Below are 55,660 nucleotides of genomic sequence, written 5' to 3' on the forward strand. Positions count from 1 at the left end.
GAAAAAGCCCCGCTCCGGCGGGGCTTTTTTCGTGTCGGGCGACAGGCGTATCAACGGATACGCGAGATCTTCGCGCCTACGCCCGACAGCTTCTGCTCGATGTTCTCGTAGCCGCGGTCGAGGTGGTAGATGCGGTCGATCGTCGTGGAACCATCGGCGACGAGGCCGGCAAGGATCAGCGATGCCGACGCGCGAAGATCCGTCGCCATCACCGGCGCACCGCTCAGGCGCGGCACACCGCGCACCACGGCGGTGTGTCCGTCGACATGGATGTCCGCGCCGAGGCGCACAAGCTCGTTGACGTGCATGAAACGGTTTTCGAAGATCGTTTCGTTGATGACCGCGACGCCGTCCGCCACGCAGTTGAGCGCCATGAACTGCGCCTGCATGTCCGTCGGAAAACCGGGGTGCGGCATCGTGGTGATGTTAACCGGGCGCGGGCGACGGCCCTTCATGTCCAGCGTGATGCGGTCGCCATCGCAGTCGAGTTCCGCGCCCGCTTCCTTCAGCTTGTCGAGCACCGCGTCCATCGTGTCGGGACGCGCGTGGGTGAGCGTGACGCGGCCGCCGGTCATCGCCGCAGCGACGAGGAAGGTGCCTGCTTCGATGCGATCGGCGACCACGGTGTGCTCGCCACCATGCAGGCGCTCGACGCCTTCGACGACGATGCGTCCGGTGCCTGCGCCGGTAATCTTCGCGCCCATCGCGATCAGGCAGTCCGCGAGATCGACGATCTCCGGCTCCATCGCCGCGTTCTCGAGCACCGTGCGGCCTTCGGCCAGCACCGCGGCCATCAGCACGTTCTCGGTCGCGCCGACGCTGACGATGTCGAACACGTGGCGCGCGCCCACCAGCTTTTCCGCACGTGCGTTGATGAAGCCGTTCTCGACGGTGATCTTCGCACCGAGTGTCTGCAGCCCCTTGATGTGCAGGTCGACCGGGCGCGAACCGATCGCGCAACCACCGGGCAGCGACACCTCGGCGTGGCCGTAACGCGCGAGCAGCGGCCCGAGCACCAGCACCGACGCGCGCATCGTCTTGACCAGCTCGTACGGGGCGACCTGGCTGTGCACGGTGGTCGGATCGACCGTCACCACGCCCGTTTCGGACTCGTCGACGCGCGCGCCGAGTTCGGCCAGCAGGCGCGTGGTCGTGTGGACGTCGTGAAGCTGCGGCACGTTGCGCAGCGTCATCGGGCCGTCCGCGAGCAGCGTCGCGCAGAGGATCGGCAGGACGGCGTTCTTGGCACCGGAAATACGGACTTCGCCGTTCAGCGGCGTGCCGCCTTCGACAACGATCTTCTGCATGGATGAGGGTCTGGAAGGAGTGGGAGGCCGCGGGGGCTCAGCCGGCAGCGCCGGCTTCCTCGGGGGTCACGGTCTTGAGCTGGAGCGCGTGGATCTCGCCGCCCATGCGGTCACCGAGCGTGGCGTAGACCATGCGGTGGCGGGCCAGCGGCAGCTTGCCGCGGAACGCATCGCTGACGACGGTGGCTTCGAAATGCACGCCGTCGTCGCCGCGCACGTCGGCGCGCGCGCCAGGCAGGCCCTGCTCGATGAGGTGGCGGATGGTGTCGGAATTCACGGGGAGGCCTTCGGAAACGACGCGGGCGGCGGTCCCACGGGCGCGGGCCGCCTGAACCGCTTAAACTGAGCGACTTAGCCTAGCCGAAAGGACCCCCGTCCGAAATGGCGGATCCCATCGCGCCGGTGCACGGCGACATCGACTTCCCGGCCAGCGGCCGCCGCGTCTTCGCCGTCGAGGCCGAGGCGCTCGCCGCCGTTTCCGCACGCCTCGACGGCGGCTTCGCCGACGCCTGCCGCCTCATGCTGCAGGCCCGCGGGCGCGTGGTCTGCGTCGGCATGGGCAAGTCGGGCCACATCGCCCGCAAGATCGCGGCGACGCTGGCGTCCACGGGCACGCCGTCGTTCTTCGTCCACCCGGGCGAAGCCGCGCACGGCGACCTCGGCATGATCACCGACGCCGACGTCGTACTCGCCCTCTCCTACTCCGGCGAGAGCGACGAGATCCTCACCCTGATGCCGGTGCTCAAGCGCCAGGGCAACGCGGTGATCGCGATGACCGGTCGCCCCGCGTCGAGCATGGCGCGCGAGGCCGACGTTCACCTCGACGTTTCCGTGCCCGCCGAAGCGTGCCCGCTGCATCTCGCGCCCACGTCGAGCACCACCGCATCGCTCGCGATGGGCGACGCGCTCGCCGTCGCCCTGCTGGAAGCGCGTGGTTTCACCGCCGACGACTTCGCACGCTCGCATCCCGCCGGCGCGCTCGGGCGCCGCTTGCTCCTGCACATCGTCGACGTGATGCACGCGGGCGACGATCTCCCGCTCGTACGCCCGGATGCATCGGTCAGCGAAGCACTGGTGGAAATGAGCCGCAAGCGCCTCGGGCTCACCGCCGTGGCTGACGAATCGCGCCGCCTGCTCGGTGTGTTCACCGACGGCGACCTGCGCCGCACGCTCGACGATGCACAGCTCGACCTGCGTTCCACCACCATCGCACAGGTGATGACGCGCAATCCGCGCACCATCGGTGCCGACGTGCTGGCGGTCGAAGCGGCGCACGTGATGGAGCAATACAAGATCAACGGCCTGCTGGTCGTCGATGGTGAGGGTCGCGTCGTCGGCGCCCTCAACATTCACGACCTGTTGCGAGCCCGGGTGGTTTAAGGGCCGATACCGATGACGACCCAGCCCCCCGCCCTCGCCGATCTGCGCGACCGCGCCCGACGCGTGCGCCTCGCGTGCTTCGACGTGGACGGCACGCTGACCGATGGCCGCCTCGTCTACGACGCCGCGGGCGGCGAATCCAAGGCGTTCCATGTGCATGACGGACAGGGTCTGGTGCTGCTGCGTCGCGCAGGCATCGAAGTCGCGCTGGTCACGGCGCGTACGAGCCCCATCGTGGAACGTCGTGCGTCGGAACTCGGCGTGCGCGCGTGTTCGGGCATCGGCGACAAGCTCGCATGCGTCGAAAAGATGGCGACGACGTTGGGTATATCGCTCGACGAGGTCGCCTTCATGGGCGACGACCTGCCGGACCTCAAGGTGATGCGTCGGGTCGGCTTGTCCGCATGCCCGTCCGATGCGCACGACTGGATCAAGCGCGATGCCGCCTGGACATCGCAACGCGACGGTGGCCGCGGCGCGGCGCGCGAATTCTGCGATTTCCTGCTCGACGCGCAGGATCGCGTCGAACCGATCATCGATGCGTTGCTCGCCGACGCGCCTGCACCGCTGGGAGCACAGGCATGAACTGGCGCGTCGTCGTGGGGGTCGTACTCGCGGCTGCGGCGGTCGCGGTCGGCGTGGCGCTGTGGCGCCAGCACGCGGCGGACAATCTTCCGCTCGAAGCCGGCCGGTCGGACTACACGCTGTACGATTTCGAGCTGGTATCGCTCGATGCGCAGGGCCGCGAATCATTCACCCTTCGCGGTCCGAAGCTCACGCGCCAGCCCGACGTCCACACGTTGTCGCTCGAAACCCCGGTGTTCGTCATTCCGCCGCGACCCGGCAACGCGGGCGCGCCGTGGACGGTCGATTCAAAGACCGCGTGGGTGTCGGCCAAGGGCGACGAGATCCGCCTTCGCGGCGACGTGCATGCGGTCAGCACGCGCAGCGGTGGCGATCCGGTGCGCATGGATACGCAGGAACTCAACGTGTTTCCGGATGCCAAGCGCGCGACCTCCGCGGTCGCGGTCAGCGTCAAGCAGCCGGGACTTATACTGAATGGCCACGGCATGGACGCGAGACTCGACGACCGCGTGGTGAAGCTCCAGAACATCAAGGCCCGCTATGAAAAGTCGCAGTAGCCTCGCGCCCGTCGTCGCGCTTGTCCTCATTGCCGTGAGCGGCGCCGCGTTCGCGCGCTCGGCCGATCGCCGCCAGGCGATCGACATCGAAAGCGGGTCGGCCGTCTATTCGACCGACGACAGCAAGCCCACGGTGCTCGGCGGTGGCGTCACCATCACCCAGGGCACGTTGCGCATCACCTCCAGCGGCGCGCAGATCACCATGCGGAACGGCGAGGCCGTGCGCGCGGTGTTGAACGGCGGCCCGGTGAAGATGAGCCAGCAGCTCGACGACGGTACGCCGATGAGCTCGACGTCCGCCGCGGCCGACTACGACATGAAGGCCGACGTCGTGGTGCTCAGCGGCAACGTCACCGTGCAGCAGACGCGCGGCACGCTGACCGGCGACCGCGTGAACTACAACATGCGCACCGGCCAGGTCGCGAGCGGTCAGGCGGCCGGCGGCGGTCGCGTGCACATGCGCATCCTGCCGAAGAACGCGGGCACGCCCTGATGCTGCGTGCCGAGGGTTTGCGCAAGAAGTACAAGTCGCGCGAGGTCGTGCGCGATTTCGGCCTGTCACTCGACGCCGGCGAAGTCGTCGGCCTGCTCGGCCCCAACGGCGCCGGCAAGACCACCTGCTTCTACATGATCGTCGGCCTGGTGCCGGCCGATGCCGGGCAGATCCTGCTCGACGGGCAGGACATCACCACGCAGCCGATGTACGCCCGCGCCAAGCACGGCGTCGGCTACCTGCCGCAGGAACCGTCGGTGTTCCGCAAGCTCAGCGTGGCCGACAATATCCGGCTGGTGCTCGAGCTGCGCACCGACCTCGATCGCAAGGGCCGCGAGCGCGAGCTCGCGTCGCTGCTCGACGAACTTCAGGTCGCGCACGTGGCCGACCAGATCGGCGCCAGCCTGTCGGGCGGCGAGCGTCGTCGCGTCGAGATCGCGCGTGCCCTCGCCGCGCGTCCGCGCATGATGCTGCTCGACGAACCGTTCGCGGGCGTCGACCCGATTTCCGTCGGCGAGATCCAGCGCATCGTGCGCCATCTCACCGAGCGCGGCATCGGCGTGCTGATCACCGACCACAACGTGCGCGAAACGCTGGGCATCTGCGACCGCGCGTACATCCTGAACGAGGGTGTCGTGCTCGCGCAGGGGTCGCCGGAGTCAATCCTCGCCAATCCGGACGTGCGTCGCGTGTACCTGGGTGAAACTTTCCGGCTGTAGTGTTTCAGCGCCCGACCGGCGGCAGCACTTGCGGCTGACGTCATACCGGAACGCCGTGTACCTTGCATGTCGATGAAACCGCGCCTCCAGGCCTCGCTGGGCCAGCATCTGGTGATGACGCCGCAACTGCGTCAGGCGATTCGCCTGCTGCAGTTGTCGTCGATCGAACTCGATGCGGAACTGACCGAGGCGGTGGAGAGCAACCCGCTGCTGGAGTGGGACGACGTCGGCGAGGTCATCACCACGCCCGACGCGGTGCGCGCCGACGGCGATGCCGAGCGCGATGGCGACGGTGACGGTGACGGCACGCGCGAAGTCGTGATCGACACATCGCCGCTCGAGACGTGGACCGACTCGGACCTCGATGGCTGGAGCGATGGCTCCAGCGGCGGCTACAGCGGCGATGGCGACGGCGGCTCGCTCGCCGAGCAGGTCGCCGACCGCGAAACCCTGCACGACCACCTACTGTGGCAGCTGCACCTGAGCAGCCAGTCGCCGCGCGACCGGCAGATCGGCGCGGCGATCATCGACGCGATCTCGGACGACGGTTACCTGCGCGAACCGCTTGAGGCCATCGCGTCGTCGCTCGAGCCGCCGGTGCCGCTGGAGGACGTGCTCACCGTGCTGCATGTCGTGCAGCATTTCGATCCGATCGGGGTCGGCGCGCGTTCCGTTTCCGAAGCGCTGTGCGTGCAGCTGGGCGCGCTCGAGCCGGACACCCCCGGCCGCGCCATCGCGATGCGCATCGCCGAATCCCATCTCGAACGGCTTCCGCGCCTCGGCGCGCATGGCCTTGCCGACGAGCTCGACGAACCGGTCGACGATGTCGAAGGTGCGATCGCGCTGCTGCTGTCGATGGATCCGCGCCCGGGCGCGCAGCTCGGCGAAGTGGCGCCGGAAAGCTATGTCACGCCGGATATCGTGATCTGGCGGCAGCACGGCGCATGGCGCGTCGGTCTGGCCGACTTCAGTCGCCCGCGCCTTCGCATCAACCGCAGCTATGAAGCACTGATCGGCCGCACGTCATCGGCCGACACGACGTACCTGCGTGGCCAGTTGCAGGAAGCGCGCTGGCTGCTGCGCAACGTCGAAGCGCGCGGCGAAACGCTGCTGCGCGTGGCGAAGTGCCTGGTGGAACGGCAGACGGCGTTCCTCGAATGCGGCGAGGGCGCGCTTCGCCCGTTGACGCTGCGCGAGGTCGCCGGCGAGCTCGGCCTTCACGAATCGACGGTGTCGCGCGCGATCGCGCGCAAGTACGCGCGCACGCCGCGCGGCACGCTGCCCATGCGCTCGTTCTTCGCGTCGAGCGTGGGCAACGGCACCGCGGAGGAGACGTCCAGCGCCGCGGTGCAGTCCATGATTCGCCAGCTGATTTCCAGTGAAAATCCGCGCAAGCCGCTGTCGGACGCACGCTTGGCCGAGTCGCTGCAGAGCGCCGGCGTGCCGGTGGCCCGGCGCACCGTGGCCAAGTACCGGGAAGCGATGAGTATCCCCTCGTCGCAGGACCGCGTGAGGATGGGCTGAGCGACGCAGTATTTGACGAACGTCATATCACCGGGCCGCGAAAGTGACATGCTGGGACCGCGGCCATGGGGCCGCCTCTGCCGACACTCTGGAGATGCCCATGCGTATCGAAGTCCACGGTCAGCACATCGATGTCACCCCCGCCCTGCGGGAGTACGTCGCCACCCGGTTCCACCGCCTCGGCCGCCACTTCGACCAGCCGTTCGACGTCCGGACCGTGCTGTTGGTGGAGAAGAACCGGCAGTGCGCCGAAGCGACCGTGATCCTGGCCGGCAGGACACTGCACGCCGACGCAGAGGGCCTCGATGTCTACGCGGCGATCGACGTGCTCGCCGACAAGCTCGATCGCGCCCTGCTGAGGCACAAGGAGCGACGCAGCGACCACCACCGCGGCGAGCGCCTCGCGCGCAGCGCCGAATACGCCTGACTCCATGCCCTTTGCCGACCTGCTCAGCCGCGAACGCATCCAACGAATCGACGCCCCGCTCGACCGCGACAGCGTGATCGAGCACGTGGCGACGCTGCTGGCCAGGCCGGTCAAAGGGCACGGACTTCCCGCCCTGCAACTGGCCGAGCGGCTGCGCGAGCGTGAAAGGCTCGCCAGCACCGCGCTCGGCCATGGGGTCGCGATTCCGCACGCGCGGATGGGCAGCCTCGACGTCGCCCGCGGCGCCTTCCTTCGTTTAGCCGAGCCGGTGCCGTTCGCGGCGCCGGACGCCCGCCCGGTCGACCTGGTGTTCGCGATGGTGGTGCCTGACGACGACGTCGCCGGCCACCTCGCCCGGCTCGGCGAGATCGCCCAGCGCTTTTCCGACGCCGACTTCCGCGGCGCGCTGCGCGGAGCCGATGACGAGCACGACCTCGCGCGTCGCCTGATGGGGACCGACGCATGAACGCCCGCATCAGCGCGCAGGAGCTGTACGACCAGCAACTCGAGCGGCTCGGGCTGCGCTGGCTGGCCGGTCGGCGCGGCGCGGCTCGCGTGCTCGAATCCGTCGACACCGTGGCACGGCGTCCATCGCTCGCCGGCTACCTCAACATCATCTATCCGAACCGCGTGCAGATCCTCGGCACCGAGGAGCTCGCGTGGCTTGACGAGCTGGACTCGCGCGCGCGCTGGGAAACGATCGAAAAGATCATCCAGGTGCGTCCGCTCGCACTGGTCATCAGCAAGAACCAGACGTGCCCGGAAGACCTGCGCGTGGCTGCCGAGGAAAGCGAGACACCGTTGTGGGTGTCGCCGCGACGCGGCCATGAGCTGCTCAACCACCTGCAGTACCACCTCGCGCGCAAGCTCGCGCCGCGGGTCACGCTGCATGGCGTCTTCATGGAGATCTATTCGATCGGCGTGCTGATTACCGGCGAGAGCGGCGCGGGCAAGAGCGAGCTCGCGCTGGAGCTGGTGACGCGTGGGCATCGGCTGGTCGCCGACGACGCGCCGGAGTTCACCCAGATCGCGCCCGACGTGCTCGACGGCACCTGCCCCGAGCTGCTGCAGGACATGCTGGAAGTGCGCGGCCTCGGCGTGCTCAACATCCGGCAGATGTTCGGCGACACCGCGGTCAAGCGGAACAAGTATCTTCGGCTGATCGTGCACCTGACGCAGCCGTCGTTGCATCCCGAGCCCGGCGGGCTCGAACGCATCACCGGCGATCTCAGCGCGCGCCGCGTTCTCGACCTGGACGTCCCCTTGATCACCCTGCCCGTCATGCCCGGCCGCAACCTCGCGGTGCTCACCGAAGCCGCCACGCGCACGCACATCCTGCGGGCAAAGGGCGTCGACCCGGCTGCCGCCTTCATGGCGCGGCACAGCCACTTCCTCGAGCGCGGCGAGTCGTGAACGCGCCGTCGCTCGCAACGCTCGTGCTGGTCAGCGGCATGTCCGGTTCCGGCAAGACCGTCGCGCTCAACACGTTCGAAGACCTCGGCTTCTACTGCGTCGACAACCTGCCGGCGATGCTGCTGCCGCAACTCGTCGCCGACATCACCGGCGGAGAAGACGGCGGCCCGGCCAAAGTCGCGGTGGGTATCGACGTGCGCAACCGGCACGACGAACTCGACAAGGTGCCCGAAGCGCTCGCTGCGGTCGGCGGCCTCGGCTTCGATCCGCGGCTCGTGTTCTTCGATGCGGCAGATCCGGTGCTGCTCAAGCGCTATGCCGACACGCGACGCCGCCATCCGCTCAGCCGGCTCGGGCTGTCGCTTCCGGATGCGATCGCGCTGGAGCGCCAGGTGCTGCGATCGCTGCGGCAACTCGCCGACGCGATCGTCGACACCAGCGACATGAACGTGCATCAGTTGCGCCGGCACGTCACCACCGAATTCGGGCTCGGCGCGGAGCCCGGCATGTCGCTGCTGTTCGAATCGTTCGCGTATCGCCGCGGCGTTCCCGCCGATGCTGACTTCGTGTTCGACGCGCGCGCCCTGCCCAACCCGCACTGGATCCCGTCGCTGCGCCCGCTGTCCGGTCGCGACACCGATGTGCGCGATTACCTTATCGCGCAGCCCGATGTCGACGCGTTCTACACGCAGGTCAGCGGTTTCCTCGACACGTGGTTGCCGCGCCTGCAGGCCGACAGCACTCGCAGCTACGCGACCGTCGCCTTCGGGTGCTCGGGCGGCCGGCATCGCTCCGTGTATCTCGCCGAACGCATGGCCGAACACGCGCGTGCCCAGGGTTGGCAGGACGTCGCCGTGCACCATCGCGAACTGGACTGAGCGGCGTCCCAGCAGCCGCTTCCGGACGGTCACGCGGCTCTGCTAACGTCGACGCATGACCGTCGGCATCCTGCTCGTCACCCACGAAGGCATCGGCACCGCGCTTCGCGGCGTCGCCGAGCGGCTGATCACGCCGACACCGCTTCGCATCGAAGTGTTCGAGGTCGGGTTCGACGTCGATCCCGATGCCGTGCTGCCGATGGCCAGCGCCGCGCTGCGACGCGCCGACAGCGGCGATGGCGTGCTGGTGCTGACCGACCTGTTCGGCGCAAGCCCCGCGAACATCGCGTCGCGGCTGGCGCGCCTGGGCACCCCGATCCGCCGCGTGTCCGCACTCAACCTGCCGATGCTGCTGCGTGTCCTCAACTACGCCGACCTCGAACTCGACGCACTGCCCGCCGTGGCAGTCGCCGGCGGTCGCAACGGCGTGCAGCTCGACGATGCCTGACCAACCATGATCGAACGCGAACTCACCGTCTCGAACCGCCTCGGCCTGCACGCGCGCGCCACCGCGAAACTCGTGCAGACGCTGTCGCATTTCCGCAGCGCATGCACGCTCACCGCGAAGGGCCGCGAAGTCAACGCGAAAAGCATCATGGGCGTGATGTTGCTCGCCGCAGGCCAGGGCACCTTGGTGAAGCTGCGCATCGAAGGCGAGGACGAGCAGGCCGCGGCCGACGCGATCCAGGCGCTGTTCGAGCGTCGCTTCGACGAGGACAGCTGATCGCATGAGACAGGCGCTGGCCGGCAAGGGCGCATCGCGCGGCACTGTTCTGGGCCGGGCGCGCGTTCGCCTGCCACATGCGTTGCAGATCGCCGAACAGCACGTCGACGCCGAGGCGGCCGACGACGAACTCGCGCGCCTGCACAGCGCGATCAACGCAGTGCGCGCCGAAATGCACGAGCTGCGCGCACGGCTGCACGGCGCGCTCGCGCACGAGGTCGGCGAGTTCCTCGACCTGCATGCGTTGATGCTCGACGACCCCGAACTGCTGCACGGCCTCGACCAGCTCGTCCGCACCCGCCATTACACCGCCGACTACGCGCTGCGCGTGCAGCGCGACCGCCTCGCCGCGGTGTTCGAGGCGATGGACGACCCCTACTTCAAGAGCCGCGTCGAAGATATCGACCAGGTGATCGGACGCATCCACGCCGCGTTGCACCGGCGCGACTTCGAGCTGCGTGGTTTCGCCGGCGAGATCCTCGTCGCCGAAAGCGTGGCGCCGGCGGAAATGGCGCAACTGCAGGCCCAGGGCGTGGTCGGACTGGTCACCACCAGCGGCAGCGCGCTCGGCCACACCGCGATCCTCGCGCGCAGCCTGCACATGCCGCTGATCGTCGATTGCGCCGACGCGCTCGATCGCATCAACGATGGCGATGCGCTGATCCTCGATGGCGGCAGCGGGCTCGTCGTCGCCGAGCCGAACGCCGACGACCTGCGCGCGCACAACGAACGCGAGCAGGGCCACGTGCGCGAAAAGCGCGCCCTCGCCCGTCTGCGTCGCGAACCGACGTGCACGCGCGACGGCTTCGACATCCGACTGTTCGCGAACGCCGAATCGCAGGAGGACGTGGCCGAGGCGCATTCGCTCGGCGCGGCCGGCATCGGCCTGTACCGCACCGAATTCCTGTTTCTGCAGCGCAATGCGTTGCCGGACGAAGACGAACAGTTCCGTGCGTATCGCGACGTCGTGATGGGCATGAGCGGTCGTCCGGTCACCATCCGCACGCTCGACGTCGGCGCCGACAAGACCGATCGCACCGGCCTTGCGTTGCGCGACGAGCCGAACCCTGCGCTCGGGCTGCGCGGCGTTCGCCTGTCGCTCGCGCGGCGCGGCCTGTTCGAAACCCAGTTGCGCGCGCTGCTGCGGTCGTCCGCCTACGGGCGCATCCGCCTGCTCATTCCGATGGTCACGTCGGCCGAAGAAGTGCGCGCAGTGCGCCGTGAGGTCGATCGCATCAGCGCGACGCTGCGCGAGGAAGGCCACGAGCTCGGCGAAGACGTGCCGCTGGGCGTGATGATCGAAGTGCCGGCCGCGGCACTCGCGCTACCCGCGTTCATCGACGAGGTCGACTTCCTGTCGGTGGGCACGAACGACCTCGTGCAGTACCTGCTCGCGGTCGACCGCAACCACGAAGGTCTCGGCAAGCTCTACACCCCGCTGCATCCCGCGGTGATCCGCGTGTTGCGCGACACCATCCGCGTCGCGCAGCGCCACGCGCGCCCCATCTCCGTCTGCGGCGAAATGGCGGCGGCGCCCGACTACGCGCCGCTGCTGCTCGCGCTCGGCCTGACCGATTTCAGCCTGCATCCCGGCACCATGCTCGAAGTGCGGCAGCGGATCCGCGACTGCGACTACGCACGCCTGCAATCGCGCCTGCCGGCGCTGCTGCGCGCGCGCGACCGCGACGCCATCGAACGCTGGCTCGCCACCGCGGTCTGATCCATCGGACGCGGCGATTGTCCATCGCCCGACGCAACAGCGATAATGTCCGCATGAACCTCTGACCTCGGTCGCATATCGCGGCGTTCAACGCCGGCGGGTGCGACTCGCCCACGGACCGCACAGGTCCCCGCCGGAATCCGCGCATGGCCGAATCCGTCCGCCACGAGAAGACCGCGCGGCAGCTCAGGCTGCTGTCGGACGCGCTCGACAGCGGGCGCCTCGGTCCGGTCCGTCGCCTGGTCAACACGCTGTCGCCGGCCGAGATCGGGAACCTGCTCGAATCGCTGCCGCCCGCGAAGCGCACGGTGGTCTGGGGGCTCGTCGATGCCGAGGACGACGGCGAGGTGCTGGTGCACGTCGGCGACGAGGTGCGCGAAGGCCTGCTGGCCGAGATGGACCCGGACGAGATCATCGCCGCGGTCGAGGACCTCGACATCGACGACCTCGCCGACCTCGTCGAGGACCTGCCGGATGCGGTGATCGAGCAGGTCCTGCTGTCGATGGACCGCGAGAACCGCGAGCGGCTCGAGCAGGTGTTGTCGTATCCGGAGGACACCGCCGGGCGCCTGATGAACCCCGATGTGGTGACGGTCCGTACCGACACCACCATCGAGGTCGTGCTGCGCTACCTACGCCTGCGCGGCGAACTGCCCGAGCACACCGACCATCTGTACGTCGTCAGCCGCCGCCACCAGTACCTCGGCCGCATCGCGCTGACCGACCTGCTCACGCAGGACCCGACCACGCCGATCAACCGCCTGGTCGACGACGAGCAGCCGGCGATCCGCGTCGTCGAAACGGCCAACGAAGTCGCTCGCAAGTTCTCCGACTACGACTGGGTGAGCGCCCCGGTGGTCGACGAGAACAACATCCTGCTCGGCCGCATCACCATCGATGACGTGGTCGACATCATCCGCGAGCAGGCCGAGCATCAGGCGCTGTCCGCGGCCGGCCTCGATGAAGAGGAAGACCTGTTCAGCCCGGTGCCGCGCGCGACGCGTCGCCGCCTGATGTGGTTGACCATCAACCTCGCCACCGCGTTCCTGGCGTCGTACGTGGTCGGGCAGTTCGAGGGCACGATCCAGCAGATCGTCGCACTCGCGGTGCTGATGCCGATCGTCGCCGGCATGGGCGGCAACGCGGGCACGCAGGTTCTGGCGCTGATGGTGCGCGGGCTCGCGCTGGGCCAGGTCGGGTTCTCGAACTACCTCACGCTGCTGTGGAAGGAGTGCAAGGTCGCGCTGCTGACGGGGCTCGGCTTGGGCCTGATCCTGGCGACGGTCGTGCAGCTGCGTTTCGGTAGCTGGGGGCTGACCGCGGTCATCGCGGCCGCGCTGCTGATCAACCAGATCGCCGCGGCCATCGCCGGCGTGCTGATTCCGGTGACGCTGCGCCGCCTCGGCTTCGATCCCGCGCTCGCCAGCAGCATCTTCCTCACCACGGTGACCGACGTGATGGGGTTCTTCTCGTTCCTCGGGCTCGCCACCCTGTTCCTGCTCAAGTGACGGCATTGCGCGCCGTTACCATGTCCGGGAGCCCGGGCTGTGTCGACGGACCGGCCGACCAGGGGGAACCACGATGATCAGCCGACTGCTGCGGCGCCTGCAGGGCCGCCCCGCGTCCGCGCCCATCGCCGCGGCGTCCGTTGAGGACGCCGTCGCGATGGCGGACGACGCGTGGACCGACATGGACGACGATGCACCGGGCGATGCCGTGGTCCTCACGACGTCGGAACTCGCGGCCGCCTTCGTGCGCCACCTGTTCGGTACGCCGGCCGATGCGCCGGTCGTCGACGGCATGGCCGACGACATCCTCGACCGCCTCGACGCACAGATGCAGCGCCTCGACGTCGCCCGCCTGCCCCGCCTTCCCGCGCTGGTGCCGCAGCTGCTCGCCGCGCTGCGTCGCGACGACGTCGATGCCAACGCGATCGCCGCGGTCCTGGCGCGCGACCCGACCCTTGCCGGCGATGTCGTGCGTGTCGCCAACAGCGCGCACTACCGCCGCGGCGGCCCGATCAACGCGCTGCCGCAGGCGGTGAACACCATCGGCAGCGACGGGCTGCGCTACGTCGTGCTGACCACGGTGATGCGTCCGATCCTGCAGGCCGACCCGTCGCACCAGGGCGCGCAGTCCGGCGCGCGCCTGGCCGCCCAATCCGAAACACGCACGTGGCTGTGCGGCACGCTGGCGCGCGGTGCATGCGACGTCGGCGAGGCACAGCTCGCGTCGGTGATCGCGTCGACCGGTGCGTCCGCGCTGATGCGCATGATGTCGCGCCCGTTGCTGACGGACGCCGCTGCCGACCCCAGCTTCGGGCCACGCTTCCTCGCGCTCGCCGCTGCGTTGTCGGCGCGTGCCGCCATGCACTGGCGCCTCGGCGACGCGGTATGCGGCGCGCTGCAGACGATGACCTCCGACGCCGACGACATTGCGCCGCTCGCTCGCGTGCTGGCGCGCGCCGATCGCCTGTCGATGCTGCATGCAATGCATCGCTCGGGCGATGTCGAACCGCGTGCGGCGATCGCGACCACCGACGACGAACGTCGCCGCGATGCGCGCCTGCTCGCGTCGATCGCCGATGTGTCGGCCGCCGCTGCGGCCTGATTTCGCTGGTTCCGGCGCCGGGGTTTCAACCCGCGAGAAGTCGCTCCAGCACCGCCATCCGCACCGCCACGCCGTTCGCGACCTGACGCAGGATCAATGACTGCGGGCCGTCGGCGACTTCATCGGTGATCTCGACGCCGCGGTTGATCGGCCCCGGATGCATCACCACCGCATCGGCGGCGGCCTTACGCAGGCGTTCCGCCGTGATGCCGTAGTGGCGGTGATAGTCCTCGAGCGAATCGACCAGCCCGTCTTCCATGCGTTCGCGCTGCAGGCGCAGCGTCATCACCGCGTCCGCGCCATCGAGTGCTTCGTCGATGTCGTGCGTGACCCGGCAACCGTCGAGCGTCGCATCGTCGGGGAGCAGCGACGCCGGCGCGCAGACGCGAACATCGCCCGCGCCCAACGCGTGCAGTGCGTGCAGGTCCGAACGCGCGACGCGCGAATGCTTGACGTCGCCGACGATCGCGATGCGCAGCTTCGAAAAATCGTCGCCCTTGGCCTGCCGCAGCGTCAGCATGTCGAGCAGGCCCTGCGTGGGATGGTTGCTGCGGCCGTCGCCGGCATTGAGCAATGCGGTACCGGTTTTCGCGGCGTCCGCAAGGCGTGCGACCGCGCCGTCGTCGTGATGGCGAACGATGAAGCCGCGCACGCCCATCGCCTCGAGGTTGCGCATGGTGTCGAGCGCGGTCTCGCCCTTTCGCGCGGACGAGGTCGACACATCGAAGTTCAGCACGTGCGCACCCAGGCGCTGAGCGGCGAGCTGGAAGCTCATGCGCGTGCGCGTCGACGGCTCGAAGAACAGCGTGCACACCGCGACGCCATCGAGCGCATCGGAGTCGCCCGGGCGGTCGGCGAAGTGCTGCGCGCGGTCGAGCAGCCCGACGACGGTGGCACGGGGCAGGCCGTCGAGCGTGAGCAGGTGATGCATGGCTTATCCGGTCAGGGAGGCTTCGAGTTCGACCGCATCGGCGGGCGCGGCCAGCCAGCGCTCGACGATGATCGCGGCGGCCACGGCGTCGAGGATCTGCGCGTCGCGACGGCGCTTGCCGCCCTGCGCGCGCTCGCCGGCGAAGCGTTGCGCGGCTTCGACCGACGACGAACGCTCGTCGACCAGCATGACCGGCTTGCCGAACTTGCGGCCAAGCTCGCGGGCGAACGCATGCGCGCGCTTGCGGATCGGCTGGTCGCCGCCGTCGAGCGTCATCGGATCGCCGACGACGAACGCGTCGGGTCGCCATTCGCGCACCAGTCGATCGATCGCCGGCCAGTCCGGCCCGCTCGCGTGCACGTCGACCACGGCGACCGGGCGTGCGCCCGAACCGAGTGCGCTGCCTACGGCGACACCGATCCGTCGTGCGCCAACATCGAAACCGAGAACCGTCGTCGCCGTCATGTCAGGCGTGTCCCGTGTAATCAGCAAGGCGCGACAGGTCGACGCCGATGCGCCCCGCCGCTGCGCGCCAGCGCTCTTCCAGCGGCGTGTCGAACAGCAGCGACGCATCGACCGGCGCCGTGAGCCAGCTGTTGTCCGCAACGAGTTCCTGCTCGAGCTGCCCGGCGCCCCAGCCGGCGCATCCGAGCGCGATCACTGCATGATCGGGGCCTTCTCCATTGGCCATGGCTTCCAATATCTCGCGCGAGGTAGTGAGGTAGAGATCATCGCCGATCGCGAGCGTGGAATCCCAGCGCGCGCCGCCGTCGTGGATGACGAAGCCGCGCTCGCGATGGACCGGGCCGCCGTTGAGCACGACCTGGGCGCGCAGCTTCTCGCTGCCGCCGTCGAAGCCCATCTGGCTCAGCACTTCGCCGACCGTGTATTCCGAAGGCCGGTTCACGACGATGCCGAGCGCGCCGTCCTCGTCGTGCTGGCAGATCAGCGCAACACTCTTCGAGAAACTCGACTCGGCCAGCGACGGCAAGGCGATCAGCAGCTGGTTCGCGAGTGGCGTCGGGCTGTCGAGCAAGGACATGGAGCCATCATGCCCGCACCCGGCGCGGTAATGGAAGCGGGTGCCCCCGCCGCAAACGACGAAGGCGCCCGCGGGCGCCTTCGTGTCGAGCCGGAACCCCGGTTCAGCGAATGTCGGCCACGCCGACATCGCCGAGCCCCGCGGCCAGCGTGCGGGCGTCGCCGCCCTGCGCCAGCTTGATGCGCAGGCGCACCTCGTTCTGCGAGTCGGCGAAGCGCAGCGCGTCCTCGTAGGAGATCTCGCCAGCCTGGTAGAGCTCGAACAGCGCCTGATCGAACGTCTTCATGCCCAGGTTGGTCGACTCCTTCATCACTTCCTTGATCTTGTGGATCTCGCCTTCGCGGATGTAGTCCTGCACCAGCGGCGTGCCCAGCAGGATCTCCATCGCGACGCGGCGGCTCTTGCCGTCCGGCGTCGGGATCAGCTGCTGCGCGACCACGCCCTTGAGGTTGAGCGACAGGTCCATCAGCAACTGGTTGCGGCGGTCTTCCGGGAAGAAGTTGATGATGCGGTCCATCGCTTGGTTGGCGTTGTTCGCATGCAGCGTGCAGAGCACGAGATGGCCGGTTTCGGCGAACGCGATCGCGTGGTCCATGCCTTCGCGCGTACGCACCTCGCCGATCATGATCACGTCCGGCGCCTGGCGCAGCGTGTTCTTCAGCGCGGATTCCCAGCTGTCGGTGTCGATGCCGACTTCGCGCTGCGTGATGATGCAGCCCTCGTGCTTGTGCACGAACTCGATCGGGTCTTCGATCGTGATGATGTGGCCCGTCGAATTCTTGTTGCGGTAGCCGATCATCGCGGCGAGCGACGTCGACTTGCCGGTGCCGGTCGCGCCCACGAACATGATGATGCCGCGCTTGGTCATCGCCAGCGTCTTGATGATCGGTGGCAGCTGCAGCTCTTCGACCGTCGGAATCTTGCTCTCGATCCGGCGCAGCACCATGCCGACCTGGTTGCGCTGGAAGAAGCAGCTGACGCGGAAGCGGCCGACGTTGGCGACGCCGATGGCGAAGTTGCACTCGTGCGTCTTTTCGAACTCTTCGCGCTGCGCGGGGCTCATCACGCTCAGCACGAGGTCGCGCGACTGCTGCGGCGTGAGCGGCTGCTGCGTGATCGGCGTGATCTTGCCGTTGACCTTGATCGACGGCGCCATGCCGGCCGTGATGAACAGGTCCGAGGCGCGGTGCTGCGCCATCAGCTTCAGGTACGAGGAGAAGTCGATCGAGCCGGCGCCGGGGGCGGCGGTCGGCGAAGGGGTACCGGGGGACATGCTCATCGTTAACTTCTCCGGGTGACTTCTCGGGGCAGCCGCCTCCGCGACCGGCCACCGCATCGATGTCGCCCGGGTGCGCGTGGTGGCCCGCGCCCCGCGGCGCCCGCCCGAAGGCGGGCCGTCGACGTCATTCGAACAGGCGCTTGTCCTTGGCGTACTCGCGTGCCTGCGGCTTCAGGATCAGGCCGCGCTTCACGAGATCCTGCAGGTGCTGGTCGAGGGTCATCATGCCGACCGCCTGGCCCGTCTGGATCGACGAATACATCTGCGCGACCTTGTCCTCGCGGATCAGGTTACGGATGGCGGGCGTGCCGACCATGATTTCCCACGCGGCCGTACGACCGCCACCGACCTTCTTCAGCAGGGCCTGCGAAATCACCGCGCGCAGCGATTCGGACAGCATCGATCGCACCATCGGCTTTTCGCCGGCGGGGAACACGTCGATGATGCGGTCGATGGTCTTCGCGGCCGAGCTGGTGTGCAGCGTGCCGAATACCAGGTGGCCGGTTTCCGCGGCGGTCAGCGCCAGGCGGATCGTCTCGAGGTCGCGAAGCTCGCCGACCAGGATGTAGTCGGGGTCTTCGCGCAGCGCCGAGCGCAGGGCCTCGTTGAAGCCGTGCGTGTCGCGATGGATTTCGCGCTGGTTGATCAGGCACTTCTGCGAGGTGTGCACGAACTCGATCGGGTCTTCGACCGACAGGATGTGCGCGTACTCGTTCTTGTTGATGTGGTCGAGCATCGCCGCGAGCGTGGTCGACTTGCCCGAACCGGTCGGGCCGGTGACGAGGATCAGGCCCTGCGGCTGCTGGATCAGGTCGCGGAAGATCGGCGGTGTCGCCAGGTCTTCGAGCGTCAGCACTTCCGACGGAATCGTACGGAAGACGGCGGCCGCACCGCGGTTCTGGTTGAAGGCGTTGACGCGAAAGCGCGCCAGGCCCGGGATCTCGAACGAGAAGTCGACCTCGAGGAATTCCTCGAAGTCGCGACGCTGCTTGTCCGACATGATGTCGTAGACGAGCGCGTGCACCTGCTTGTGTTCGAGAGCCGGAATGTTGATGCGACGGACGTCGCCGTCGACGCGGATCATCGGCGGCAATCCGGCCGACAGATGAAGGTCCGACGCCTTGTTCTTGACCGAAAAGGCCAGCAGCTCGGCGATATCCATGCTTTAGCTTTCCCCGTGAAGCGATCGAGCCCCGAATCCACGCGGTCTGGCCGCGCGGACCCCCTGGGGGGCAGTATAGGCCCCCGCTCCGCCCCGGCAACGGCCGGTTTCCGAGGTCACCGACGTGCTCGCCGACGCCCTCCGCGAGGTCTCCGAGAGCCTTTATAGCGCGGCCGCCGAAGCCCGGCGCCCCGCGCCCGTGCTGGTCGCCGTGTCAAAGCTGCAACCTGCGACTGCGATCGCGGAACTGGCCCGCCTGGGCCAGCGCGACTTCGGCGAGAACTACGTGCAGGAAGCCCTGCGCAAGCGACAGGAACTCGACGCCGCGGGCCTTGCGCAGCCCGGCGCATGGCACCTGATCGGTCATCTGCAGAGCAACAAGGCGCGCGAAGCCGCCGCGCTGTTCGATTGGGTGCAGACCGTCGACCGACCGTCCATTGCCGACGCCCTCGCCCGCCATCGCCCCGCCGATCGCCCGCCGCTCAACGTGCTGCTGCAGGTCAACATCGACGACGAGACGAGCAAGCATGGCTGCCCGCCGGGCAACGTGCCGGCGCTCGCCGAGGCCGTCGCGCTGCAACCGGCGCTCCTCCTGCGCGGCCTCATGATCATTCCGACGCCGCACCCCGACCCCGAAGCGCGCCGCCCCGCCTTCCGCGCCGCCCGCGCGCTGTTCGACGACCTGCACGAGACCCACCCGTCGGTCGACACGCTCTCGATGGGCATGAGCGACGACTACACGCTCGCGATTGCCGAAGGCGCGACCATGGTGCGCGTCGGCTCGGCGCTGTTCGGTGCCCGCCCCGCAAAGGCCTGACCCATGACGCACAAGCTGCATCGCATCGTCGTTACGTTCTGGATCGCCGTCGGCTTCGGCGCGCTCGGCCTGCTGGTGCTGATCGGCGCGATAGCCGTCGCATCGATCGGCTACGGGCAGTGCGGGCCGAGCGCGCTGGATGCGATGCAGCCCGGCTGCCGCGCCGGCGCGCGCCTGCTGATGATCGCGTTCGCGATGCTGTCGGTCGCGCTGGTGTTCGGTGCGACCAGCCTGACGCTGCTCTGGCGCGAACGCCGCCATCGCCGGCAGATGGGGTGATGCGCGCGCGTTGCGGCGGCTATCCTGCGGTGATCCATGAAAAGGAGTCGCCGGTGACGCATGCGTCCGAAACGGAAACCATCGCCTTCATCGGCGGCGGCAACATGGCGCGCAGCCTGATCGGCGGGCTGTTCGCGCAGGGCCGCGACCCCGCGACCATCCGCGTCGCCGAGCCGGTCGAGGCACTGCGCGACGCCCTGGCCGGCGACTTCGGCGTGCATGTCGTCGCCGACGCGGCGCAGGCGGTCGACGGTGCGTCCACATGGCTGCTCGCGGTGAAGCCGCAGGTGATGCGCGGCGTCTGCGAGTCGCTGACACCGGCGGCGGCCGCCAACCCACTCGTGATTTCGATTGCTGCGGGCATCACCGCGTCGCAGCTCGATCGCTGGCTCGGCGGCGGTCGTGCAGTCGTGCGCGCGATGCCGAATACGCCGTCGCTGATCGGCCAGGGCGTGACCGGCCTGTTCGCGACGGGCGCGGTGACGCCCGACCAGCGCGACACGGCGTCCGCCCTGCTTCGCACCGGCGGGCCGACCACCTGGATCGACGACGAGGCATTGATGGACGCGGTGACCGCCGTCTCCGGCAGCGGCCCGGCCTATGTGTTCCTGCTGGCCGAAGCGATGCAGGCCGCGGCCGAACGACAAGGCCTGCCGCACGACACCGCGGGGCTGCTCGTCCGCCAGACGATCGCCGGCGCCGCCGCGATGCTCGCGCAGGGCGGCGAAGCCCCCGGCGCGCTGCGCGCGCGCGTCACCTCGCCGGGCGGCACTACGCAGGCCGCGGTGGAAACGCTGCAGGCCGGCGGTTTCGAGGCGCTGCTCGACCGCGCCATCGCACGCGCCGCCGAACGCGGCCGCGAACTGTCGGCCGCCAACGACTGAGCAGGACACCATGCGCATCGCACTGCTCGCCTTCACCCTCGCCGCGCTCTGCGGTTGCAGCGGCGACGCACCGCCCGTCGCCGCACCGGCCGCCCAGGCATTGCAGGACGCCGAAGCGCGCGTCGGCGACGTGGTCGTGCACGCGAGCGTCGTGCAGACATCGACGCTCGACGAAGCGGTCGCGCGCGAATACGGCATCGAACGCTCCGAGCGCACCGCGATGCTGCTGGTGAGCGCGCGCGACGCGAAGGGCGACGCGCCGCCGGCGACGGTCGATATCAGCGCCACCATCGCGCCCGTCGGTGGCATGCCGCAGCCGATCGCGCTGCACGAAGTCCGCGTCGGCGATCTGGTCGACCACGTGGGCACCGTCGACATCGCGCCGCCCGAAACGCTCAAGTTCGACGTGACGGTGCACTACGGCAGCGCGACATCGACGCTGTCGTTCACACGCAGCGTCTTCCCGCGCTGACTCAGGCGCGCTTCGCCGCCCACGCCTGCACGATGCGCTGGATCTCGCGCACGCCGTCGGTGAGCGCGGCGGGCCCGGGCTGCAGGATCAGTGGCGACTTGATCTCGTGCAGCTCGCCGTCGCGAACCGCCGGCACCCCCGCCCAGCCCGGCCGCGCGACGACGCGCTCGGGCCGGAACTTCTTGCCGCACCACGAGCCGATGATGATGTCGGGCGCCGCCTCGATGATTTCGCGGTCGTCCGCGATGATGCGGTTCTTCGCGAGCGATTGGACCGATCGCGCGGGCAGCAGGTCGATGCCGCCGGCGATGTCGATCAGCTCCGCGACCCAGCGGATGCCGGTGATGATCGGCTCGTCCCATTCCTCGAAATAGACCTTCGGGCGCATGGGCAATGCCCGCCCGGACGCGCGGATGGCGTCGAGGTCACGCGCCAGCACATCCGCATACGCGTTCGCGCGATCGGCCACGCCGACGAGCGCGCCAAGGCGCCGGATGTAGTCGAGGATGCCGTCGACGCTACGATGGTTGCTGATCCATACCTCGACGCCGCGACGGATCAGCTCCGCTGCGATATCGGCCTGGATGTCGGAAAAACCGACGACGAAATCGGGCTCGAGCCTGAGGATCTCGTCGATCTTCGCGCTCGTGAACGCGCTGACCTTGGGTTTCTCCTTGCGCGCCTTCGCAGGCCGCACCGTGAAACCGCTGATGCCGACGATGCGATCGTCCTCGCCCAGCGCATACAGCGTTTCAGTCGGCTCTTCGGTGAGGCAGACGATGCGGCGCGGGCCGGAGCGTGTCACGGATAGAGCATCCGCTTGCTCCAGTCGCCGGCGACGTCGCGCTCGTAGAACCAGCGCTCGTGCAGGCGGAACTGCGCGCCGTACCAGAACTCGATGCGCCGCGGCTTGACGCGAAATCCCGTCCAGTCCGACGGACGCGGCACGTCGCGGCCCGCGAACTCGCGCTCGGCGTGCTGCAGCCGCGCTTCGAACGCATCGACCGATTCAAGCGTTTCCGATTGCAGCGACGCCCAGGCGCCGAGCTGGCTGCCGCGCGGACGCGATGCGAAATACGCGTCGGCCTCGGCGTCGGCGACGACATGCACATCGCCTTCGATACGCACCTGCACGCCATTGCCGATGCGCGGCCAATGGAACAGCAGCGCCGCCTGCGGATTGGCCTGCAATTCGCGTCCCTTGCGGCCGTCGACATGCGTGTAGAACACGAACCCGCGTGCGTCGTGCGCCTTCAGCAGCACCATGCGAACCGATGGCCGCGCATCGAGCGCGGCGGTCGCGAGCGACATCGCGGTGGGATCGGGCTCGCCGGCGTCGGCGGCCTGCGCGAACAGGCGGTCGAAGGTGGCGAGGGCTTCGGCAAGCAGGGTGGGCGTCTCCATCGCGCTATTGTGCGGCGATGCCCGAAACGCTGCACGCGCTCGGCCCGGACCCCGCGCTCGTCGAACGGCTGCTCGACGTCGCGCTCGCGTCGCCCACGCGTGTCTTCGCGATCGCCGGCCTGCAGGGCTGCGGCAAGTCGACGCTGGCCGCGAACATGGTCGACGCCGCGGCCTCGCGCGGCGTGCACGCGGTGACGCTGTCGCTCGACGACGCCTACCTCGATCGCCCGCAACGCCTCGCGTTCGCCCGCGACGTACACCCGCTGCTGGCGACGCGCGGCCCGCCGGGCACGCACGACGTCGACCTGATCACGGACACGCTCGACGCGCTTCGCGAAGGCCGCGCGGTGCGCCTTCCGCGCTTCGACAAACTCGCCGATCGTCGCCTGCCCGAAAGCCGGTGGCCGCGCGTCGACCGTTGCGATCTCGTCATCGTCGACGGCTGGTGCCTGAAGGTGCCGGCGGACGACGCGTCCGCACTCGCTGTCCCGCTCAACGCGATCGAGCGCGACGATGACGCCGACGGCACGTGGCGTCGGTACTGCAACGACGCGCTCGGCCGGGACTACCCGACGTTGTGGTCGCGGCTGCCGCGGTTGCTCTGGCTCGCGCCACCCGGGTTCGACGTCGTGTACGACTGGCGATGGGAACAGGAATGCACCGCGCGCGCGTCGCGCCCTGGTGCAGGCGGCATGGACCGTGCCGGGATCGATCGCTTCGTACAGCTGTTCGAACGCACGAGCCGCCGCGCGATCGCGACGTTGCCGCACATCGCGGGCTGGACGCTGCGTCTCGACGAAAACCGCCGACCCGATGCGGCCGACCTCGCCGGCCTGCTGCGGCCCCCTACAATCGACCCATGAACCGTTCGCGCAACTGGGTGCTGGTCGGACCGACCGGCGCGGGGAAATCCACCGTCGGCGCGCTGTTCGCCGCGCGCCGCGGCCTGCGCTTCGTCGACCTCGACGCGATGATCGAAGCCGAAGCGGGACGACGCGTCGCCGACATCTTCGCGAACGACGGCGAGGCTGCGTTCCGCGAACTCGAGTCACGCGCGCTCACCGACGCGCTCGCCAGCGACGGCGTGGTGATCGCCACCGGGGGCGGCGTGGTGCTCGACGCCGACAACCGGGCGCGGCTGCGCGAATCGGCGACGGTCGCGCACCTGCACGCCGACATCGCGACGCAGCTCGATCGCCTGCGCGATGCGACCGACCGCCCGCTGCTGGCGCGCGCCGATCGCGACGAGGTGCTGCGCGCAATGGCCGAACGACGCACGCCGCTCTACGCGGAGCTCGCCCACGTGCGTATCGATACGTCCGCGCTGGCCGCAGGCGCGGTGGCGGACCTGCTGGATTCGACGGCGCTGCAGGAACGGCGCGACGCAACGAGCCCGCGTCGCCTCGATGTCGACAGCCCGCGCGGCACATATCCCATCCACATCGGAGCGGGACTACTCACGGAGGGCTCCGCGCTTGCCGCCGCGATCCGAGGTCGGCACGTGCTGATCGTTACCGACGCGAACGTCGCGCGCCTGCACTTACCGGTGCTGGATGCGACGGTGCGGCGCATCCGCCCCGATGCGCGCATCGCAACGCTGGTGCTGCCACCCGGCGAGTCGGAGAAGACCATCGGCCGTTGGCAGGAAGCGATCGATGCACTGGCGAAACTCGGCGCGACGCGTGACGCCACGGTCGTTGCACTCGGTGGCGGCGTCATCGGTGATCTCGCGGGCTTCGCCGCCGCGTGCTGGATGCGCGGGATCGACGTCGTCCAAGTGCCGACCACGTTGCTGGCGATGGTCGATTCGTCGGTCGGCGGCAAGACGGCGGTCGACCTGCCGGCGGGCAAGAACCTCGTCGGCGCATTCCACCCGCCCTCGGCCGTGATCGCCGACACCGCGACGCTCGCGACCCTGCCGCCGCGCGAGCTGCGGGCGGGGCTGGCGGAAGTCGTGAAGTACGGGGCGATCTTCGACGCAGGTTTCCTCGCCTGGCTCGAGGCTCGCGTCGACGCGCTGATCGCCGGCGACGTCGCGGTGACGGCGGAAGCCGTCGAGCGCTCGTGCCGCTACAAGGCCGAGGTGGTCGCGCGCGATCCGTTCGAACGCGGCGACCGCGCGCTGCTGAACTTCGGCCACACCTTCGGCCACGCGATCGAAACCGAGCAGGGCTACGCGGGCGCCGTGGGCGGACTCGTGCACGGCGAGGCGGTGGCGGTCGGGATGGTGCTTGCCGCGCGGCTGTCGGCGGCGCTGGGTCGCGCACCGGTCGCCGACGCGGAGCGACTCGAACGCCTGCTGTCGTCGCTCGGCCTGCCCACCCGGATTCCGGTCGGGCTCACGCCGTCGGCGCTGCTCGACCGCATGCGCCTGGACAAGAAGGCAGACGCCGCGGGGCTGCGTTTCATCCTCTGGGACGGCGCGGGCCAGGGGCGCATCGTGCGGGACGTTCCCGACGCAGCGGTGCTCGACGTCCTCGGCGCGGGGTAAGCGCGACGTCGCCTGCGCATCGCCAGCGCGCCCCGTCCGGCCCTCGCCGGGCGGCGCGGGAACGCGTTGAACGGCGCACCGCGACGCATTCATTCCCGTCGCGGCCGAATTTTCGGGCCGCGCGGCTACAATTCCGCCGATGCGATTGCTCCTGCAACAACGCCCGGACGGCCACGAAGCGCCACGCTTCGTCCAGCTCATGCTCCAGCCCGACCTGCTTGGCGGGTGGACGCTGGTGCGCGAGACCGGCCAGATCGGCGGCAAGAGCACGGTGCGTCGCGAACAGTTCCTCGACCAGCAGTCGGCGGTCAGTGCGCTTGAACTCGCGCGCGATGCGCAGATCAAGCGCGGCTTCCAGTTGATGTTCGCGGAGGGCGCCGCTCCGCGTTGACGGATCGTGCCGGAAGGGCTTTCCGTGCCAGCTCCGCTGGCCATGGGTGCCCCGGCAAGGGAATCCGAAACCCGGGCGTCGCATGCATTGCACCGGATGGCCGGACGACGCGAGGTTGCGGAGGCGGCCCGACGGCATGGGAAAGCCACCGCGTCAGCCCGCTCCGCCCTACCCCTTTTCAAATCGAAGCGACGTTCCCATGACCCACGCCCCGCTCCAGAACGACCGCTTCCTTCGCGCGCTACGCCGCGAATCCGTCGACCGCACGCCGGTGTGGCTGATGCGCCAGGCCGGTCGCTATCTGCCGGAATACCGCGCCACCCGCGCGCGCGCCGGCAGCTTCCTGGCGATGGCGAAGAATCCCGACATCGCCTGCGAAGTGACACTGCAACCGCTGGAGCGTTTCCCGCTCGACGCCGCGATCCTGTTCTCTGACATCCTCACCGTGCCCGACGCGATGGGACTGGGCCTGTACTTCGTGGAAGGCGAAGGCCCGAAGTTCGAGCGCCCCGTGCGCAGCGCCGACGACATCGCCAAGCTCGCGGTGCCGGACGTGGGCAGCGAGCTGCGCTACGTCACCGATGCCGTCTCGCTGATCCGTCGCGAACTCGGCGGCCGCGTCCCGCTGATCGGTTTTTCCGGCAGCCCATGGACGCTGGCCTGCTACATGGTAGAAGGCGGCGGCAGCAAGGATTTCTCGCGCGTGAAGTCGCTCGCGCTGAACGATCCGGCCGCAATGCATCGCCTGCTCGATGTCACCACCGACGCCGTCATCGCCTATCTCGACGCGCAACGCATCGCCGGCGCGCAGGCCCTGCAGGTATTCGACACCTGGGGCGGCGTGCTGTCGCCCGCGATGTACCGCGAGTTCTCGCTGCGCTACCTCGAGCGCATCGCCGGCGAGCTGCCGCGCGGCGAAGGCGACGATGCCGCCCCGCTGATCCTGTTCGGCAAGGGCAACGGCGCGTATCTCGAAGATCTCGCTGCGACGGGTGCGGAAGGCGTGGGCGTCGACTGGACCGTCGACCTCGGCGATGCCGCGCGTCGCACGAACGGCCGCGTCGCACTGCAGGGCAACCTCGACCCGGTAACGCTGTACGCATCGCCCGACGCCATCCGCGGCGAAGTCGGTCGCGCACTCGACGCCTATCGCGACGGCAACGGCGGCTCGCGCGAGGGCCACGTGTTCAACCTCGGCCACGGCATGTCGCCCGACATGAATCCCGAGCACGTCGCCGTGCTCGTCGACGCCGTGCACGAACTCAGCGCGCGCTGATCGATCGGCGCTGATCCGGCGCCGCATTCGATCAGCGACGGCGAACCATCGCCACACCGGCAACGATCGACATCGATGCCGGCAAACGAGCAACGGGGAAACGCGGCGCCGATGGCCGCGTGGCCCTATGCAGGCATCGCCGGCATCACCCGCACCAGCGCAGCGGCCAGCATCGCGCCGGTCACCGGCTTGCGGATGAAGTCATCGAAACCGGCGGCGCGCGCCCGCGGTTCGGATTCGGCATCCGCCCGCGCGGTGACGGCAACGAGCGGCGCAGTGAAGCCGTGCGCGCGCAGCTGGCGCGCCAGCGCGAAACCGTCGAGCCCGGGCAGATCGAGGTCGAGCAGGCCGACGTCGAAGGCCGCCACGCGCGCTTCGGTCAGCGCCGCGAGTCCGTGCGGCACGTGCTGCACGCGATGGCCCTGCGCACGCAGCAGGCCGGCGACGACTTCGGCGACGGTCGGATCGTCTTCGACCAGCAGGATCGACAACGCACGTCGCGGCGCGACGATGCCGGGATCGCCATGCGTCGCGTCGGGCAGCGCGGCATCGTGCAACGGCAGGTCGAGGTGGAACGTCGAGCCGACGCCGGGCGTGCTCTCCAGTCCGATGCGGCCGCCCATCGCTTCCGCCAGCTCGGTGCTGATGGCGAGACCAAGCCCGCTGCCGCCATAACGCGCGGTGGTGCGCGTGCCGTCGGCCTGCTCGAAGCGGCGGAACAGCTTCGCGCTCTGTTCGGCTGAAAGGCCCGGGCCCGTATCGATCACGCTGAAGCGCACGCCGGCGTCGTGACGCTCCACGCGCAATGTCACGCCACCGCGCTCGGTGAACTTTTCCGCGTTGCCGAGCAGGTTCAGCAGGATCTGCCGAAGACGGTTGCAGTCGCCGCGCACGCCGCGTGGCACGTCGTCCGCGATGTCGAGCGTGAACGTGCGATCGCGACGACGTACCAGCGGGCCGACCAGTGACGCGACTTCGTGCAGCACGCGATGCAGGTGGAAAGGTTCATCGTCGAGTTCCAGCCGGCCGGACTCGATGCGCGCGAGGTCGAGCGCATCGTTAAGCAGGCGCAACAGGTGCTCGCCCGCACCGCGAATCGCGGCGACATAGCCGCGCTGCCTGCTGTCCAGCGGCGTGTCGAGCAACAACTCGGTCATGCCGAGAACACCGGTCATCGGCGTGCGCACCTCATGGCCGAACGTGGCGAGGAAGCGCGTCTTCGCGGTCGACGCTTCTTCCGCGAGCACGCGTTCGTGCTCCATGCGTTCGAGCGCATGGCGACGGCGCAGCCGGCCGCGATACGCGATCGCGGCCGTCGCCAGCGCGACGAGCGCCAGTGCCGCGAGCAGCGCGCGCGCCCACCAGGTCTGCCACCACGGCGGCCGCACGACGAACATGATTTCGCGTGGCGCCGACCAGATCTGGTCGGCCGTACGCGCGACGATGCGCAGGCGGTAGTCGCCCGGCGGGAGTTGCGAGAACACGCGCTCGCCGTCCGCACCGACGTCCACCCAGCCACGGTCGAAACCCATCAGGCGGAAGCGGTATTCGTTCGCGCCCGTGTTGTTGAACGCCATCAGCCGCGCCCGCACGCGCAGGTCGCGGTCGTCGTGCGCCACGATCATCCGTGCACGCGGATCGAGCGCGACACGAAGCCCGCCGTGGTTCACGTCCACCGCCTCGAGCTGCAGTCGCGGCGCGCGCGATTCCGGACGCACCACCGCAGGATCGAACACCACCAGCCCTTCCGGCGAGCCGACCAGGATGCGGCCGTCGCTCGCCCGCGCTACCGGTGGACGCGCGAATTCCTGGCTGGGCAGGCCGTCATGCACGCCGTAGACGCGGGTGCTGCGTGCGACGGGATCCACGCGCACGAGGCCGCGCACCGTCGTCACCCAGATCCGGCCAGCGCTGTCGACGAGCAGCCCACTCGCGGCGACACGCGGAAACCCCAGCTCGATACCCAGACGGTCGACGCGAACAAGGCGCGCGCCGTCGACGCGGTAGTGCTCGACGCCACCGAAGCGGGCGAGCCAGACGCTGCCGGCCTCGTCGAACGCGATGCCGTCGACCTCCGCAGCGTCGACGCCCGGCACCGCCGCCGCGCGCCCGGAGACCGCGTCGACCGCATAAAGGCCGGCCGATGTCGCGGCCCACACCGCACCACCGGGTGCCAGCGCGAGCCCGCTGACCGTCGCACCGCGTGGAAGCCCGTGCCCGTCGCCGGGCATCAGCGTCGTGCGGACGCGTCCGTCCTGCAGTCGCGCCTGGATGCCGCTCTCTCCACCGATCCAGACCAGGCCATCGGCGGCCTGCAGCAACGAAGGCGATTCGCCCGACAGTGCGCCGTCGTGCATGTTCGCGGCCCACCGCTGGATGCGGTGCGTGGCGGGATCCAGGCGCGCCACGCCGTCCGAGTAGGTGATCCACAGCTGGCCGTCGCGGTCTTCCAGCACGCCGTCCAGGATCACGCCCTGCGCGACGTCGTCGAACACGTGCGCGACCGCGCCGGTTTCGCTGTCGAACCGATCGAGCACGCCACCGCTGCCGACCAGCCACATCGAGCCGTCGCGCGCGGAGGCGATGCCGCGCACCTGCGCATTGGCGAGCGACGCCGGGTCGTCCAGGCGCCGCGCCAGCACCGAGAACTGCCGCCAGCGCGGTGGCAGGTACCACAGCCCATTCGTGTTGCTGGCGAACCACAGGCCGCCCTCGTGATCCTCGCGCGCGTCCACCCACGACGGACGCACGATGCCCTGCGACGCCGCGCTGTACAGCGGCACCGACGCCACCACTTCTTCGCCCTCGACGCCGAGCCCCTGCGGGATGTCGAACCAGTGCGTGCCCGCGCGATCGCGCAGCAGCATCTGCAGCAGCTGGCCGCCGTTGGACGTCCATTTGGGCGACGCGATGCCACCGCGTGCATCGCGCTCGACGAGTCCGCGCGGCGTGCCGATCCAGAGCGCACCGCCGACGTCGGGCGCGATTCCGTTCACCACCGGCGAGGGAAGCCGTCCGGTGTCGTCGCGGATGAAGTCGTGGCCCGTCCAGCGCGCGATGCCATTCGCAGTGCCGACCCACAGAACGCCATCGGCGACGACCAGCTTGCGGATCTCCACCGCCGGCAGGCTGCGCGCGTTGCCCGGGATCGGCATGAAGCGTTCGACGCGCCCGCCGCGCAGCCGGTGCAGGCCAGCATCCGCCGTGCCGAACCACAGGCTGCCGTCGCGCGTCGATGCGATCGACCACACCTCCACGCCACCGACGTTCGGCGTCGCGCGGTCGTACCAGGTGAAGTGATCGCGCGCCGCGCCGAGCACGGCGAGCCCGGCCGTGCGCGTGCCGATCCAGACGCGGTCGGCGGCGTCGACGTGCACGGTCCAGACGAAGTTGTCGTGCAGCCCCTGTTCGACGCGCCACACACGGAAGCCGACGCCGTCGAACCGCGCCAGGCCGTCGCTGGTGGCGACCCACAGATAACCGGCGCGATCCTGCGCGATGCCGTTGATGCGGTTCGACGGCAGGCCGTCGGCCACCGTGTACTGACGCGGACGCGGGGTTTCCGGCAGACCGGCGCGTGCGACTCCGGGCCAGAACGTCGCCATAACGACGAGCAGGCCTCCGGCCACGAGCGTGGAAAACGTGCGCATCCTGCATCTCCCCGGCATCCCCGCCCGTAAGGCTCCACGATCACGCCGGCGCGGGCAACCGCCATGGAACATCCCGTTGCGCACGTCTCCACGGCCGCTCACGGATACCGCGCCTAGAATCGCCGCACGCACCGAGGACCACCATGCATCGTCGCCCGCTGCTTGCCGTGCTGCTTGTGCCTGCGTTCGCGTCCGCCGAGGAGTTGGCGATCGATCCGGTGCACACGCGGGTGATGGTCGCCGCGTCGCACGCCGGGTTTTCGCAGGCGATGGGCGTGGCCTCCGGCGCGACCGGTCGCGTCGATTTCGACGACGGCTGGGCGAACGCGAAAGTCGACGTCACCGTGCCGCTGAAGAAGCTCGACTACGGCGACGCCGGCTGGAACCGCGCGGTGCAGGGCCTGCTCGACACCGACAAGTTCGCCGACGCGCATTTCATCTCCGACCGCGTGACCCCGCGCGACGCCACGCATGCGGAAATCTGCGGAACGCTGTCGCTGCACGGCGTGTCCAAGCCGCTGTGCATGGACGCGACGCTCAATGCGCTGAAGCGTCATCCGATGCCGCCGTTCCGCCGCACCGCGGGTTTCTCCGCGACGGCCAAGCTCGATCGTTTCGACTACGGCATCGAGAACTGGCCGTCGGTGATCGGTCGCGAGGTCGAACTGCGCATCGAGATCGAAGCCAGCCGCGGCATCGGCGCGCCCGAACCCACGCCCAAACCGGACGAGACGCCTACGCCATGAGTCGAACGCCGTCGCTGTCGCCCGAACGCTGGGGCGCCGTCAGCCAGTTGTTCCATTGGACCTGCGCGGCGTTGATCGTCGCGCTCGGTTCGATCGGCCTGTACATGACCGAGCTGACCAGTCCCGTCGCGAAGATCCGCATCTACGCACTGCACAAGTCGCTCGGCCTCACGCTGCTCGCGCTGGTCCTGCTGCGGCTGTTGTGGCGGTGGACGCACAAGGTGCCGGGCGCAGTGCCCGGAACGTCGCGACACATGAAGCTCGCGGCCGACGGCATGCACGGCGTGCTGTACGCGATGATGATCGCGATGCCGCTCACCGGCTGGCTGATCAACTCCACCGCCGGCTATCCGCTGCAATGGTTCAAGCTGTTCAACCTGCCGTCGATTGCGGCGAAGAACGAGCACCTCAACGGCATCGCCAAGAACCTGCACGAATTCGGGTTCTGGCTGCTCGCCGTGCTTGTCGTCGGCCATGTCGGCGCCGCGATCTACCACCACGTTTTCCTCGACGACGGCACGCTGCATCGCATGCTGCCCTGGCGTCGACGCCTTCCCCCGCCGGAGTCCAACCCGTGAACCGTTTCGTCCCGCTCGTCCTCGCGCTCGCCGCGCTGCCCGCGTTCGCCGCCGACTACGTGCAGGCACCGGGCTCCACGCTCACGTTCGCCACCAAGTACCAGGGCGACGTGTTCACCGGCCGCTTCCCGCAGTTCACCACGCGGCTGTCGTTCGACCCCGCGTCGCTCGCGGCGTCGAAACTGGACGTCACCATTCCGCTCGCCCCGACCGCCACCGGCGACAAGGAGCGTGACGAGAACCTGCGCGGCACCGACTTCTTCAACGTGGCGAAGTTTCCGCAGGCGCGTTACGTCGCGACGAAGTTCCGCGCGCTCGGTGGCAACCGTTATGCGGCCGACGGCCAGCTGACGCTGCACGGCGTCAGCCGACCGGTCACGCTGACTTTTACGTGGACGCCGGGCGCTGCCCCGGTGCTCGCCGGCCAGGCGACCGTGAAGCGCCTCGAGTTCGGCGTCGGCGGTGGTGACTGGACCGACACCAGCATCATCCCCAACGACGTCGCGGTCAGTACGAAAGTCATGTTCGCCCCGGCATCGAAGACCGCGGCTGCGGCAAAATAGCGGCGTTGTCTTCCAGCACGGATGCTGACCATGCACGTTTCGAATCGCAGCCCGGCGCGCCGGCGCTTGCGCTATGCCCGCATCGCCGTTCGCATTCTGCTGCTCGCAGCATTGACGGCCGCCCTGTCGATGGCGGCGTCGCGCGGCTCGCATTGAGCCGGATCGATCAGCTGCTGGCCAGCGCTCGCACGCGTTCCACGTCGAACGGCCAGTCGAGCTCGACGCCGCCGGTGGCATCGCGCAGCACCGGCACGCGAACGCCGTACGTTGCTTCCAGTGCATCGTCGTCGTCGATGAAGACGCTTTCGAAGTCCGGCAGGCGCGCGGCGGCGAGCACCTCCAGGGCGAGGTCGCACAGGTGGCAGTCGTCGCGCTGGAAAAGGATGAACCGGCTCATGGGGATGCGCTGCAGTACGGGAAAGCGGCGGGCGGTACGGACGTAGAATAGCCGCCTCCCCTTCCTGCACTGCGCTGGAGCCACGGTGGCCGTCAGCACCTTCGACCTGTTCAAGATCGGCATCGGACCGAGTTCGTCGCATACCGTCGGGCCGATGCGCGCTGCCGCGCGCTTCGTCGAACGCTGGCTGGTGGAGAACGGCGAGCTGCAGCGAACCGCACGCGTTCGCGCGGAAGTGTTCGGTTCGCTTGCGCTCACCGGCCGCGGTCACGGCACCGACAAGGCCGTTCTCATGGGCCTGGAAGGCCATTGGCCGAACCAGATCGATCCGGACGTGATTCCGCCGGCGCTCGAACGCATCCGCGCGACCAAGCGAATCCGCCTGCACGGTGAGCACGAGATCGGCTTCGACGAGAAGCACGACCTCATCATGAACAAGCGCCAGAAACTGCCGTTCCACACCAACGGCATGCGCTTCACGGCGTACGACGCGCATGGCGAAGTGATCGCCACACGCGACTACTACTCGGTGGGTGGCGGCTTCGTCGTCAACCAGGATGAAGCGGCGGAAGACCGCATCGTCGCCGACGAAACCGACCTGCCCTATCCCTTTTCGACCGGCGATGCCCTGCTCGCGCAATGCGAGGCCACCGGCATGTCGATCGCGCAACTCATGTTCGCGAACGAGCAGGTCTGGCGTTCGCCGAGCGAGATCGAATCCGGCCTCGACGAATTGTGGGCGGCCATGCAGAGCTGCGTGGCGCGCGGCATCCGCGAGAGCGGCACGCTGCCGGGCGGCCTGCATGTCGCGCGGCGTGCGCCTGCGCTGCATGCGGAGTTGTCGGGCAAGCCCGAAGCCGCGATGCGTGATCCGCTCACCACGCTCGACTGGGTGAATCTCTACGCGCTCGCGGTGAACGAGGAGAACGCGGCGGGTGGTCGCGTCGTCACTGCACCCACCAACGGCGCGGCCGGCATCATCCCGTCGGTGCTGCACTACTACGACCGCTTCATCCCCGGCGCGAACATCGCCGGCGTACGCACGTTCCTGCTCACCGCCGCGGCGGTCGGCATCCTCTACAAGGAAAACGCGTCGATCTCCGGCGCGGAAGTCGGCTGCCAGGGCGAGGTCGGTGTCGCATGTTCGATGGCGGCCGCGGGCCTGACCGCCGCGATCGGCGGCACGCCCGGGCAGATCGAGAACGCGGCGGAGATCGGCATGGAGCACAACCTCGGCCTGACCTGCGACCCGATCGGCGGCCTCGTGCAGATCCCGTGCATCGAACGCAACGCGATGGGTGCGGTGAAGGCGATCAACGCCAGCCGCATGGCCATGCGTGGCGACGGCAAGCACAAGGTGTCGCTCGACAAGGTCATCAAGACCATGCGCGACACTGGCCGCGACATGCAGGACAAGTACAAGGAAACCAGCCGTGGCGGCCTGGCGGTGAACGTCATCGAGTGCTGAAAAACGGGACGCGCGTCGCCTCAGGCGGGAGGGCGGCTGCCGATAAGACCTCTAGCGGGCTGTTCGTCCGAGGGGAAACGGCCGTACCGATGCGCGTTCTCGCACTCCTTCTTCTGCTGATCGGCCTGGTGCTACCGCCGGCTGCGCGCGCGCTCGAGCCGGGCAAGGCGTTCCATCACTACGTCCGCGACGACTGGTCGATCCAGCAGGGCCTGCCGCAGATCAGCGTGCTGGCGCTTACTCAGGACCGCATCGGCTACTTGTGGGTCGGCACGCAGTCCGGGCTCGCCCGCTTCGACGGCATCGAATTCCACAGCTATACGCCCGACAACACGCCCGGCCTGCCCGGCCCGTGGATCCGCGCGTTGCTGACCGGCCGCGACGGCCGCGTCTGGATCGGCACGTACAAGGGCCTGTCGGTGTACGACGGGCACGGCTTCACCGCGATCCCGGGGCCGAAGGGCGAAACCGCGCTCGACATCACCGGCCTGGCCAGCGACCCGCAGGGCGGCATCTGGGCGACGTCGATGACCGGCGTGTTCCGCGTCGCCAACGACCGGCTCGAACCCGTCGCAGGCGGGCCGCAACCCGCGCAGGCGCCGCTGCCGCGCGACGACGGCCTGTGGGTCGGCGGCCGTGGCGCGGTCTGGCATCGCCTGCCGACCGGCCGCTGGGAACGCCTCGCCCTGCCGGACAGCGCGGCCGACGCGCAGGTCAATCGCCTGATCGCATCGCAGGGCGCGCTGTGGGCGGCGACGTCGCGCGGGCTGCTTCGTCGCGTCGCCGATGGCTGGCTGGCCTACGACGAAGACGCCACGCTGGCCCGCGTCCCGGTCGACATGCTGTTCGAGGATCGCGACGCGAACCTGTGGGTCGGCGGCGATTTCGGCCTCGCCCGCCTGCGCGACGGCCACGTCGCCGAGATGATTCCGGTCGGCGCGCCCGGCGGGTTCCCCGGCCTGCGTTCGGCGTTCGAGGATCGCGAAGGCAATCTCTGGCTCGGTAGCCAGTGGGAAGGCCTGGTGCGCGTCTGGAGTTCGTGGACGCGCCGCTACAGCACAGCCGAAGGGCTGACCGATCGCATCGTCTGGTCGGTCGCCAAGGATCCCGACGGGCGTGGCCTGTGGGTGGGCGGCAACGACGGCGTCAGCCTGCTGACCGACGGCCATTTCCGGCACGTCGTCGCGCCGGCGGACCTGCCCCATCCGCACGCCTACAACCTGCTCGCCGAACACGGACGGCTGTGGATAGGAACGCGCGGCGGGCTGCGCGTGCTCGATGCCGGCGAGGCGAAACCCAAGGCGCTGCCCGCGCTCGCTGCGATCGGCGGCGCGCAGGTCAACGCGCTCGTTCGCTCGCACGACGACGCGTTGTGGATCGGCACGCCGGAAGGCCTGTTCCGCTGGAAGGACGACCAACTGCGCCGCTTCGACGAGCGCGACGGCCTCGCCGATGCGCGCGTCCGCTTCGTGCTCGACGAGGCGAGCGGATTGCTCGTCGGCACGCAGAACGGGCTCTTCATGCAGCGCGGCGACACCTTCGTGCGCGACCGCGACCCCGGCCTGCCAGCGGCGCTCGACGTCACCGCGATCCATCGCCTCGCCGATGGCCGCCTGGTCATCGGCACGCTCAACGAAACCAGCTACGTGAAGGATGGGCGTCGCTGGCACGAACTCGGCGCGCAGCAGGGCGAGCCGGCGAACGCGCCGTTCTACTTCGCCGAAGACGACGGTTACCTGTGGAGCGCCGGCCTGCGCGGCATCACCCGAGTACTCGTCACCGACCTCGCCGACTACGCGACCGGTCGCACTTCGCGCGTCCGCGGCGAAATGCTGCTCAACGAGCGCGGGGATCGGCAGGCCGGCCAGCAGGGCTACTGCTGCAACGGCGCCGGCACCGCGAAGGGCGTTCTCGACGGCAACACGTTGTGGCTGCCGACGCGCGACGGCGTGGTGTCGATGGACACGCATGCGATCCGCAAGAACCCGGTGCCGCCGGGCGTGGCGATCGAACGCGTGCAGCTCGATGGCGCGTGGCGGGACGCGTGGCGCCTGCAGGGCCAGGCATTCCCCGACCACGCGCGCGACGCCACGTTCGAATTCACCGCGACGTCGTTCGTCGATCCCAAGAGCGTGCAGCTGCGCTATCGCCTGCGCGGTTACGACCCCGACTGGGTGGACGCCGATGTCGGCGTGCGCCGGGCGCGTTACACCAACCTGCCGCCGGGCCGGTACGTGTTCGAGGTGATCGGCAGCAACAATGCCGGCGTCTGGGCGAAATCGCCTGCGACGCTGTCGTTCTCGGTGCCGCCGCGCTTCGTCGAGACCGGCTGGTTCGTCGCGCTGTGCGCGCTCGGCCTCGCACTGCTGGTGTTCGTCGGCTATCGCATCCAGCGTTATCGCTACCAGCGCCGCCAGCAGGCGCTGGAAGCCATCGTGCTGCAGCGCACCGAGGCGCTCGCGCAGGCGAACCGGCAGCTCGAGGAAGCGAGCCACACCGACCCGCTCACCGGCCTGCGCAATCGTCGCTACATCGGCGCGCAGCTGCCGGCCGACCTGTCGTTCTACGACCGCCAGATCGACAACGGGCCCGTGAACGACAAGGCCATGCTGTTCGCGCTGGTCGACATCGACCACTTCAAGCTGGTCAACGACCGCTACGGCCATCGCGCCGGCGACCTCGTCCTGCAGCAGCTCGCGGGAGTCCTGTCGGGCCTGGTGCGCACCGGCGATTACGTTGCGCGCTGGGGCGGCGAGGAATTCCTCCTGGTGTTCCGCCCGATGCCCGAGCGCAACGTCTCCACCATCGGTGAGCGCATCCAGCACGCCGTGGCGACGCATCCGTTCGATCTCGGCAACGGCATGGTGCTGCCGGTGACGTGCTCGGTCGGCCTGTCGCAGTACCCGATCGTGCGCAACGAAGACGGCGCGCGCTTCGGCTGGGAAGCGATGATCGAACTCGCCGACCAGGCGCTGTACTACGTCAAGACCAATGGCCGAAACGGCTGGGCGTCGTTCCGGCCGACGCCGCTCACCGACCTGCGCGAACTCGTCGACAGCGTGCATCGCGACCTGTCCGCGATGCTCGCCCGCGACGCACTGCGCATCATCGGACGCATCGCCGGGCATCCGGTCGGCGCGCCCGCCGAATGATCACGCCGCGCGCACGATCCGCAGTACGTCGTCGAGCAGCGCCGCGGCGGTAACACCGGCGCCGGCGCCGGGCCCCTGGATCACCAGCGGCTGCGCGTCGTAGCGATCGCAGCGGATCGCGACGCGGTTGTCGGTGCCCTGCCCGGTGGCGAGCGGATCGTTCGCCGCCAGCGATTCGACGCCGACCCGCGCGCGAAGCCGGCCGTCGACGACGTCCAGCCGCGCGACATGCCGCAGCTTTTCACCATGCTTGTAGGCCTGCGCGAATCGTTCGCGCAACGGCGTGTCGAGCACATCGAGGCTGTCGTCGACCTCATGGGCCGCGCATCGCGCCAGCACGTCCGGCACCAGTGATTCGACCTGCACATCCTCGGCCTCGAGCGCGAACCCCGCGGCGCGCGCGAGGATCAGCAGCTTGCGGCGCACGTCCTCGCCGGACAGATCCTCGCGCGGGTCAGGCTCCGTGTAGCCGGCTTCGCGCGCCTGCCGCACGAAGCCGGAGAACGGACGCAGGCCGTCGTACGCGCCGAACAGCCAGGCCATCGAGCCCGACAGCACGCCGGCGATGCCGGTGATCGCATCGCCGCCCTCGCGCAGTGCGCGCAGGCTGCGCAAAAGCGGCAGCCCGGCGCCGACGGTCGCGGCGTCGCCGTAGGTCGTGCGCCCCGCGCGGCAGGCCGACTGGATCGCCTGCCAGCGCGCGAGCGACACGCCCTGACCAAGCTTGCTCGCCGTCACGACATGCACGCCCTGTGCGAGCCAGTCGGCGTGGCGCGACGCGACAGCTTCGCTGCCCGTGGCGTCGATGACGATGGCCGTCGACTCGCCGTCGAACACGTCGAGCGACACCTCGCGGTTCGCATGCGCGATCGACGCGAGGCGATCGCGCGCGGACACAGGCGCGAGGCCGTCACTGCAGGCAACCGCCTGCCGCGAATTGGCAACGTGCACGAGCCGCAGCGACGGCAAGCTATCGTGCAGTCGATCGAGCCGCTGCAGCAGTGCGCCGCCGACCGTGCCGACGCCGAGCAATGCGATTTCCGCAGCGAACACCTCGCGTTTTCGCGACGCGGCCGCGATCGGTCGTGCCAGCGCTTCCATCAGGCGACCACCGGTTCGCGTCGACACGCGTGGCGAACGCGCGCGAGGCCGGCGTCGATGTCCTCGAGCAGGTCATCGACGTGTTCGATGCCGACCGACAACCGCAGCAGGCCGTCGCCGATGCCGGCGGCGCGCCGCGCCTCGGGCGACATCGCCGCGTGCGTCATCGTGGCCGGGTGCGCGACCAGGCTTTCTACGCCACCGAGCGACTCGGCGAGCGTGAAGCACTGCAGGCCATCGAGGAATGCACGCACCCCTGTCTCGCCACCTTCGAGTTCGACGCTGAGCATCGCGCCGTAACCGCATTGCTGGCGCGCCGCGAGTGCATGACCGGGATGCGATGCGAGGCCCGGGTAATGCACCGCGCGGACGCCGTCGTCGCGGACAAGCCGCGCGACCAGTGCCTCGGTGTTTTCCTGATGGATGCGCAGGCGCGCGTCGAGCGTGCGCAGGCCGCGCAGCGTCAGGAAGCTGTCGAACGGCGCGCCGGTCAGGCCGAGTGCATTCGCCCACCACGTCAGGCGCTCATGCGCGCCGGCATCGCGCGCGATCACCGCGCCGCCGACCACGTCGCTGTGGCCGTTGATGTACTTGGTCGTCGAGTGCACGACGACATCGGCGCCCAACGCGATCGGCTGCTGCAGCGCGGGCGAAAGGAAGGTGTTGTCGACCACCGCGAGCGCGCCGATCGCATGCGCGGCGTCGATGGTCGCGCGCAGGTCGGTGATGCGCAGCAACGGGTTCGAGGGCGTTTCGATCCACACCACCGACGCGCCGTCGGCCAACGCCGCGTCACGCGATTCCGCACGCGTCAGGTCCGCCGTGACCAGTTCGAACGCACCCTTCGCGGCCAGCGCATTGAAGAGCCGCCAGCTGCCGCCGTACGCGTCGTGCGGGACCACGAGTCGACCGCCCGCCGGCAGCAGCGCATGCAGCACCAGCGTGATCGCCGACATGCCGGTCGACGTGATCGTGCCGCCGACGCCGCCTTCGAGTTCGGCCAGCGCTTCGCCCAACAGGTCGCGCGTCGGGTTGCCGCTGCGCGTGTAGTCGTAGGTGCGCTTGGCATTGAACCCCGCGAACGAAAAATTGGACGACAGCACCAACGGCGGCGTCACCGCGCCGAACGCGGTGTCGCGGTCGATGCCCGCACGCACGGCGACGGTGGCGCGACGGCCGGGACGCGACGCGCTCATGCCAGTGCCTCCGCGGCGAGCGCTTCGTCGAGGATGGCGGCAATCGCCTCGGGTTCCTTCAGGAACGCATCGTGGCCGTAGCGCGAGCGCAGCACGCGCAGTCGCGTTTCTCCGCGCAGCCGCTGCGCCAGCGCATACGCGTCGGCGAGCGGGACGAGGCGATCCTGTTCGATCGCGACGAGCGTGACGGGCGCGGCGATCGATTCGGGCGCCACATCCTGCAGGTCGATCGATTCGGACAACCTCAGGAACGCATCCACCGGCGTGCGCGCCGCGTATGCCTGGCCAGCGTGGTCCAGGTAGTCCTCGGCCGGAACGTGCACGCGGCCATCGACGACACGCGCAGCGCCGAAGCGTTCGTCGAACTCCTCCGGCGTGCGATAGCTCAGCAGCGCGAGCTGACGTGCGAGTACGAGGCCATCGACGCCGTCGCACTGCAACGCACCGAGCTGCACGGCGCGACGCTGCAAGGCGCGCCACGCACTGGAAAACGGATGCGCGCGATGCACGCCGCTGATGGCGACCAACCGCTGCACGCGCGCCGGTTGCCGCGACGCCAGCTGCAGCCCGACCATCGCGCCGTACGAGCTGCCGACGAACGCGTGGAGCCGGCGGATGCGCAGGTGGTCGAGCAGCGCGGCGATCGCGTCGGCCTGGTCGGCGGGATCGATCGGCGCGTCGAGCGCGCCGTCGGCGCCGAGCCAGTCGAACGACACGATGCAGTGCGTGCTCGGGTCGATCGGCCGGTCGACACCGACCTGCGCCTCCCACCAGCCGCGCGACGGGTCGACGGCATTCGCGGCGACATGCCGATGCGCCGAAATCCCGCCGGCCGCGAATACGGCCGGATGCGCGGTGTCGCCGGCGATCTCGTAACGCAGGTGCACGCGACGCGGGCCGGCATGGCGCAGGACGAGATCCACATCGACCTCGCCGCGGCGGGCGGCGGGCAAGGTGGCGAAGAGTTCGGCATCGACGGCCTGCAGCGGCGCGTCGGCGATACAGAAACTGGAAACGAGGCTCATGACGGGGCTCCGGCGGAAACGGGGCCATCGAGCCTGCGACGCTCCCGCCTTTCGGCTGGAGGTGCACGACCATCTTCCGGCTGACGCCGCAGGAATTGGCACCTGGCACTTGCGTGCTGGTTGCCCCGGCATCAAAGGGCCTGTCCCTCCGCCGGTCTCGATGGATGGCCGCAGTCTGCCCACCGATTTCCCGACTGTCAATCGCTTCATTGCGATGAAGCGATGAATGGTCCGCTCAGGCGGCGGCAGGCTGGGCGCCCGTACACTCCCGCCCATGCGATCCCTCGTCCTCGCCGCGCTGCTCGCGGCTCTGGCCGGCTGCGCGACGACGCGCCCCGCCCCGCCCACTCCCACGCCCGCCGCCGTCGACCGCGGAGCGGCCGCAACCGTCGTACCCGAGCATTTCGTCTCAGCGGAAAGCCCGGCGGATGAGCTTGATTCGCCCGCCGCGTGGACCACGGAAGACGGCCGGACCTGGGCAATCGTCACCGCGAAATCGACGCATCGGCTGGTGGTGTTCGACGGCGACAGCGGCGAACGCCTGCGCGAGGTCGGCAGCCGCGGCAGCGCACCGGGCCAGTTCAATCGCCCGAACGGCATCGCCGTGTACGGCGACCTCGCCTTCGTCGTCGAACGCGACAACCATCGCGTGCAGGTGCTGTCGCTGCCCGACTTCCGCTCCGTCGCGACCTTTGGCGACACCGACCTGCGCAGCCCCTACGGCGTGTGGATCGACGAATCCGAACCCGGCGATCTCGATGTCTACGTTACCGACAACTTCATGGACGGCCCGAAGTTCGACCGCGTGCCGCCGCTGCCGCAACTCGCCCAGCGCGTGAAGCGTTTTCGCGTCGAAGTCGATGGCGACGGCCACCTGCAGGCGCGCCTTGCGAACACGTTTGGCGACACCAGCGACGCGGCGTCGCTGCACATCGTCGAATCGATCGCGGGCGACCCCGGGCACGACCGCCTGCTGATCGCCGACGAGGACACGACGCGCCCGTCGACACTGCGCGAATACACGTTCGACGGCCGCTACACCGGGCGCGCCACGCCGCCGGGAACGTTCGCATCGCAGGCCGAAGGCGTCGCCCTCTGGGCCTGCGACGACGATGTCGGCTACTGGGTCGGCGTCGACCAGCTCGCGCCGCGCACGATCTTCCGCGTGTTCGATCGCAACACGCTCGCGCTGGTGGGCTCGTTCGAAGGCGGCGTGACGTCGCATACCGACGGCATCGCGCTGCACGCGGCGGCGACGCCGAGTTTTCCGTATGGCGTGATGTATGCGGTGCACGACGATCGCGCGATCGCCGCGTTCGACCTTCGCGACGTCGCCACCGCGCTGCACCTGTCGCAGCGATGCGTGCAATGAACGCGCGTGGCCTGGCGGTCGCCGCCGTGCTGCTGGCCGCATTTCCCGCGGCGCATGCCGGCAAGGTGTATCGCTGGGTCGATTCGCGCGGCGTCGTGCACTACGGCGACCATGTCCCCGACCCCAACGTCGCCGCGCCGTCGGCGGTGCGCGTGATTCCGGTGATCGCGGAGCCATCGGCGATTGCATCGTTGCGAACGCAGCAGGTCGGCCACGGCTACCAGGCGATCGCCGACAACCGCCTCGCCGGGCCGGTCGAAGTGCGTCTCGATTTCGCGCGCGCCGACAACATGCGCGGCGATCCGGACCTGCCCGCGCGCTCGGTCGTGCCGGCGCAGGGCCATCGGGTCATCAGCTACCTCGACACGGTCGACCCCACGCTCCCAGGCGCGTTCGAACTGCGCATGGAGGTGGTGCCCGGCGATCCGAACGCGCGGCCGCAGGACGTCGAATACGTGCTGCCCTTGCGCATGAGCGGATGGCATATCGACCAGGGATTCGGCGGCAGCTTCAGCCACGACGACGAGCAGAACCGCTATGCGATCGACCTCGCCGCGCCGATCGGCACGCCGGTGCTGGCCGCGCGCGACGGCGTGGTCATGGAGGTCGAATCGGACTTCTCGAAAGCGGGCTTGAATCGCGAGCGCTACGCGGGACGCGCCAACCTGATCCGCGTGCTCCACGACGACGGCACGATGGGCGTGTACGCGCACCTCAAGCTCGACGGCATGCTCGTGCGCGTTGGCCAGCGCGTGCACGCGGGGCAGCAGATCGCGCTGTCGGGCAACACCGGGTTCACCACCGGCCCGCACCTGCACTTCGCAGTGCAGGTCAATCGCGGCATGCGGCTGGAGTCGATCCGCTTCCGCATGCGCGGCCCGCAGGGGCCGCTCAACATCAGCGGCGGCTGATCCGCGTCAAGCCGGAATAGCCGCGAGCTTCTCGGCCTTTTCGCGCCATTCCGGCAGGCGATCGAGCTGGAACGTCGCGCGCAGGTATTCCTCGTCGAGCGGCAGATCCGACACCAGCGCGCAGGCGACGTGCACCGCACCGGGCACCCAGAAACCCGACATGCGCACCGCGCCCGGGCGATGGTGGTAGGCCACCGCTTCGACGATCGGCATCGGCAGGCCCCACAGCCCGAGCAGGTAGGCGCCGGCTTCGGCGTAATGCGGGCCCGTGTCGTCCGGCCGGCCATGGCTGACGCCGGGCAGCAGCTTGCCGACTTCGGCGAGCAGCGCGGCGGTCGCGGCGAGTTCGGCGCTCGGGCCGGTGAGCAACTGGCCGGCCAGGCGCGACGTGCGGAACGCGCGTTCCTGCATCGCTTCGCGTTCGGTGGGCGTCATCGTGCCGGCGCCGAGCGCTTCGGTGGTCAGCACGAGGCGCTGCAGGATCTTGGTGCCCAGGCGCGTCACCGCAGTGCGCATGTCGGTGATGGCGCGACCCGCGGAGAAATACGCCGAGTTGCACAGGCGCAGCACCTTGGCGACCACCGCCGGGTCCTGCGAGATCAGTGTCGCGATCTCCGCGGCGCTGACGTCCGGGTCCTGCATCAGGCGTTCGAGTTCCAGATAGAGCTTGGGCGGCGGGGGCAACGAGCCCACGCGGCCGATCGTCTGCACCAGCGTCGGGTTGGTCAGCAGGTCGCGCAGTTCCTGCACGCTCTCCACCGCCTCGATCAGTTCGCTCGCGTCGAGGGGCTTGCGCAGGAAACGGTGCGCGACGTCGAGCGCCTGCATCGCATCGCTGCTGTGGTTGCGATCGAGCAGGAGGATGCGCGCGGCCTCGGGATGCAGCGAGCGCACCTGCTCCAGCAACGCGGCGCCCTGCATCCGGCCGACCTGCATGTCGCTGACGACGACGTCGATGCGGCGATCCGCCGGCAGCGTCACCGCATCGCCCGACGTGGTGAGCCAGTCGACCGTCCAGTCCAGCCCGAAATCCTGCAGCGCGAGCTGGAGCTCGCCGGCCCGGCCACCTTCCTCACCCACGATCACGATGTACACCGACATTCCCTCGACGCTTGTGCTCTGGACGCGGTAACGGCCGCTCCCGCGGCTTCTTCACGCAGGTCGCCGCCCGATGAGCCGGACTGCGACGAACCGCGCGTTTCCGCGGACCACGCGACGCCGCCGGCTATAATCGCCGCCTCCCCGATCCTGCTGCCGCGCGCCGAGCGCGCCGACGCCATGTCCGATGTTTCGCTAGAGGCGCTGCGCCGCCGCACCTTCGCCATCATTTCGCATCCCGACGCCGGCAAGACCACGCTGACGGAGAAGCTGCTGCTGTTCGGCGGCGCGATCCAGATGGCCGGCTCGGTCAAGGGCCGCAAGGCCGCGCGCCACGCGACGTCCGACTGGATGGCGCTGGAAAAGGAGCGCGGCATCTCGGTGACGTCCTCGGTGATGCAGTTCCCGTACGAGGGCCGCATCGTCAACCTGCTCGACACGCCCGGCCACGCCGACTTCGGCGAGGACACCTATCGCGTGCTCACCGCGGTCGACAGCGCGCTGATGGTGATCGACGTCGCCAAAGGCGTCGAGGAACGCACGATCAAGCTGATGGAGGTGTGCCGCCTGCGCGACACGCCGATCATGACCTTCATCAACAAGCTCGATCGCGAGGGCAAGAGCCCGATCGACCTGCTCGACGAAGTCGAAAGCGTGCTCAAGATCCAGTGCGCGCCGGTGACGTGGCCGATCGGCATGGGCCAGCGCCTCAAGGGCGTCGTCCACCTGCTGACCGGCGAAGTGCACCTGTACGAGCAGGGCCGCAATTTCACGCGGCAGGATTCGACCATCTTCCCGTCGATCGACGACCCGGCGCTCGAAGCGCGCATCGGCGCGCAGATGCTGCAGGAAGTGCGGGACGAACTCGAACTCGTCGAAGGCGCGTCGCATCCGTTCGATGCCGACGCCTACCTGCGCGGCGAACAGACGCCGGTGTTCTTCGGCTCGGCGGTCAACAACTTCGGCGTGCAGCTTCTGCTCGATTTCTTCGTCGAGCACGCGCCGTCGCCCAAGCCGCGCGCGACCACGGGCCGCCCGGTCGATCCGACCGAAAACAAGCTCACCGGCTTCGTGTTCAAGATCCAGGCGAACATGGACCCGATGCACCGCGACCGCGTCGCGTTCATGCGCATCTGCTCGGGTGAGTTCAAGGCCGGCATGAAGGCGTTCCACGTGCGCAGCGGCAAGGACGTGAAGCTCGCCAACGCGCTGACCTTCATGGCCAGCGACCGCGAGATCGCTGAGAGCGCGTTCCCGGGCGACGTGATCGGCATCCACAACCACGGCACCATCTCGATCGGCGACAGCTTTACCGAAGGCGAGGCGCTGAGCTTCACCGGCATCCCGAACTTCGCGCCGGAACTGTTCCGCCGCGCGCGCCTGCGCGATCCGCTCAAGCTCAAGCAGTTGCAAAAGGGTCTCGCGCAGTTGTCGGAAGAAGGCGCGACGCAGTTCTTCCGCCCGCTGATGAGCAACGACCTGATCCTCGGCGCGGTCGGCATGCTGCAGTTCGACGTCGTCGCGTATCGCCTGAAGGACGAATACGGCGTCGACGCGAGCTTCGAACAGGTGCAGGTCGCCACGGCGCGCTGGATCCGGTGCGACGACGCGAAAAAGCTCGAGGAGTTCCGCGAGAAGAACGCGATGAACCTGTCGGTCGACGCCGCCGGCCAGCTCGTCTACCTCGCACCCACGCGCGTGAACCTGCAGCTCGCGCAGGAACGCGCACCGGGCGTGCAGTTCCTCGCCACGCGCGAGCACGCACACGCAGTCGGGATCGACTGACCGACGGCCGGCGTGAATTCCATTCGCATCCGTACATTAGGATGCGGTCATGGATGCTTCCACCGGCCTTGACCCCGGCACGGCCGCCGTGCCCGGCAGCGACAGCCTGCGCACCGCGACGCACGAGCTCGCGAACGCGCTGACGCACGGCGTCGGCGCGATCGCGGCGCTGGCTGCAGGCTCGGTACTCGTCACCCTCGCCGCGGTGTGGGGCGACGGCTGGCAACTTGCCGGCGCGATCGTGTTCGGCGTCTGCCTGCTGCTGCTTTATCTCGCGTCGACGCTCTACCACGCGGCGCGGAATCCGGTCGCCAAGGCGCGGCTGAAAGTGCTGGACCACTGCGCGATCTATCTGCTGATTGCGGGCACGTACACGCCTTTCACGCTGATCGACCTGCGCGGTCCGCTGGGCTGGGGCCTGTTCGCGGCGATCTGGACGCTCGCGATCGCCGGGATCGTCTTCAAGCTCTTCTTCACCGGGCGCTTCAAGCGCTTGTCGACTGCGCTGTACATCGCGATGGGCTGGGCCGCGATCGTCGCGATCCGCCCGATGATGCATGCGGTCGACATGACCACTCTGGGCTGGCTGCTCGCGGGCGGCCTTGCCTACACACTGGGCACCGTGTTCTACCTGCGTACTTCACGGTATGCGCACGCGGTCTGGCACCTGTTCTGCGTCGCCGGCAGCGTCTGCCATTACGTCGCCGTGCTGCGCCAGGTCGTCTGAACCATACGCAACCAATTCACCGGTGCTTGACCACCGGGCAGAGAAGGTGCGGCCAGTTCAGTTGGACGGCCCCATGCGCATATCGACGCCCCGCCTCGTTTCCGTGGTCGCGCTCGTCCTCGCGCTGGCCGCGTGCTCGCAGGAAAAACGCAGCGGCGAGCCGCTGAAGTCGGCTGACGAGCCGGCGGCGGCCGAGCATCCCGCGGGCATTTCCGGATCGCCGGGCGCGGCAGTGAAACCCTCGGAGATCGCCGAGGCGCCGAATCCGCGTGCGCCGGCATCGTTCACCTGCGACGACGGAAGCAGAGTCGAGATCGGCGATCTCGTCGCAGTGGTCACGCTGAAGGACGGCCGCACCGTGCAGGTCGCGCGTGATCCGGACAACGCATTCCAGTTCAAGGGCGAAGCGCTGTCGTTCCGGATGAAGGACGGCCAAGGCGAACTGAGCCAGGACGAAGGCGGCACGTCCCGGTGCGCGGGCGGCTGACCACCATGTCGACGACCGCGTCAGAAACCGCCGATACGCCACCGCCCGACCACGGGCGATCACCGCTTGGCGCGGTGCTGCGGCATCCATTCCGCACGCTGCTCGCGCTGCTCGCGATCGCGATCATCCTGCTGATCATCTTCTGGGACTGGAACTGGTTCCGCCGACCGATCGAAAAGATCGTGCACGCCAAGACCGGTCGCGAGCTGCACATCAACGGCAATCTCGACGTCAAGCTCGGTTGGGTGCCGACCGTCTCCGCTGAGCGCATCACGTTCTCGAACGCGCCGTGGGCAAAACGCCCGCTGATGGCGCAGAGCGACAAGGTCACCATCCGCGTCGAGCTCAAGCCGCTGTTCAAGCGCCAGGTGCACATCCCCGCGATGTGGCTCGAGAAGCCCGTCGTGAACCTCGAAACCGGTGTGCACGGCGGCAACTGGGTGTTCGACAACAAGTCGCCGAGCACGACGAAAGTCCAGTTCCGCAACCTCTGGGTCAACGGCGGCCATTTCGAATTCCTCGATCCGCCCAAGCGCACCGATGTCAGCATCAGCGTGCAGAGCGAAGCACCGAAGGGGAACCGCCCGCCGCCGTTCACCGCGAAGGGCTCGGGGCATTGGCAGGGCAATCCGTTCACGCTCAACGGCCGCGCCGAATCGCCGCTCGCGTTGGCGAACCGCGAGGCGCCGTATCACGTCGACGTGCATGCAACGGCGGGGCGCACGCGCGCGCATGCACGCGGCACGCTGCTCGATCCATTGCGTTTTGCCGACTTCGACCTGCAGTTGGCGCTGCAAGGCGAGAACCTGGAAGACCTGTATCCGCTCTTCGGCCTCGCCGCGCCGCCGACGCCGCCCTACTCGCTCGATGGCCGCCTGACGCGCGACATCGACGCCAACCGCACCACCTGGCACTACGACAACTTCAAAGGTCGCGTCGGCGACAGCGACCTTTCGGGCGACGCCACATTCATCACCGGCGGCAAGCGCCCGTTCCTCAAGGGACGGTTCGTATCGCACCGGCTCGACTTCGACGATCTCGCCGGTTTCATCGGGCGCGCGCCGACCGCCGGCGGTGGCGAGAGCACGAACCCGGAACTCGCCGCAAAAGCCGCGCGCGATGCCGCGAGCCCGCGCATCTTCCCGGACGAGCCGTACCACCTCGACAAGCTGCGTTCGATGGATGCGGATGTCTCGCTCCGCGCGACCAAGGTCAATTCGCTGACGCTGCCGCTCGACGACATGGACGCGCACCTCAAGCTCGACAACGGGTTGCTGCGTCTGGAGCCACTCAACTTCGGCGTCGCCGGCGGCGATATCCGCTCGACGATCCGCATGGACGCGCGCGAGTCGCCGATCCGCACACGCGCGCAGATCAGTGCACGCGGCTTGAACCTCGGCCGGCTGATGCCGAAGGCAGAGCTCGCCAAGGAAGCCGTCGGCAAAGTCGGGGGCGAAGCCACGCTCGCCGGGACCGGGAATTCGATCGCGGCCATCCTGGGTTCGTCGGACGGCAGCGTCGGCATCGGCATGGGCTCCGGCCGAATCAGCAACCTGGTGATGGAACTCGCGGGCCTCGATGTGCAGGAATCGTTGAAGTTCCTGATCGGCGGCGACAAGCAGATTCCCGTGCGCTGCGCGTTCGGCGATTTCGGCGTCAACAACGGCGTCATGGGCGCGAAGTCGCTCGCCTTCGACACGACCGACACCATCATCGTCGGCGAAGGCACCATCAGCCTGCGCGACGAGACGCTCAACCTGAAACTTCGACCGCGGCCGAAAGATCGAAGCCTGTTCTCGTTCCGCGCGCCGCTCTACCTCACCGGCACGTTCAAGCAACCGCATTTCCGACCGGACATGGCGCGCGTCGGCCTGCGCGCTGCGCTGGCGATCACACTCGGCAACATCGCGCCGCCCGCTGCGCTGCTCGCCACGCTGGAACTCGGCGGCGGCAAGGATGCGAACTGCGGTGGCCGGTACGCGCGCTAACCGCCGTCGGCGTCGGCCGGGCGGAATTCGTCGACGAGATACAGCGGACGTCGCTTCGATTCGTCGTACAGGCGGCCCAGGTATTCGCCGATCAAGCCGAGCGCGATCAGCTGCACGCCGCCGAGGAACAGGATCACCGCCATCATCGTCGGCCAGCCGGCGACGGGATCACCCCATGCGAATGCCTTGATCACGATCCACATGGCGTAGAGGAACGCGAGCGCCGCGGTGAGCAGGCCCATGTACGTGGCAAGGCGCAACGGCGCGGTCGAGAAACTGGTGATGCCCTCGATCGCGAAATTCCACAGGCGCCAGAAATTGAACTTGCTGCCACCGGCGAGTCGCGGATCGCGCTCGTACGGGATCGCGACATGGCGATACCCCACCCAGCCGAACAGGCCCTTCATGAAGCGATGCCGTTCGCGCAACTGGCGAAGCGCGGCGAGCGATCGCTGCGATAGCAAGCGGAAGTCGCCGGTGTCCGCTGGAATCGGCGTGCGCGAGAGCCGACCGATCACACGATAGAAGGCATGCGCCGTCGCGCGCTTCAGCACGCCCTCGCCCGCACGCACCGTACGCGTGCCGTGCACGTCGTCGAACCCTTCGCGCCACTTCGCGACGAACGCGGGGATCAGTTCCGGCGGATCCTGGCCGTCCGCGTCGAGGATCAGCGCCCCGCCTTCTTCGACGAGGTCAAGGCCCGCGGTGAGCGCCGCCTCCTTGCCGAAGTTGCGCGACAGCCGCAGCAGCGAAACGCGCGCATCGTGCGTGGCGATATCGCACAGCGCGCGCCACGTCGCATCGGTGCTGCCGTCGTCGACGTACAGAACGCGTGCGTCGAGGCCGTCGATGCCGGCGCACGCCGCGACGATGCGCGGATGCAGCAACGGCAGGCTGTCGGCCTCGTTGTAGGCGGCGACGACGACGGTCAGGCGATCGGTGTGCATGCGGGCATCCTACGTCGTCGAAGGCGGATGTCAGTCGAGCCGCTCGAGATAGTTGCGGCCACCGATCATCGCCATCTGGTGCTGGATCGCACGTGCGCGCCGCGCCACGTAGGGCCCCGGCCGCGCCACGCTGTAGCGCTTGGGTGCCGGCAACACCGCAGCGAGTCGCGACGCGTCCGATGGCGTGAGCCGCGACGCGTCCTTGCCGAAGTAGCGCCGCGACGCCGCCTGTGCGCCGTAGACGCCGTCGCCGAACTCCACGACGTTCGCGTACACCTCGATGATGCGCTGCTTGGGCCACATCGCCTCGATCAGCAGCGTGTACCAGGCTTCGACGCCCTTGCGCACGTAGCTGCGGCCGCCCCACAGGAACAGGTTCTTCGCGAGCTGCTGGCTGATCGTGCTGCCACCACGCAACTTGCGACCGCGCGCGTTCGCCTGCTCCGCTTTTTCCATCGCCTGGAAATCGAAACCGAAGTGATCGGCGAAGCGTTGGTCCTCGGCGGCGACCAGCGCGACCGGGACGCTCGGCGAAATACGGTCGAGATCGCGCCAGTCGTAGGCGACGCCGAAGCGGAAGTCGCCTTCGCCCCAGGCTTCGAACTGTCGGATCGCCATGAAGCTGGAGAACCACGGGTCGACGAACCGCAGCGTCCCCACCTGCAGCACGGTGAACGCGACGAAGACGACAGGCAGCCATAGCAGTCGACGCAGCCAGCGCCTGCGGCGCGTCGTACCGCCTTGTGTCGTCGTCATCGTGCCCCCATGTCGTCGCATCGCCTTGCAGCCCCGCTGGCATTATCGGCCAAGCGCCGCCCCCCCACGATCCCGATGACCGACCCGAATCCCGCCAACGCCGGACACGATCACCTCGTCCGCTTTCTTATCGACCATGCCGGCGTGCGCGGCGTGCACGTCCGCCTGCATGACGCCTGGCGCCAGATCCGCGAGCGCGAGGAGTACCCCGCCGCCGCGATGTCGATGCTCGGGCAGGCGACCGCCGCGGCCGCACTGTTCACCGGCCACGCCAAGGTGGATGGCCGCCTGTCCGTGCAGATGCGCAGCGACGGCGCGATCCGCACGCTGTTCGCCGAGTGCACCGCGGCCGGCACGTTGCGCGGCATCGTGCAGCTCTCGGAGGACTCCGATGGCGTGGTGTCGCCCGACCTGCGCGACCTCGGCCACGGCGGCATCCTCGCAATCACCATCGAAAACCACGGCCCGGACGGCGAGCCCGTGCGCTACCAGGGCCTCGTCCCCCTCGAGGCCAGCCGGCTGGATGGCGCGTTCGAGGACTACTTCCGCCAGTCCGAGCAGTTGCCGACCCGCCTGCTCCTCGCCGCCGACGGCGACATGGCCGCCGGGCTGATGCTGCAGAAGCTCCCGGGCGACGAGGGCGACGACGACGGCTGGAACCGCGTCGGCGCGCTGTTCGACACGCTGCGCGAGGGCGAGCTGCTCTCGACGGATGGGGATCGCCTCCTGCACCGACTCTTCCACGAGGACGGCGTCGAGGTCCTGGCCGGGAAGGACCTGGCCTTCGGCTGCTCGTGCTCGAGGGCCCGGGTCGAGTCGATGCTGGTCGCCATCGGCCAGGAGGAGGCCCGGCTTGCGGCCGCTACCGGCGAGGCCAAGGTCCGGTGCGAGTTCTGCGGCCAGGCCTATATTTTCAGTGCCGACGAGATCGAACAGCTGTTCCAGAACGCCGATCGCGAGATGGCGGCGCCCGACCGGCCGCAGTGACGGCACGACGAGCGGATTGTTAAAGATTGATAAATCGCCTATAGTTGAACCCTCCGTTCACACGCCCGGAACTTTCCGGTCCGCACCCGGTCGCAACCCCCGTGACGTCCCGAGCCCGCCTGTTCCGCCGCTTCCTCGCCGCCGGCCTTATGGTCGCGACGGGCATTGCGTCCGCACAGGTGTCGCGCCCGCGTCCACAGGCATTGCCGGTGTGGAACCAGAACAGCGGCAAGGTCGAAGCGGTCCTCCTGCTCGAACCGGTCTCCACCGCGACGTGGCAGTTCGGCAATACACGGCTGGATAGCGCCCTCGGCGTCGGCACCGGCGACACGCTCGGCCTGCTGTGCGATCGCAAGTCCGGCCTCGGCAGCGCGATCGGCGCGCTCGCAGACAACTGCCTGCTGGCATCGCTTGGCGATACGCATAGCAAGCAGGCCAGTGCAGGCGCGACGCTGTCGCACAAGAACGTTCGTGTCGGCGTCGGCGTCAATAACAGTCACGACACGCTACCGGCGTGGCTCACGTCGAGTCATGCGAATTCGCGGGTGAACCAGAACGCGCTGACGTTGATCGGCGAGAAGAACATCGGTCGCGAAGCCACGGTGTCGATCGCCGGAACCATCGCGCGTGCGCGCCTCGTTTCGCCTGACGCAGTGCCGGAACTGGCAGACCGCTGGGACATCAAGACGCTCAGCGTCGGCACCAGCGTCGGACGCTTCGGCGCGAACGTGATTGGCCGCGTGGTGGACTCGCCCATGCAGCCGGGCCACTGGGAAGGCATCGATCTCGGCCTGAGCTGGCGCACCCCGTGGAGCGGCCAGCTCAGCGTGGGTGCCGAAAACGTGGTCACCCGCGGGCGCAATCCGTTCGCCCCTGGCAACGCCGAGCAGGACGAGGGCGCCGTGCCGTACGTGAGGTATCAGCAGGATCTTTGAGGGTTGTCGCTTTGCCGCCAACAACGCCGCCTTCGGGCGGCGTTTTTGTTTTTGCGGCGCGCTTCTCATCTCAACTTCCATTGCGACATAACCACTCGTCGGAAGGTCTTTTCTGAATAGATTTTCGACAAGTTTGACGCTACGCTCACTGCGCCTTAACGAATCCCTCTCTCGGTTCCGCAGGCAACCATGGGCACGACCATTCACTTTTGGGGAACAGATCGAATGATGTTCAAGACCACCACGCTCCGCGACGCGATCACCCTCGCGCTCGCCGTGGGCAGCGTTGCCGGCACGGGCGTCGCGTTCGCGCAGGACGCCTCGAGCAATGACAAGAAGACCCAGGAACTGGGCCGCGTCGAAGTGACCGGTTCGCGCATCCGCCGCGCCGAGTCCGAGACCTCCCAGCCGATCGTGTCGCTCAACCGCGAAGAGATCCAGGCGCAGGGCCTGACCTCCGTCGGCGACGTGATCCAGAACCTCGCCGCCAACGGTTCGACGCTCAACACCACGTTCAACAACGGCGGCAACGGCGAAACCCGCGTCAGCCTGCGTAACCTCGGTTCGAACCGCACCCTCGTCCTCGTCAACGGCCGTCGCTGGGTCGGTGGCACGGGCCTCGGCGGCGCCGTCGATCTCAACACCATCCCGACCGCCGCGGTCGAGCGCATCGAAGTCCTGAAGGCCGGCGCGTCGTCGATCTACGGCTCCGACGCGATCGCGGGCGTGGTCAACGTCATCCTCCGCACGGACTACCAGGGCGCCGAGTTCAACGGCTATCTCGGCCAGTTCGACAAGGGCGACGGCTTCAAGCAGTCCTACGACTTCACCATCGGCACCTCCGACGACCGCTTCAGCGCCATGTTCGGCGCCGGCTACGTCAAGGAAGAGCCGGTCATGGCCGGCGATCGCGACATCTCGTCCGTCCCGGTTTTCGGCACGGGTAACGCGTTCGGCAGCACGACCACGCCGTTCGGTCGCTTCGCGCTGTGCCGCGGCACGGTCAATCCGGTGAGCGGCGCCTGTTCGGTCCCCGAAACCCGCCCGAACGGCACCACCGGCCAGTTCACGTACAACCCCGGCCAGAGCGGCACCAACTGGCGCAACTTCAGCTCGCCGGCGGACCTGTACAACTTCGCCCCCGAGAACTACCTGCTGACGCCGCAGGAGCGCAAGTCGATCTTCGGCCGCGCCTCGGTGAACGTCACCGACAACGTCACGGCGTTCATCACCGCGACGTACAACAACCGTCGTTCGGAGCAGCTGCTCGCCGCAATGCCGATCACGCTCGGCACGGCGACGACGGCAACGCAGACGCGCGCCGTCAGCATCAGCCAGTTCAGCATGTACAACCCGTTCGGTGCGCCGGTCTCGCGCGTCCAGCGCCGTACGACGGAAACCGGCGGTCGTTCGTTCAACCAGAACGTCGACACGTTCGGCTTCAACGGCGGTCTCGAAGGCAGCTTCGAGCGCTGGAACCGTTACTTCACGTGGGACGCGGGCATGGTGTACGCCCGTAACGACGAGAACGACACGACCAATGGCCTGTTCAACGTCCTTGCGCTGAAGAACGCGCTCGGTCCGTCGGAAATGCGCAACGGCGTGCCGGTCTGCGTGACCGCTCCCGGCGGCGCGGTCATCCCCGGCTGCGTGCCGTTGAACCTGCTCGGCGCCACCGGTTCGATCACGCCCGAAATGCTGGCCTACTCCTCTTTCGTTGCGCACGACGAACTGTCGTACAAGATGAAGGACTACTACGCCAACATCACCGGCGAAATCGCCGAACTGCCGGGCGGCATGCTTGCCTTCGCAGCTGGCGTCGAGAAGCGCACCGAAGCGGGCTACGACTCGCCGGACGCGCTGATCAACTCCGGCAACACGACGGGCAATGCGCGCACGGCCACCCGCGGCGGCTACTCGATCCAGGAAGCGTACGTCGAGCTGTCGGTCCCGCTGCTCAAGGACATGACGTTCGCCAAGGAACTCGAGTTCGACCTGTCGTCGCGCGTCTCGGACTACAGCAACTTCGGCCAGACGGTGAACTCCGCGTTCGGTTTCAAGTGGCGTCCGATCGACGAACTGATGGTTCGCGGCAACTGGGCTGAAGGCTTCCGCGGTCCGTCGATCCTCGAGCTGTATCGTGGCGTCGCCGACTCGTTCCCGGCGATCCAGGATCCCTGCTCCACCACGTTCGGCGGCAAGTTCAACACGCTGGACGCGACGCAGAAGGCGCGATGCACCGCACAGGGCGTGCCGGCGACCGGCTACGACCAGGGCAACTCGCAGATCCGCATCAGCGTCGGCGGCAACCCGGACCTCGGCCCGGAAACGTCGACCACGAAGACGCTCGGCGTCGTGTGGAGCCCGAAGTTCGTACCGGGTTCGTTCGACGTTTCGCTCGACTGGTGGCGCATCGAACTGCGCAACACGATCACGAGCTTCTCGGGTCAGTTCATCCTCAACCAGTGCATCATCCAGGGCGTCCAGCCGTTCTGCGATCAGTACTCGCGCAGCCCGGGCGGCACGATCAATTCGCTGTTGTCGAGCGGCATCAACATCGGCGCGAACAACGTCGAAGGTTGGGACCTGACCGCGAACTACAAGCTGCCTGAGCAGGCTTGGGGCAAGCTGTCGTTCTCGCTCGACGCGACGTACCAGTCGCTCAACGAGTCGGACAACGACGCTGACGGCGACATCGACGCCGCCGACGGCAACAGCATCGTGGGCCAGTACTTCGACCGCAACAACAACTGGCGCATCCGTGGCAACCTGATGACGCGCTGGGAGAAGGGCGACTTCGGCGCGACCTGGTTCACGCGTTACTACTCGCGCCAGACCGAACCGTGCCGCTTCATCGGCGGTCACAACGACTACGGCTTCGGTGAACTCTGCAACGACGCGACAGTGAATGCGTCGGGCATCGTGCAGGCCGGCTCGAAGAACACGATCGGTGGCACGACGTATAACGACGTCTCCGTCTACTGGAAGGCGCCGTGGAACGCGAAGGTCACGCTCGGCGTTAACAA

Annotated in this window: 55 protein-coding genes, 1 pseudogene and 1 riboswitch (1 of these 57 running past the window's edge); of the genes and pseudogenes, 39 read left to right on the top strand and 17 right to left on the bottom strand. The window is 68.7% G+C overall.

Translation table 11 applies throughout. The features are described from left to right. Positions 1-50: 50 nt before the first annotated feature. Both murA and ACKTTN_RS11020 read right to left on the bottom strand, forming a co-directional pair. Positions 51-1,307, bottom strand: coding sequence for a UDP-N-acetylglucosamine 1-carboxyvinyltransferase (gene murA, locus ACKTTN_RS11015; protein ID WP_407909880.1), 1,257 nt, complete (start codon positions 1,305-1,307; stop codon positions 51-53). Between the two features lie 37 nt (positions 1,308-1,344). Then, entirely contained in the window at positions 1,345-1,584 is a 240-nt protein-coding gene (locus ACKTTN_RS11020) for a BolA family protein (RefSeq protein WP_407909881.1), read from the bottom strand. A gap of 104 nt (positions 1,585-1,688) precedes the next feature. Between ACKTTN_RS11020 and ACKTTN_RS11025 the strand changes: the two genes are divergently transcribed. The 15 genes from ACKTTN_RS11025 to ACKTTN_RS11095 all read left to right on the top strand — a co-directional run bounded on the left by ACKTTN_RS11025 (position 1,689) and on the right by ACKTTN_RS11095 (position 14,337). Then, positions 1,689-2,687, top strand: coding sequence for a KpsF/GutQ family sugar-phosphate isomerase (locus ACKTTN_RS11025; protein WP_407909882.1), 999 nt, complete (start codon positions 1,689-1,691; stop codon positions 2,685-2,687). Positions 2,688-2,693: 6 nt separating this feature from the next. Further along, complete coding sequence (locus ACKTTN_RS11030) at positions 2,694-3,272, top strand: KdsC family phosphatase (RefSeq protein WP_407910072.1); 579 nt, start codon at positions 2,694-2,696, stop codon at positions 3,270-3,272. Then, a complete protein-coding gene (gene lptC, locus ACKTTN_RS11035; protein WP_407909883.1) occupies positions 3,269-3,829 on the top strand; it encodes an LPS export ABC transporter periplasmic protein LptC in 561 nt (186 codons plus the stop codon). The genes ACKTTN_RS11030 and lptC overlap by 4 nt, the downstream gene beginning before the upstream one ends. Then, positions 3,813-4,322 (top strand): lipopolysaccharide transport periplasmic protein LptA, encoded by a 510-nt coding sequence (gene lptA / locus ACKTTN_RS11040; protein ID WP_407909884.1) that lies wholly within the window; start codon positions 3,813-3,815, stop codon positions 4,320-4,322. Before lptC ends, lptA begins: the two co-directional genes overlap by 17 nt. Continuing rightward, positions 4,322-5,041 carry an LPS export ABC transporter ATP-binding protein gene (gene lptB, locus ACKTTN_RS11045; RefSeq protein WP_407909885.1) on the top strand — a complete coding sequence of 240 codons (720 nt, stop codon included), beginning with the start codon at positions 4,322-4,324 and terminating at the stop codon, positions 5,039-5,041. Before lptA ends, lptB begins: the two co-directional genes overlap by 1 nt. Positions 5,042-5,113: 72 nt before the next feature. Beyond that, positions 5,114-6,565 carry an RNA polymerase factor sigma-54 gene (locus tag ACKTTN_RS11050; RefSeq protein ID WP_407909886.1) on the top strand — a complete coding sequence of 484 codons (1,452 nt, stop codon included), beginning with the start codon at positions 5,114-5,116 and terminating at the stop codon, positions 6,563-6,565. Between the two features lie 100 nt (positions 6,566-6,665). Then, positions 6,666-6,992, top strand: coding sequence for a ribosome hibernation-promoting factor, HPF/YfiA family (hpf, locus tag ACKTTN_RS11055; protein ID WP_407909887.1), 327 nt, complete (start codon positions 6,666-6,668; stop codon positions 6,990-6,992). Positions 6,993-6,996: 4 nt separating this feature from the next. Further along, positions 6,997-7,458 (top strand): PTS sugar transporter subunit IIA, encoded by a 462-nt coding sequence (locus ACKTTN_RS11060; protein ID WP_407909888.1) that lies wholly within the window; start codon positions 6,997-6,999, stop codon positions 7,456-7,458. Beyond that, on the top strand, positions 7,455-8,405 hold the full coding sequence (gene hprK / locus ACKTTN_RS11065) for an HPr(Ser) kinase/phosphatase (RefSeq protein ID WP_407909889.1): 951 nt from the start codon (positions 7,455-7,457) through the stop codon (positions 8,403-8,405). Before ACKTTN_RS11060 ends, hprK begins: the two co-directional genes overlap by 4 nt. Next, positions 8,402-9,283, top strand: a complete 882-nt coding sequence (gene rapZ, locus ACKTTN_RS11070) for an RNase adapter RapZ (RefSeq protein WP_407909890.1) — start codon at positions 8,402-8,404, stop codon at positions 9,281-9,283. Before hprK ends, rapZ begins: the two co-directional genes overlap by 4 nt. 55 nt (positions 9,284-9,338) lie before the next feature. Beyond that, complete coding sequence (locus ACKTTN_RS11075; RefSeq protein ID WP_407909891.1) at positions 9,339-9,731, top strand: PTS sugar transporter subunit IIA; 393 nt, start codon at positions 9,339-9,341, stop codon at positions 9,729-9,731. A 6-nt stretch (positions 9,732-9,737) separates the two neighbouring features. Then, positions 9,738-10,007: an HPr family phosphocarrier protein gene (locus ACKTTN_RS11080; protein WP_407909892.1), complete on the top strand. Its 270-nt coding sequence runs from the start codon at positions 9,738-9,740 to the stop codon at positions 10,005-10,007. A 4-nt stretch (positions 10,008-10,011) separates the two neighbouring features. Then, complete coding sequence (ptsP, locus tag ACKTTN_RS11085) at positions 10,012-11,727, top strand: phosphoenolpyruvate--protein phosphotransferase (RefSeq protein ID WP_407909893.1); 1,716 nt, start codon at positions 10,012-10,014, stop codon at positions 11,725-11,727. A gap of 146 nt (positions 11,728-11,873) precedes the next feature. Continuing rightward, the gene (gene mgtE / locus ACKTTN_RS11090) at positions 11,874-13,235 is read left to right on the top strand and encodes a magnesium transporter (protein WP_407909894.1); all 1,362 of its coding nucleotides are present in this window, start codon (positions 11,874-11,876) and stop codon (positions 13,233-13,235) included. 73 nt (positions 13,236-13,308) lie between these two features. After that, positions 13,309-14,337 carry an HDOD domain-containing protein gene (locus ACKTTN_RS11095; RefSeq protein WP_407909895.1) on the top strand — a complete coding sequence of 343 codons (1,029 nt, stop codon included), beginning with the start codon at positions 13,309-13,311 and terminating at the stop codon, positions 14,335-14,337. Between the two features lie 25 nt (positions 14,338-14,362). On the opposite strand, the gene ACKTTN_RS11100 is transcribed toward ACKTTN_RS11095, so the two are convergent. The 5 genes from ACKTTN_RS11100 to ACKTTN_RS11120 all read right to left on the bottom strand — a co-directional run bounded on the left by ACKTTN_RS11100 (position 14,363) and on the right by ACKTTN_RS11120 (position 18,751). Beyond that, positions 14,363-15,268: an aspartate carbamoyltransferase catalytic subunit gene (locus ACKTTN_RS11100; RefSeq protein WP_407909896.1), complete on the bottom strand. Its 906-nt coding sequence runs from the start codon at positions 15,266-15,268 to the stop codon at positions 14,363-14,365. Positions 15,269-15,271: 3 nt separating this feature from the next. Continuing rightward, positions 15,272-15,733: a Holliday junction resolvase RuvX gene (gene ruvX / locus ACKTTN_RS11105; protein ID WP_407909897.1), complete on the bottom strand. Its 462-nt coding sequence runs from the start codon at positions 15,731-15,733 to the stop codon at positions 15,272-15,274. 1 nt (position 15,734) lies between these two features. Beyond that, positions 15,735-16,310 (bottom strand): YqgE/AlgH family protein, encoded by a 576-nt coding sequence (locus ACKTTN_RS11110; RefSeq protein ID WP_407909898.1) that lies wholly within the window; start codon positions 16,308-16,310, stop codon positions 15,735-15,737. 103 nt (positions 16,311-16,413) lie between these two features. After that, positions 16,414-17,583, bottom strand: a complete 1,170-nt coding sequence (locus ACKTTN_RS11115) for a PilT/PilU family type 4a pilus ATPase (protein ID WP_407910073.1) — start codon at positions 17,581-17,583, stop codon at positions 16,414-16,416. A 130-nt stretch (positions 17,584-17,713) separates the two neighbouring features. Beyond that, positions 17,714-18,751, bottom strand: coding sequence for a type IV pilus twitching motility protein PilT (locus tag ACKTTN_RS11120; protein WP_407909899.1), 1,038 nt, complete (start codon positions 18,749-18,751; stop codon positions 17,714-17,716). A 124-nt stretch (positions 18,752-18,875) separates the two neighbouring features. Here ACKTTN_RS11120 and ACKTTN_RS11125 point away from each other — a divergent pair, with 124 nt between their 5' ends. The 4 genes from ACKTTN_RS11125 to ACKTTN_RS11140 are packed head-to-tail and all read left to right on the top strand — an operon-like array spanning position 18,876 to position 21,203. Next, positions 18,876-19,568 (top strand): YggS family pyridoxal phosphate-dependent enzyme, encoded by a 693-nt coding sequence (locus ACKTTN_RS11125; protein ID WP_407909900.1) that lies wholly within the window; start codon positions 18,876-18,878, stop codon positions 19,566-19,568. A gap of 3 nt (positions 19,569-19,571) precedes the next feature. Continuing rightward, a complete protein-coding gene (locus ACKTTN_RS11130) occupies positions 19,572-19,847 on the top strand; it encodes a hypothetical protein (protein WP_407909901.1) in 276 nt (91 codons plus the stop codon). Positions 19,848-19,879: 32 nt separating this feature from the next. After that, positions 19,880-20,731: a pyrroline-5-carboxylate reductase gene (gene proC / locus ACKTTN_RS11135; protein ID WP_407910074.1), complete on the top strand. Its 852-nt coding sequence runs from the start codon at positions 19,880-19,882 to the stop codon at positions 20,729-20,731. Between the two features lie 10 nt (positions 20,732-20,741). Continuing rightward, a complete protein-coding gene (locus ACKTTN_RS11140; protein ID WP_407909902.1) occupies positions 20,742-21,203 on the top strand; it encodes a DUF4426 domain-containing protein in 462 nt (153 codons plus the stop codon). Between the two features lies 1 nt (position 21,204). On the opposite strand, the gene ACKTTN_RS11145 is transcribed toward ACKTTN_RS11140, so the two are convergent. Beyond that, positions 21,205-22,008 (bottom strand): cobalamin-binding protein, encoded by an 804-nt coding sequence (locus tag ACKTTN_RS11145; RefSeq protein WP_407909903.1) that lies wholly within the window; start codon positions 22,006-22,008, stop codon positions 21,205-21,207. Beyond that, positions 22,005-22,607: a pyridoxamine 5'-phosphate oxidase gene (pdxH, locus tag ACKTTN_RS11150; protein WP_407909904.1), complete on the bottom strand. Its 603-nt coding sequence runs from the start codon at positions 22,605-22,607 to the stop codon at positions 22,005-22,007. Before pdxH ends, ACKTTN_RS11145 begins: the two co-directional genes overlap by 4 nt. 17 nt (positions 22,608-22,624) lie before the next feature. On the opposite strand from pdxH, the gene ACKTTN_RS11155 reads away from it, so the two are divergent. The 5 genes and pseudogenes from ACKTTN_RS11155 to hemE all read left to right on the top strand — a co-directional run bounded on the left by ACKTTN_RS11155 (position 22,625) and on the right by hemE (position 26,765). Beyond that, positions 22,625-23,470 carry a kinase gene (locus tag ACKTTN_RS11155; protein WP_407909905.1) on the top strand — a complete coding sequence of 282 codons (846 nt, stop codon included), beginning with the start codon at positions 22,625-22,627 and terminating at the stop codon, positions 23,468-23,470. Beyond that, positions 23,467-23,940: pseudogene (locus ACKTTN_RS11160) on the top strand (shikimate kinase); the annotation flags it as partial. The gene ACKTTN_RS11155 and the pseudogene ACKTTN_RS11160, both read left to right, overlap by 4 nt. Positions 23,941-24,042: 102 nt before the next feature. Beyond that, positions 24,043-25,098 (top strand): 3-dehydroquinate synthase, encoded by a 1,056-nt coding sequence (gene aroB, locus ACKTTN_RS11165; protein ID WP_407910075.1) that lies wholly within the window; start codon positions 24,043-24,045, stop codon positions 25,096-25,098. Positions 25,099-25,237: 139 nt separating this feature from the next. Further along, positions 25,238-25,489, top strand: coding sequence for a hypothetical protein (locus ACKTTN_RS11170; RefSeq protein WP_407909906.1), 252 nt, complete (start codon positions 25,238-25,240; stop codon positions 25,487-25,489). A 199-nt stretch (positions 25,490-25,688) separates the two neighbouring features. Further along, positions 25,689-26,765 carry a uroporphyrinogen decarboxylase gene (hemE, locus tag ACKTTN_RS11175; protein ID WP_407909907.1) on the top strand — a complete coding sequence of 359 codons (1,077 nt, stop codon included), beginning with the start codon at positions 25,689-25,691 and terminating at the stop codon, positions 26,763-26,765. 125 nt (positions 26,766-26,890) lie between these two features. Here hemE and ACKTTN_RS11180 read toward each other — a convergent pair whose 3' ends face one another. Further along, positions 26,891-30,415: a hybrid sensor histidine kinase/response regulator gene (locus ACKTTN_RS11180; protein WP_407909908.1), complete on the bottom strand. Its 3,525-nt coding sequence runs from the start codon at positions 30,413-30,415 to the stop codon at positions 26,891-26,893. A gap of 143 nt (positions 30,416-30,558) precedes the next feature. On the opposite strand from ACKTTN_RS11180, the gene ACKTTN_RS11185 reads away from it, so the two are divergent. From ACKTTN_RS11185 to ACKTTN_RS11200, 4 genes are read left to right on the top strand one after another with little or no spacing between them, the layout of a single operon-like run. Next, positions 30,559-31,161 carry a YceI family protein gene (locus tag ACKTTN_RS11185; protein WP_407909909.1) on the top strand — a complete coding sequence of 201 codons (603 nt, stop codon included), beginning with the start codon at positions 30,559-30,561 and terminating at the stop codon, positions 31,159-31,161. Next, entirely contained in the window at positions 31,158-31,739 is a 582-nt protein-coding gene (locus ACKTTN_RS11190) for a cytochrome b (protein WP_407909910.1), read from the top strand. Before ACKTTN_RS11185 ends, ACKTTN_RS11190 begins: the two co-directional genes overlap by 4 nt. Beyond that, positions 31,736-32,302, top strand: coding sequence for a YceI family protein (locus ACKTTN_RS11195; protein WP_407909911.1), 567 nt, complete (start codon positions 31,736-31,738; stop codon positions 32,300-32,302). The genes ACKTTN_RS11190 and ACKTTN_RS11195 overlap by 4 nt, the downstream gene beginning before the upstream one ends. A 21-nt stretch (positions 32,303-32,323) precedes the next feature. Beyond that, complete coding sequence (locus tag ACKTTN_RS11200; RefSeq protein WP_407909912.1) at positions 32,324-32,458, top strand: hypothetical protein; 135 nt, start codon at positions 32,324-32,326, stop codon at positions 32,456-32,458. A gap of 10 nt (positions 32,459-32,468) precedes the next feature. Here the strand turns inward: ACKTTN_RS11200 and ACKTTN_RS11205 are convergent, their stop codons facing one another. Continuing rightward, complete coding sequence (locus ACKTTN_RS11205; RefSeq protein ID WP_407909913.1) at positions 32,469-32,699, bottom strand: glutaredoxin family protein; 231 nt, start codon at positions 32,697-32,699, stop codon at positions 32,469-32,471. An 85-nt stretch (positions 32,700-32,784) separates the two neighbouring features. Between ACKTTN_RS11205 and ACKTTN_RS11210 the strand changes: the two genes are divergently transcribed. Beyond that, positions 32,785-34,167, top strand: a complete 1,383-nt coding sequence (locus ACKTTN_RS11210; protein ID WP_407909914.1) for an L-serine ammonia-lyase — start codon at positions 32,785-32,787, stop codon at positions 34,165-34,167. Between the two features lie 89 nt (positions 34,168-34,256). Then, the gene (locus tag ACKTTN_RS11215) at positions 34,257-37,319 is read left to right on the top strand and encodes a diguanylate cyclase (protein ID WP_407909915.1); all 3,063 of its coding nucleotides are present in this window, start codon (positions 34,257-34,259) and stop codon (positions 37,317-37,319) included. Here ACKTTN_RS11215 and ACKTTN_RS11220 read toward each other — a convergent pair whose 3' ends face one another. The 3 genes from ACKTTN_RS11220 to metX are packed head-to-tail and all read right to left on the bottom strand — an operon-like array spanning position 37,320 to position 40,641. Beyond that, positions 37,320-38,420 carry a homoserine dehydrogenase family protein gene (locus ACKTTN_RS11220; RefSeq protein WP_407910076.1) on the bottom strand — a complete coding sequence of 367 codons (1,101 nt, stop codon included), beginning with the start codon at positions 38,418-38,420 and terminating at the stop codon, positions 37,320-37,322. Next, on the bottom strand, positions 38,420-39,616 hold the full coding sequence (metB, locus tag ACKTTN_RS11225) for a cystathionine gamma-synthase (protein WP_407909916.1): 1,197 nt from the start codon (positions 39,614-39,616) through the stop codon (positions 38,420-38,422). The genes ACKTTN_RS11220 and metB overlap by 1 nt, the downstream gene beginning before the upstream one ends. Beyond that, positions 39,613-40,641 (bottom strand): homoserine O-succinyltransferase MetX, encoded by a 1,029-nt coding sequence (gene metX, locus ACKTTN_RS11230; RefSeq protein WP_407909917.1) that lies wholly within the window; start codon positions 40,639-40,641, stop codon positions 39,613-39,615. The genes metB and metX overlap by 4 nt, the downstream gene beginning before the upstream one ends. 66 nt (positions 40,642-40,707) lie before the next feature. Beyond that, positions 40,708-40,808: riboswitch (SAM riboswitch) on the bottom strand. 107 nt (positions 40,809-40,915) lie between these two features. On the opposite strand from metX, the gene ACKTTN_RS11235 reads away from it, so the two are divergent. Beyond that, the gene (locus ACKTTN_RS11235) at positions 40,916-42,013 is read left to right on the top strand and encodes an NHL repeat-containing protein (RefSeq protein ID WP_407909918.1); all 1,098 of its coding nucleotides are present in this window, start codon (positions 40,916-40,918) and stop codon (positions 42,011-42,013) included. After that, positions 42,010-42,924: a peptidoglycan DD-metalloendopeptidase family protein gene (locus ACKTTN_RS11240; RefSeq protein WP_407909919.1), complete on the top strand. Its 915-nt coding sequence runs from the start codon at positions 42,010-42,012 to the stop codon at positions 42,922-42,924. The genes ACKTTN_RS11235 and ACKTTN_RS11240 overlap by 4 nt, the downstream gene beginning before the upstream one ends. Before the next feature lie 6 nt (positions 42,925-42,930). On the opposite strand, the gene ACKTTN_RS11245 is transcribed toward ACKTTN_RS11240, so the two are convergent. After that, the gene (locus ACKTTN_RS11245; RefSeq protein WP_407909920.1) at positions 42,931-44,019 is read right to left on the bottom strand and encodes an HDOD domain-containing protein; all 1,089 of its coding nucleotides are present in this window, start codon (positions 44,017-44,019) and stop codon (positions 42,931-42,933) included. A gap of 183 nt (positions 44,020-44,202) precedes the next feature. Here ACKTTN_RS11245 and ACKTTN_RS11250 point away from each other — a divergent pair, with 183 nt between their 5' ends. The 4 genes from ACKTTN_RS11250 (at position 44,203) to ACKTTN_RS11265 (ending at position 49,009) form a co-directional block, all read left to right on the top strand. Then, positions 44,203-45,807 carry a peptide chain release factor 3 gene (locus ACKTTN_RS11250; protein WP_407909921.1) on the top strand — a complete coding sequence of 535 codons (1,605 nt, stop codon included), beginning with the start codon at positions 44,203-44,205 and terminating at the stop codon, positions 45,805-45,807. A 49-nt stretch (positions 45,808-45,856) separates the two neighbouring features. Further along, a complete protein-coding gene (gene trhA, locus ACKTTN_RS11255; protein WP_407909922.1) occupies positions 45,857-46,534 on the top strand; it encodes a PAQR family membrane homeostasis protein TrhA in 678 nt (225 codons plus the stop codon). A 73-nt stretch (positions 46,535-46,607) separates the two neighbouring features. Continuing rightward, entirely contained in the window at positions 46,608-47,021 is a 414-nt protein-coding gene (locus ACKTTN_RS11260) for a hypothetical protein (protein WP_407909923.1), read from the top strand. 5 nt (positions 47,022-47,026) lie between these two features. After that, positions 47,027-49,009, top strand: coding sequence for an AsmA family protein (locus tag ACKTTN_RS11265; RefSeq protein WP_407909924.1), 1,983 nt, complete (start codon positions 47,027-47,029; stop codon positions 49,007-49,009). Here the strand turns inward: ACKTTN_RS11265 and ACKTTN_RS11270 are convergent. Both ACKTTN_RS11270 and mtgA read right to left on the bottom strand, forming a co-directional pair. Then, positions 49,006-49,956, bottom strand: a complete 951-nt coding sequence (locus ACKTTN_RS11270; RefSeq protein ID WP_407909925.1) for a glycosyltransferase family 2 protein — start codon at positions 49,954-49,956, stop codon at positions 49,006-49,008. The genes ACKTTN_RS11265 and ACKTTN_RS11270 overlap by 4 nt on opposite strands. 30 nt (positions 49,957-49,986) lie before the next feature. Beyond that, positions 49,987-50,712 carry a monofunctional biosynthetic peptidoglycan transglycosylase gene (gene mtgA, locus ACKTTN_RS11275; protein ID WP_407909926.1) on the bottom strand — a complete coding sequence of 242 codons (726 nt, stop codon included), beginning with the start codon at positions 50,710-50,712 and terminating at the stop codon, positions 49,987-49,989. Positions 50,713-50,787: 75 nt separating this feature from the next. Here mtgA and hslO point away from each other — a divergent pair, with 75 nt between their 5' ends. The 3 genes from hslO to ACKTTN_RS11290 all read left to right on the top strand — a co-directional run. Further along, positions 50,788-51,699 carry an Hsp33 family molecular chaperone HslO gene (gene hslO / locus ACKTTN_RS11280; RefSeq protein WP_407909927.1) on the top strand — a complete coding sequence of 304 codons (912 nt, stop codon included), beginning with the start codon at positions 50,788-50,790 and terminating at the stop codon, positions 51,697-51,699. A gap of 149 nt (positions 51,700-51,848) precedes the next feature. Then, positions 51,849-52,634, top strand: coding sequence for an XOO1806 family protein (locus ACKTTN_RS11285; RefSeq protein ID WP_407910077.1), 786 nt, complete (start codon positions 51,849-51,851; stop codon positions 52,632-52,634). A gap of 225 nt (positions 52,635-52,859) precedes the next feature. Next, on the top strand, positions 52,860-55,660 hold the 5' portion of the coding sequence (locus ACKTTN_RS11290; protein ID WP_407909928.1) for a TonB-dependent receptor plug domain-containing protein. It continues 112 nt past the right edge of the window; 2,801 of the gene's 2,913 nt are visible here — the first part of the coding sequence; the start codon lies at positions 52,860-52,862; its stop codon lies beyond the right edge, outside the window.

Source organism: Lysobacter claricitrinus (assembly GCF_045866565.1).
Classification (GTDB): domain Bacteria; phylum Pseudomonadota; class Gammaproteobacteria; order Xanthomonadales; family Xanthomonadaceae; genus Cognatilysobacter; species Cognatilysobacter claricitrinus.

Bases quoted from the DNA above. Each gene is read 5' to 3' on its own strand.
- murA (WP_407909880.1), bottom strand. From the start codon at position 1,307: ATGCAGAAGATCGTTGTCGAAGGCGGCACGCCGCTGAACGGCGAAGTC.
- ACKTTN_RS11025 (WP_407909882.1), top strand. From the start codon at position 1,689: ATGGCGGATCCCATCGCGCCGGTGCACGGCGACATCGACTTCCCGGCC.
- lptC (WP_407909883.1), top strand. From the start codon at position 3,269: ATGAACTGGCGCGTCGTCGTGGGGGTCGTACTCGCGGCTGCGGCGGTC.
- lptA (WP_407909884.1), top strand. From the start codon at position 3,813: ATGAAAAGTCGCAGTAGCCTCGCGCCCGTCGTCGCGCTTGTCCTCATT.
- lptB (WP_407909885.1), top strand. From the start codon at position 4,322: ATGCTGCGTGCCGAGGGTTTGCGCAAGAAGTACAAGTCGCGCGAGGTC.
- ACKTTN_RS11050 (WP_407909886.1), top strand. From the start codon at position 5,114: ATGAAACCGCGCCTCCAGGCCTCGCTGGGCCAGCATCTGGTGATGACG.
- hpf (WP_407909887.1), top strand. From the start codon at position 6,666: ATGCGTATCGAAGTCCACGGTCAGCACATCGATGTCACCCCCGCCCTG.
- ACKTTN_RS11060 (WP_407909888.1), top strand. From the start codon at position 6,997: ATGCCCTTTGCCGACCTGCTCAGCCGCGAACGCATCCAACGAATCGAC.
- hprK (WP_407909889.1), top strand. From the start codon at position 7,455: ATGAACGCCCGCATCAGCGCGCAGGAGCTGTACGACCAGCAACTCGAG.
- ACKTTN_RS11075 (WP_407909891.1), top strand. From the start codon at position 9,339: ATGACCGTCGGCATCCTGCTCGTCACCCACGAAGGCATCGGCACCGCG.
- ACKTTN_RS11080 (WP_407909892.1), top strand. From the start codon at position 9,738: ATGATCGAACGCGAACTCACCGTCTCGAACCGCCTCGGCCTGCACGCG.
- ptsP (WP_407909893.1), top strand. From the start codon at position 10,012: ATGAGACAGGCGCTGGCCGGCAAGGGCGCATCGCGCGGCACTGTTCTG.
- mgtE (WP_407909894.1), top strand. From the start codon at position 11,874: ATGGCCGAATCCGTCCGCCACGAGAAGACCGCGCGGCAGCTCAGGCTG.
- ACKTTN_RS11095 (WP_407909895.1), top strand. From the start codon at position 13,309: ATGATCAGCCGACTGCTGCGGCGCCTGCAGGGCCGCCCCGCGTCCGCG.
- ACKTTN_RS11100 (WP_407909896.1), bottom strand. From the start codon at position 15,268: ATGCATCACCTGCTCACGCTCGACGGCCTGCCCCGTGCCACCGTCGTC.
- ruvX (WP_407909897.1), bottom strand. From the start codon at position 15,733: ATGACGGCGACGACGGTTCTCGGTTTCGATGTTGGCGCACGACGGATC.
- ACKTTN_RS11110 (WP_407909898.1), bottom strand. From the start codon at position 16,310: ATGTCCTTGCTCGACAGCCCGACGCCACTCGCGAACCAGCTGCTGATC.
- ACKTTN_RS11115 (WP_407910073.1), bottom strand. From the start codon at position 17,583: ATGTCCCCCGGTACCCCTTCGCCGACCGCCGCCCCCGGCGCCGGCTCG.
- ACKTTN_RS11120 (WP_407909899.1), bottom strand. From the start codon at position 18,751: ATGGATATCGCCGAGCTGCTGGCCTTTTCGGTCAAGAACAAGGCGTCG.
- ACKTTN_RS11130 (WP_407909901.1), top strand. From the start codon at position 19,572: ATGACGCACAAGCTGCATCGCATCGTCGTTACGTTCTGGATCGCCGTC.
- ACKTTN_RS11140 (WP_407909902.1), top strand. From the start codon at position 20,742: ATGCGCATCGCACTGCTCGCCTTCACCCTCGCCGCGCTCTGCGGTTGC.
- pdxH (WP_407909904.1), bottom strand. From the start codon at position 22,607: ATGGAGACGCCCACCCTGCTTGCCGAAGCCCTCGCCACCTTCGACCGC.
- ACKTTN_RS11155 (WP_407909905.1), top strand. From the start codon at position 22,625: ATGCCCGAAACGCTGCACGCGCTCGGCCCGGACCCCGCGCTCGTCGAA.
- ACKTTN_RS11170 (WP_407909906.1), top strand. From the start codon at position 25,238: ATGCGATTGCTCCTGCAACAACGCCCGGACGGCCACGAAGCGCCACGC.
- hemE (WP_407909907.1), top strand. From the start codon at position 25,689: ATGACCCACGCCCCGCTCCAGAACGACCGCTTCCTTCGCGCGCTACGC.
- ACKTTN_RS11180 (WP_407909908.1), bottom strand. From the start codon at position 30,415: ATGCGCACGTTTTCCACGCTCGTGGCCGGAGGCCTGCTCGTCGTTATG.
- ACKTTN_RS11185 (WP_407909909.1), top strand. From the start codon at position 30,559: ATGCATCGTCGCCCGCTGCTTGCCGTGCTGCTTGTGCCTGCGTTCGCG.
- ACKTTN_RS11190 (WP_407909910.1), top strand. From the start codon at position 31,158: ATGAGTCGAACGCCGTCGCTGTCGCCCGAACGCTGGGGCGCCGTCAGC.
- ACKTTN_RS11200 (WP_407909912.1), top strand. From the start codon at position 32,324: ATGCTGACCATGCACGTTTCGAATCGCAGCCCGGCGCGCCGGCGCTTG.
- ACKTTN_RS11205 (WP_407909913.1), bottom strand. From the start codon at position 32,699: ATGAGCCGGTTCATCCTTTTCCAGCGCGACGACTGCCACCTGTGCGAC.
- ACKTTN_RS11215 (WP_407909915.1), top strand. From the start codon at position 34,257: ATGCGCGTTCTCGCACTCCTTCTTCTGCTGATCGGCCTGGTGCTACCG.
- ACKTTN_RS11220 (WP_407910076.1), bottom strand. From the start codon at position 38,420: ATGGAAGCGCTGGCACGACCGATCGCGGCCGCGTCGCGAAAACGCGAG.
- metB (WP_407909916.1), bottom strand. From the start codon at position 39,616: ATGAGCGCGTCGCGTCCCGGCCGTCGCGCCACCGTCGCCGTGCGTGCG.
- metX (WP_407909917.1), bottom strand. From the start codon at position 40,641: ATGAGCCTCGTTTCCAGTTTCTGTATCGCCGACGCGCCGCTGCAGGCC.
- ACKTTN_RS11235 (WP_407909918.1), top strand. From the start codon at position 40,916: ATGCGATCCCTCGTCCTCGCCGCGCTGCTCGCGGCTCTGGCCGGCTGC.
- ACKTTN_RS11240 (WP_407909919.1), top strand. From the start codon at position 42,010: ATGAACGCGCGTGGCCTGGCGGTCGCCGCCGTGCTGCTGGCCGCATTT.
- ACKTTN_RS11250 (WP_407909921.1), top strand. From the start codon at position 44,203: ATGTCCGATGTTTCGCTAGAGGCGCTGCGCCGCCGCACCTTCGCCATC.
- trhA (WP_407909922.1), top strand. From the start codon at position 45,857: ATGGATGCTTCCACCGGCCTTGACCCCGGCACGGCCGCCGTGCCCGGC.
- ACKTTN_RS11260 (WP_407909923.1), top strand. From the start codon at position 46,608: ATGCGCATATCGACGCCCCGCCTCGTTTCCGTGGTCGCGCTCGTCCTC.
- ACKTTN_RS11265 (WP_407909924.1), top strand. From the start codon at position 47,027: ATGTCGACGACCGCGTCAGAAACCGCCGATACGCCACCGCCCGACCAC.
- ACKTTN_RS11270 (WP_407909925.1), bottom strand. From the start codon at position 49,956: ATGCACACCGATCGCCTGACCGTCGTCGTCGCCGCCTACAACGAGGCC.
- mtgA (WP_407909926.1), bottom strand. From the start codon at position 50,712: ATGACGACGACACAAGGCGGTACGACGCGCCGCAGGCGCTGGCTGCGT.
- hslO (WP_407909927.1), top strand. From the start codon at position 50,788: ATGACCGACCCGAATCCCGCCAACGCCGGACACGATCACCTCGTCCGC.
- ACKTTN_RS11285 (WP_407910077.1), top strand. From the start codon at position 51,849: ATGGTCGCGACGGGCATTGCGTCCGCACAGGTGTCGCGCCCGCGTCCA.